Source organism: Acinetobacter sp. YH12064 (genome assembly GCF_013419735.1).
Classification (GTDB): domain Bacteria; phylum Pseudomonadota; class Gammaproteobacteria; order Pseudomonadales; family Moraxellaceae; genus Acinetobacter; species Acinetobacter amyesii.
In genome coordinates, this window is sequence record NZ_VOZP01000019.1 from 1 (window position 1) to 57,671 (window position 57,671).

The 57,671-nt window shown below is 39.5% G+C and carries 55 protein-coding genes (1 of these 55 running past the window's edge); 26 read left to right on the forward strand and 29 right to left on the reverse strand.

What is annotated here, in order from left to right; genetic code table 11:
- Window positions 1-352: 352 nt before the first annotated feature.
- Entirely contained in the window at window positions 353-1,105 is a 753-nt protein-coding gene (locus FTU13_RS15340) for a YebC/PmpR family DNA-binding transcriptional regulator (protein ID WP_078194353.1), read from the forward strand.
- Window positions 1,106-1,194: 89 nt separating this feature from the next.
- Here the strand turns inward: FTU13_RS15340 and FTU13_RS15345 are convergent, their stop codons facing one another.
- On the reverse strand, window positions 1,195-1,665 hold the full coding sequence (locus FTU13_RS15345) for an Lrp/AsnC family transcriptional regulator (protein WP_111885999.1): 471 nt from the start codon (window positions 1,663-1,665) through the stop codon (window positions 1,195-1,197).
- 482 nt (window positions 1,666-2,147) lie between these two features.
- Here FTU13_RS15345 and FTU13_RS15350 point away from each other — a divergent pair, with 482 nt between their 5' ends.
- Window positions 2,148-3,476 carry a hypothetical protein gene (locus FTU13_RS15350; RefSeq protein WP_180161130.1) on the forward strand — a complete coding sequence of 443 codons (1,329 nt, stop codon included), beginning with the start codon at window positions 2,148-2,150 and terminating at the stop codon, window positions 3,474-3,476.
- An 81-nt stretch (window positions 3,477-3,557) separates the two neighbouring features.
- On the opposite strand, the gene FTU13_RS15355 is transcribed toward FTU13_RS15350, so the two are convergent.
- A complete protein-coding gene (locus tag FTU13_RS15355; RefSeq protein WP_180012150.1) occupies window positions 3,558-4,322 on the reverse strand; it encodes a glutathione S-transferase family protein in 765 nt (254 codons plus the stop codon).
- 269 nt (window positions 4,323-4,591) lie between these two features.
- Here FTU13_RS15355 and ychF point away from each other — a divergent pair, with 269 nt between their 5' ends.
- Together ychF and FTU13_RS15365 are read left to right on the forward strand one after the other, a co-directional pair.
- Window positions 4,592-5,683 carry a redox-regulated ATPase YchF gene (gene ychF / locus FTU13_RS15360; RefSeq protein ID WP_078189045.1) on the forward strand — a complete coding sequence of 364 codons (1,092 nt, stop codon included), beginning with the start codon at window positions 4,592-4,594 and terminating at the stop codon, window positions 5,681-5,683.
- Between the two features lie 231 nt (window positions 5,684-5,914).
- The gene (locus FTU13_RS15365) at window positions 5,915-6,349 is read left to right on the forward strand and encodes a hypothetical protein (RefSeq protein ID WP_180134442.1); all 435 of its coding nucleotides are present in this window, start codon (window positions 5,915-5,917) and stop codon (window positions 6,347-6,349) included.
- A gap of 64 nt (window positions 6,350-6,413) precedes the next feature.
- On the opposite strand, the gene FTU13_RS15370 is transcribed toward FTU13_RS15365, so the two are convergent.
- Window positions 6,414-6,953, reverse strand: a complete 540-nt coding sequence (locus FTU13_RS15370; protein WP_078194358.1) for a DUF962 domain-containing protein — start codon at window positions 6,951-6,953, stop codon at window positions 6,414-6,416.
- A 100-nt stretch (window positions 6,954-7,053) separates the two neighbouring features.
- Here FTU13_RS15370 and FTU13_RS15375 point away from each other — a divergent pair, with 100 nt between their 5' ends.
- Window positions 7,054-7,761 (forward strand): Crp/Fnr family transcriptional regulator, encoded by a 708-nt coding sequence (locus tag FTU13_RS15375; protein WP_180115303.1) that lies wholly within the window; start codon window positions 7,054-7,056, stop codon window positions 7,759-7,761.
- A 96-nt stretch (window positions 7,762-7,857) separates the two neighbouring features.
- Here the strand turns inward: FTU13_RS15375 and FTU13_RS15380 are convergent, their stop codons facing one another.
- Window positions 7,858-8,016 (reverse strand): hypothetical protein, encoded by a 159-nt coding sequence (locus tag FTU13_RS15380; protein WP_227591814.1) that lies wholly within the window; start codon window positions 8,014-8,016, stop codon window positions 7,858-7,860.
- A 434-nt stretch (window positions 8,017-8,450) separates the two neighbouring features.
- Window positions 8,451-8,930, reverse strand: a complete 480-nt coding sequence (locus FTU13_RS15385; protein ID WP_180115304.1) for a hypothetical protein — start codon at window positions 8,928-8,930, stop codon at window positions 8,451-8,453.
- 103 nt (window positions 8,931-9,033) lie between these two features.
- Between FTU13_RS15385 and FTU13_RS15390 the strand changes: the two genes are divergently transcribed.
- From FTU13_RS15390 to dapC, 6 genes are all read left to right on the forward strand, one after another.
- Entirely contained in the window at window positions 9,034-9,786 is a 753-nt protein-coding gene (locus FTU13_RS15390; protein WP_078194362.1) for an AzlC family ABC transporter permease, read from the forward strand.
- The gene (ygaH, locus tag FTU13_RS15395; protein ID WP_078189050.1) at window positions 9,783-10,130 is read left to right on the forward strand and encodes an L-valine transporter subunit YgaH; all 348 of its coding nucleotides are present in this window, start codon (window positions 9,783-9,785) and stop codon (window positions 10,128-10,130) included. Before FTU13_RS15390 ends, ygaH begins: the two co-directional genes overlap by 4 nt.
- Before the next feature lie 117 nt (window positions 10,131-10,247).
- Complete coding sequence (locus FTU13_RS15400) at window positions 10,248-10,865, forward strand: hypothetical protein (RefSeq protein WP_180128752.1); 618 nt, start codon at window positions 10,248-10,250, stop codon at window positions 10,863-10,865.
- 160 nt (window positions 10,866-11,025) lie between these two features.
- Window positions 11,026-12,240 carry a formate-dependent phosphoribosylglycinamide formyltransferase gene (purT, locus tag FTU13_RS15405; RefSeq protein WP_180128753.1) on the forward strand — a complete coding sequence of 405 codons (1,215 nt, stop codon included), beginning with the start codon at window positions 11,026-11,028 and terminating at the stop codon, window positions 12,238-12,240.
- Between the two features lie 29 nt (window positions 12,241-12,269).
- Entirely contained in the window at window positions 12,270-14,936 is a 2,667-nt protein-coding gene (gene glnD, locus FTU13_RS15410) for a [protein-PII] uridylyltransferase (RefSeq protein WP_111885989.1), read from the forward strand.
- Window positions 14,937-14,960: 24 nt separating this feature from the next.
- Window positions 14,961-16,130 (forward strand): succinyldiaminopimelate transaminase, encoded by a 1,170-nt coding sequence (gene dapC, locus FTU13_RS15415; protein ID WP_180128755.1) that lies wholly within the window; start codon window positions 14,961-14,963, stop codon window positions 16,128-16,130.
- A gap of 364 nt (window positions 16,131-16,494) precedes the next feature.
- On the opposite strand, the gene FTU13_RS15420 is transcribed toward dapC, so the two are convergent.
- The 3 genes from FTU13_RS15420 to msrB all read right to left on the reverse strand — a co-directional run bounded on the left by FTU13_RS15420 (window position 16,495) and on the right by msrB (window position 18,021).
- The gene (locus FTU13_RS15420; protein ID WP_180128756.1) at window positions 16,495-17,004 is read right to left on the reverse strand and encodes an energy transducer TonB; all 510 of its coding nucleotides are present in this window, start codon (window positions 17,002-17,004) and stop codon (window positions 16,495-16,497) included.
- Window positions 17,005-17,116: 112 nt separating this feature from the next.
- Window positions 17,117-17,605, reverse strand: a complete 489-nt coding sequence (locus FTU13_RS15425) for a glutathione peroxidase (protein WP_180128757.1) — start codon at window positions 17,603-17,605, stop codon at window positions 17,117-17,119.
- Window positions 17,602-18,021 (reverse strand): peptide-methionine (R)-S-oxide reductase MsrB, encoded by a 420-nt coding sequence (msrB, locus tag FTU13_RS15430; protein ID WP_180004102.1) that lies wholly within the window; start codon window positions 18,019-18,021, stop codon window positions 17,602-17,604. Before msrB ends, FTU13_RS15425 begins: the two co-directional genes overlap by 4 nt.
- A 228-nt stretch (window positions 18,022-18,249) precedes the next feature.
- Between msrB and FTU13_RS15435 the strand changes: the two genes are divergently transcribed.
- Complete coding sequence (locus FTU13_RS15435) at window positions 18,250-19,680, forward strand: pyridoxal phosphate-dependent aminotransferase (RefSeq protein ID WP_180128759.1); 1,431 nt, start codon at window positions 18,250-18,252, stop codon at window positions 19,678-19,680.
- Window positions 19,681-19,911: 231 nt separating this feature from the next.
- Entirely contained in the window at window positions 19,912-21,087 is a 1,176-nt protein-coding gene (locus FTU13_RS15440) for a YbfB/YjiJ family MFS transporter (protein ID WP_180128760.1), read from the forward strand.
- Between the two features lie 301 nt (window positions 21,088-21,388).
- Here the strand turns inward: FTU13_RS15440 and FTU13_RS15445 are convergent, their stop codons facing one another.
- Window positions 21,389-21,535 carry a hypothetical protein gene (locus tag FTU13_RS15445; protein ID WP_180128762.1) on the reverse strand — a complete coding sequence of 49 codons (147 nt, stop codon included), beginning with the start codon at window positions 21,533-21,535 and terminating at the stop codon, window positions 21,389-21,391.
- A gap of 418 nt (window positions 21,536-21,953) precedes the next feature.
- Entirely contained in the window at window positions 21,954-23,207 is a 1,254-nt protein-coding gene (icd, locus tag FTU13_RS15450; protein ID WP_180115314.1) for an NADP-dependent isocitrate dehydrogenase, read from the reverse strand.
- Between the two features lie 188 nt (window positions 23,208-23,395).
- On the opposite strand from icd, the gene FTU13_RS15455 reads away from it, so the two are divergent.
- A complete protein-coding gene (locus tag FTU13_RS15455; RefSeq protein WP_078194376.1) occupies window positions 23,396-24,184 on the forward strand; it encodes an rRNA large subunit pseudouridine synthase E in 789 nt (262 codons plus the stop codon).
- Window positions 24,185-24,325: 141 nt separating this feature from the next.
- Window positions 24,326-25,354, forward strand: a complete 1,029-nt coding sequence (locus tag FTU13_RS15460) for an ELM1/GtrOC1 family putative glycosyltransferase (protein WP_180103211.1) — start codon at window positions 24,326-24,328, stop codon at window positions 25,352-25,354.
- Between the two features lie 46 nt (window positions 25,355-25,400).
- On the opposite strand, the gene FTU13_RS15465 is transcribed toward FTU13_RS15460, so the two are convergent.
- Together FTU13_RS15465 and FTU13_RS15470 are read right to left on the reverse strand one after the other, a co-directional pair.
- The gene (locus tag FTU13_RS15465) at window positions 25,401-26,798 is read right to left on the reverse strand and encodes an LA2681 family HEPN domain-containing protein (protein ID WP_257226773.1); all 1,398 of its coding nucleotides are present in this window, start codon (window positions 26,796-26,798) and stop codon (window positions 25,401-25,403) included.
- Window positions 26,799-27,106: 308 nt separating this feature from the next.
- Window positions 27,107-28,810 carry a M61 family metallopeptidase gene (locus tag FTU13_RS15470; protein ID WP_078194379.1) on the reverse strand — a complete coding sequence of 568 codons (1,704 nt, stop codon included), beginning with the start codon at window positions 28,808-28,810 and terminating at the stop codon, window positions 27,107-27,109.
- 180 nt (window positions 28,811-28,990) lie between these two features.
- Between FTU13_RS15470 and FTU13_RS15475 the strand changes: the two genes are divergently transcribed.
- The 3 genes from FTU13_RS15475 to FTU13_RS15485 all read left to right on the forward strand — a co-directional run bounded on the left by FTU13_RS15475 (window position 28,991) and on the right by FTU13_RS15485 (window position 32,328).
- Complete coding sequence (locus FTU13_RS15475) at window positions 28,991-30,304, forward strand: D-alanyl-D-alanine carboxypeptidase PBP6B (protein WP_180085733.1); 1,314 nt, start codon at window positions 28,991-28,993, stop codon at window positions 30,302-30,304.
- Between the two features lie 103 nt (window positions 30,305-30,407).
- Window positions 30,408-31,709, forward strand: a complete 1,302-nt coding sequence (locus FTU13_RS15480) for an NAD(P)/FAD-dependent oxidoreductase (protein WP_180128763.1) — start codon at window positions 30,408-30,410, stop codon at window positions 31,707-31,709.
- A 136-nt stretch (window positions 31,710-31,845) separates the two neighbouring features.
- Window positions 31,846-32,328, forward strand: coding sequence for a peptidylprolyl isomerase (locus tag FTU13_RS15485; RefSeq protein WP_078194383.1), 483 nt, complete (start codon window positions 31,846-31,848; stop codon window positions 32,326-32,328).
- 156 nt (window positions 32,329-32,484) lie between these two features.
- Here the strand turns inward: FTU13_RS15485 and FTU13_RS15490 are convergent, their stop codons facing one another.
- The 6 genes from FTU13_RS15490 to FTU13_RS15515 all read right to left on the reverse strand — a co-directional run bounded on the left by FTU13_RS15490 (window position 32,485) and on the right by FTU13_RS15515 (window position 38,107).
- Window positions 32,485-33,264, reverse strand: a complete 780-nt coding sequence (locus FTU13_RS15490) for a M48 family metallopeptidase (RefSeq protein ID WP_180128764.1) — start codon at window positions 33,262-33,264, stop codon at window positions 32,485-32,487.
- Between the two features lie 112 nt (window positions 33,265-33,376).
- Window positions 33,377-33,685: a hypothetical protein gene (locus tag FTU13_RS15495; protein WP_078194385.1), complete on the reverse strand. Its 309-nt coding sequence runs from the start codon at window positions 33,683-33,685 to the stop codon at window positions 33,377-33,379.
- Between the two features lie 97 nt (window positions 33,686-33,782).
- Complete coding sequence (locus FTU13_RS15500) at window positions 33,783-34,586, reverse strand: M48 family metallopeptidase (RefSeq protein WP_078194387.1); 804 nt, start codon at window positions 34,584-34,586, stop codon at window positions 33,783-33,785.
- 192 nt (window positions 34,587-34,778) lie between these two features.
- On the reverse strand, window positions 34,779-36,098 hold the full coding sequence (locus FTU13_RS15505) for an adenylosuccinate synthase (protein ID WP_078189071.1): 1,320 nt from the start codon (window positions 36,096-36,098) through the stop codon (window positions 34,779-34,781).
- Window positions 36,099-36,164: 66 nt separating this feature from the next.
- Entirely contained in the window at window positions 36,165-37,331 is a 1,167-nt protein-coding gene (locus FTU13_RS15510) for an ATP phosphoribosyltransferase regulatory subunit (RefSeq protein ID WP_180085738.1), read from the reverse strand.
- Window positions 37,332-37,651: 320 nt separating this feature from the next.
- Window positions 37,652-38,107 (reverse strand): Lrp/AsnC family transcriptional regulator, encoded by a 456-nt coding sequence (locus tag FTU13_RS15515; protein WP_078189073.1) that lies wholly within the window; start codon window positions 38,105-38,107, stop codon window positions 37,652-37,654.
- A gap of 142 nt (window positions 38,108-38,249) precedes the next feature.
- Here FTU13_RS15515 and FTU13_RS15520 point away from each other — a divergent pair, with 142 nt between their 5' ends.
- Window positions 38,250-38,996: an AzlC family ABC transporter permease gene (locus FTU13_RS15520; protein WP_078194431.1), complete on the forward strand. Its 747-nt coding sequence runs from the start codon at window positions 38,250-38,252 to the stop codon at window positions 38,994-38,996.
- A complete protein-coding gene (locus tag FTU13_RS15525) occupies window positions 38,993-39,292 on the forward strand; it encodes an AzlD family protein (RefSeq protein WP_180128765.1) in 300 nt (99 codons plus the stop codon). Before FTU13_RS15520 ends, FTU13_RS15525 begins: the two co-directional genes overlap by 4 nt.
- A gap of 162 nt (window positions 39,293-39,454) precedes the next feature.
- Here the strand turns inward: FTU13_RS15525 and FTU13_RS15530 are convergent, their stop codons facing one another.
- On the reverse strand, window positions 39,455-39,757 hold the full coding sequence (locus FTU13_RS15530; protein ID WP_078194432.1) for a hypothetical protein: 303 nt from the start codon (window positions 39,755-39,757) through the stop codon (window positions 39,455-39,457).
- A 199-nt stretch (window positions 39,758-39,956) separates the two neighbouring features.
- Window positions 39,957-40,985, reverse strand: coding sequence for a type I glyceraldehyde-3-phosphate dehydrogenase (locus FTU13_RS15535; RefSeq protein WP_180023959.1), 1,029 nt, complete (start codon window positions 40,983-40,985; stop codon window positions 39,957-39,959).
- 933 nt (window positions 40,986-41,918) lie between these two features.
- On the opposite strand from FTU13_RS15535, the gene alaS reads away from it, so the two are divergent.
- The 3 genes from alaS (at window position 41,919) to csrA (ending at window position 46,742) form a co-directional block, all read left to right on the forward strand.
- Entirely contained in the window at window positions 41,919-44,612 is a 2,694-nt protein-coding gene (gene alaS / locus FTU13_RS15540; protein WP_180128767.1) for an alanine--tRNA ligase, read from the forward strand.
- A gap of 346 nt (window positions 44,613-44,958) precedes the next feature.
- The gene (locus FTU13_RS15545) at window positions 44,959-46,239 is read left to right on the forward strand and encodes an aspartate kinase (protein ID WP_078194395.1); all 1,281 of its coding nucleotides are present in this window, start codon (window positions 44,959-44,961) and stop codon (window positions 46,237-46,239) included.
- Window positions 46,240-46,487: 248 nt separating this feature from the next.
- Complete coding sequence (csrA, locus tag FTU13_RS15550) at window positions 46,488-46,742, forward strand: carbon storage regulator CsrA (protein ID WP_180128768.1); 255 nt, start codon at window positions 46,488-46,490, stop codon at window positions 46,740-46,742.
- 92 nt (window positions 46,743-46,834) lie between these two features.
- Here csrA and rnhB read toward each other — a convergent pair whose 3' ends face one another.
- Both rnhB and FTU13_RS15560 read right to left on the reverse strand, forming a co-directional pair.
- Window positions 46,835-47,404, reverse strand: coding sequence for a ribonuclease HII (gene rnhB, locus FTU13_RS15555; RefSeq protein WP_111885320.1), 570 nt, complete (start codon window positions 47,402-47,404; stop codon window positions 46,835-46,837).
- A gap of 93 nt (window positions 47,405-47,497) precedes the next feature.
- Window positions 47,498-47,887, reverse strand: coding sequence for a hypothetical protein (locus FTU13_RS15560; protein WP_078189082.1), 390 nt, complete (start codon window positions 47,885-47,887; stop codon window positions 47,498-47,500).
- 212 nt (window positions 47,888-48,099) lie between these two features.
- On the opposite strand from FTU13_RS15560, the gene FTU13_RS15565 reads away from it, so the two are divergent.
- Window positions 48,100-48,657: a cytochrome b gene (locus tag FTU13_RS15565; protein ID WP_078189083.1), complete on the forward strand. Its 558-nt coding sequence runs from the start codon at window positions 48,100-48,102 to the stop codon at window positions 48,655-48,657.
- Window positions 48,658-48,709: 52 nt separating this feature from the next.
- On the opposite strand, the gene FTU13_RS15570 is transcribed toward FTU13_RS15565, so the two are convergent.
- The 4 genes from FTU13_RS15570 to yaaA all read right to left on the reverse strand — a co-directional run bounded on the left by FTU13_RS15570 (window position 48,710) and on the right by yaaA (window position 53,270).
- Window positions 48,710-49,084, reverse strand: a complete 375-nt coding sequence (locus FTU13_RS15570) for a hypothetical protein (protein ID WP_111885321.1) — start codon at window positions 49,082-49,084, stop codon at window positions 48,710-48,712.
- A 56-nt stretch (window positions 49,085-49,140) separates the two neighbouring features.
- Entirely contained in the window at window positions 49,141-50,142 is a 1,002-nt protein-coding gene (locus FTU13_RS15575) for an adenosine deaminase (protein WP_180128770.1), read from the reverse strand.
- Between the two features lie 66 nt (window positions 50,143-50,208).
- Window positions 50,209-51,531 (reverse strand): NCS2 family permease, encoded by a 1,323-nt coding sequence (locus FTU13_RS15580; RefSeq protein WP_180106859.1) that lies wholly within the window; start codon window positions 51,529-51,531, stop codon window positions 50,209-50,211.
- Between the two features lie 956 nt (window positions 51,532-52,487).
- Window positions 52,488-53,270, reverse strand: a complete 783-nt coding sequence (gene yaaA, locus FTU13_RS15585; protein ID WP_180128771.1) for a peroxide stress protein YaaA — start codon at window positions 53,268-53,270, stop codon at window positions 52,488-52,490.
- A 125-nt stretch (window positions 53,271-53,395) separates the two neighbouring features.
- Here yaaA and FTU13_RS15590 point away from each other — a divergent pair, with 125 nt between their 5' ends.
- Together FTU13_RS15590 and FTU13_RS15595 are read left to right on the forward strand one after the other, a co-directional pair.
- A complete protein-coding gene (locus FTU13_RS15590; RefSeq protein WP_180128773.1) occupies window positions 53,396-54,022 on the forward strand; it encodes an alpha/beta hydrolase in 627 nt (208 codons plus the stop codon).
- A 280-nt stretch (window positions 54,023-54,302) separates the two neighbouring features.
- Window positions 54,303-54,827 (forward strand): hypothetical protein, encoded by a 525-nt coding sequence (locus FTU13_RS15595; RefSeq protein ID WP_180085752.1) that lies wholly within the window; start codon window positions 54,303-54,305, stop codon window positions 54,825-54,827.
- 84 nt (window positions 54,828-54,911) lie between these two features.
- Here the strand turns inward: FTU13_RS15595 and FTU13_RS15600 are convergent, their stop codons facing one another.
- The 3 genes from FTU13_RS15600 to hisC form a co-directional block, all read right to left on the reverse strand.
- Complete coding sequence (locus FTU13_RS15600) at window positions 54,912-55,283, reverse strand: hypothetical protein (protein WP_078194409.1); 372 nt, start codon at window positions 55,281-55,283, stop codon at window positions 54,912-54,914.
- Between the two features lie 112 nt (window positions 55,284-55,395).
- Window positions 55,396-57,645 carry a bifunctional prephenate dehydrogenase/3-phosphoshikimate 1-carboxyvinyltransferase gene (locus FTU13_RS15605; protein WP_180128775.1) on the reverse strand — a complete coding sequence of 750 codons (2,250 nt, stop codon included), beginning with the start codon at window positions 57,643-57,645 and terminating at the stop codon, window positions 55,396-55,398.
- Window positions 57,646-57,648: 3 nt separating this feature from the next.
- Window positions 57,649-57,671: the final stretch of a histidinol-phosphate transaminase gene (hisC, locus tag FTU13_RS15610; protein WP_180128776.1), read on the reverse strand. It continues 1,069 nt past the right edge of the window; the window shows 23 of its 1,092 coding nt (coding positions 1,070-1,092); its start codon lies off the right edge, out of view; it ends in the stop codon at window positions 57,649-57,651.

Consider the following 57,671-nt stretch of genomic DNA (forward strand, 5'->3'; position numbering starts at 1 on the left):
TTGTTCCATTTTAGAGATTTGTTTAAGATAAGATATAACTCATTGAGATGTGTCATAGTATTCGTCGTTAGAAAACAATTATTGTGACATTATTTCAATGAGTTATCTATTTTTGTCGTGTACAGAGCTTCCTTTTATAAAAAGATCGAACTTACTCTTTCAGCCCGATTCTCATCATAAGAAAAATTACAATACGAGTGTTTTGACATTTCTCATTATTTTCTCAAATTTGGATATTTTTTTTTCAACTACACATTTCCTGAAATCCAGTACTTTCACACAAAAAAGCCATTATGGTAGAATTTGCTCAATTTGATAGGCATAAGGCCAATCTACAAGGAGCATATTTCGCATGGCGGGTCATTCCAAGTGGGCTAATACTAAGCATCGTAAAGCAAAACAAGATGCAAGCCGCGCTAAAGTATTCACAAAATTTATCCGTGAAATCGTGACAGCTGCACGCTTAGGCGGCGGTGATGTAGCGTCTAACCCACGTTTACGTGCTGTTGTTGAAAAAGCATTAGTTGCAAACATGACACGTGACACCATCAACCGTGCGATCCAACGTGGTGTGGGTGGTGAAGAAAATACCGATCTAAAAGAAGTAACCTACGAAGGATATGGCGTTGGTGGTGTTGCGGTCATCATTGAAACAATGACGGATAACTTGAACCGTACTGTTCCTGACGTTCGTCATTGCTTCTCGAAAACTGATGGTAATTTAGGTACTGCAGGTTCAGTGGCTTATATGTTTACTAAACGTGGTGAGATTACTTTTGAAGATGTTTCTTTAGAAGATCAAATCATGGACATCGCTTTAGAAGCTGGTGCTGAAGATATTGAAGTAGATGAAGATGAAATTCTAGTTATCACCACACCTGAAACTTTCGGTGAGGTTCAGGATGCACTTGCAGCAGCAGGTTTAAAATCTGATAACGCCGAAGTGGTCATGAACCCTTCAACTAAAGCGTTAATTTCAGATATCGAACAAGCGAAAAAAATCATCAAAATGATTGATATGTTTGAAGATCTAGACGACGTTCAAAACGTGTATACCAACGTTGAATTTACAGATGAAGTGATGGCTGAATTAGAAGCTCTTTAATTCAATCGAATGAAGTATAAAACGCACCCTTCGGTGCGTTTTTTATTGCCTAGCTTTCAACTGTTTGAGTTTATATATGAGGGCTGCATTTAAACCTTATTTAATAAGCCATTACAGTTAAAAACATTATATTGTTTAATTACAAAGCTCGAATGTAATGCGACCACATGTTCAATTTTACCAATGCGTTTGAGTAAAATTTCACTATAGTTTTCCATATCTCGTGCAACGACTTCCACAATAAAATCGGCAGACTGCCCTGTCACCAAAAATGCATTAATGACTTCTGGAATACTTTCTAATGCTTCTAAAAATTTAGCAAAAGTATCTGTATCATGTTTGCTTAAGGACACCTGTAGCAGCACATGCAAACTAAAGCCCAATTTTTGATAATTAATTTCACGTTTTAGACCACTGATAATATTGTGATCAATCAATTGTTTGATCCGACGATGAACTGAACTGACCGATAAATTCACCCGCTCTGACAGTTCATTTAAGTTGACATCTTCATGGGTCAAAATTTCTAAAATTTGTTTATCAAAACGGTCTAGTTCCATCAGTCTACTCCAGCCATTTTTGAAAACAGTGCTGATGATCCCGATTCATCAAACACCTGTTGTCATTTTCAATGTTATTTTAAGTTTTAAAATCAGCATTTATGTGCAAGTTTTCTCATGTATAGCATGATTTATTAAAAATAATAAAGCTCATATGCATTATGAACATAATAATTTGCATAAATATCGTGTTTAAATGAATGTTTTTTCATCAAAGTTTAGTTTTTATATTCTAAATAACGTCTTTAGACAACCTACCAATAAAGCTTCTCGATGCATTCCATTGATCTGAATAAATCAATTTCTGATAAAAGGGAAAGATATTTTATTTATATTTTTCAATTTTTTATTTTTACTTTATTTTTCAATGTGCGCTCTATGTCACATTTCTTTTTTTTCACTTATTTACTTGGTTTGGTAATTACATTAAAAAATAGCGGCGGTTCATAAATATACAAAAAAACAAAAACGGAAGAATAAACATGGCAATTAAATCACTGAGTTCACTCAGCTCAAAATTAAGTTCTGTACTTAGTCCTTCCCTACAGCTCAATACAATTAGCAGCACGGTCAGTAACCTACTTAGCCCGCTTAAACCTACAACCAACATCACGGATACGCTGACAGGATTATTAGGTAATTTAGGTGGGACAAAGTCTTTTGATTTTAGCGCACTGACTAAAACGCTGCCCCAAGTGATTAGCACGATTCAAAGTCTTACATCCAATAACGGTTCAAATTCGGATGCACTCAAGACATTGATGACAACTCTGCAACCACTCCTACAAAACTTAGGTAGCAACGCTGGCTCAGCAGAGATGAATCAGTTGGTTCAATCTTTACCTACCATTGTCAACAGCTTGCAAAGTTTACTGAGTAGCACCAATAACCAAGGCAATCTTCCTGACAATATTAGTAGCGCTGTAAATGCCATAAAACCACTGCTTGCTATGCTTGGAAGCGCAACAGGGTCAACGGATGCAACACAAATTATCAATACACTCAACCAAGTTTTAGAATATGCGCAACCCATTATTCAGATGATTGGGAGCTCGTCTTCTGGAAACATCGACTTTGGGCAAATTGCACAAGGTGCAACGAGCGCCCTCCTACCTTTATTAGCTTCAATCAATAAAGACAACTCATCTATTGATATGGAACAATTGAGTCATGCTTTACCGACTGTGATTGGAAGTGTGACCAATCTAGTGACCGCCATTTCATCAGCCAACCAAGGCAATATCCCTGAGACCATTTCAGGGGTGATCAAAGGACTTAATCCGCTTTTAGATTTACTGGCAAAAAGCGATGTCATCGATACGGATCAGGCTCAAACCGTCAAAGCGATTTATGATGTATTAAATAGCGTGAGCACCATTTTGGATGTGGTCAACAATCCATCCTTACTGACGCTTTCAACTGATTTAAATCAAGTGATTGACTCGTTGAAACCAGTCATTGCTCTGATGGACAGCAATGGTGAAGCGACTCAGTTCCTCGATCAACTGACCATTCCAGATCTTGGCGATTTACTCGGCAATCTTGCTGCAGAAAAAATTGATCTGGGTTCAATCTCGGATCAGTTCAACCAATTGACTGAAAACCTCACAGGCCAATTACCTAATATTAATGACCTATTGGAAAATTTAGGTTCTGCTCAAGGTGATTTTGATATCTCCACCATCATCCCAAGTATTAAGGATGCGCTAGGCAATATCTTCTACCCTGTTATGCCGCTGAATACTTTACAAGCCGATAGTATCAGTCCAGTGTTGAATATTATGGATATTCAACAACAAAGCTATATTTAAGGATTGAATGTCTGATGAAAAAGCGCGCTGTTAGGCGCGCTTTTTTAAAGCAGTATGACGCAAAGTTTTCATATAAAGAGCTTATACACCACGCCAATCTACACGTGCGTTACGTTCTGTTTGGTATATACGTTGCACATATTGACCTAAAGGCAAATCGCTCAAATAGGCTTTGTAAGCTTTAAACTCTTCTGACAAGGTTTCGCCATGCTCTTTTTCCCACGGCGTTCCAACAATCTCTAATATCGGCGCCAACATTGAACACACTGCAATATCAGCCAAACCTAATCGGTCGCCTACAAAATAACGCCCACCTTGTTCGATCAGACGTTGATTTAAATCAACCACAATTTCGTCCAATCGCTCACGTGAAGCCGCAACCTTATCCGTATCTAATTGATAACCTTTAGAAACCAGTGCCTTTATAATGGGCTTGGAATATTTTTCAAACTGACGTAAATAGCCCTTTTCACCAATTAAAATATCAAGTGATTCTTCACTTTCATTTAATACATGTGCCAACCCCCAACGGCGCACATGTTGGCCTAACTCAATGGAGAGTTCATTAATTTCTAAAGCGTCTTCACGCAGTTTGACATCTGGACGGATCAGACTATGTTCGGGGTAGGTCGCATCCAAGTAAAAGGCGATTTGAGTTGAATCTGCAACCCAATGATCTTGATCACGTAAAATCGGTAATTTGTTTTGCCCTGTTTTAAGCTGTGCAAATGCACGATGTACACCCGGCATTAAATTATGAGCCACATAATCCAACTCTTTATGATCGAGTAACCAGCGCGCCTTTTCACAAAAATGTGAGAGTGGAAACTGGTAGAGAGTTCGCATAAATGCTCCAAGTTTTTGTTGTAACTGTGGTTTATAAGACCCCGTAATTTTATAGGGATACTTTAGTCACTGTGTTATTGAAACACAATGTCATTTTTGCACCTATTCTGCATCCGTAGTACAACTTAAGCTTTATTCAGACGTGAATTCATCTCGATCTCAGCGCGATTCAATAAGATATACATTCTCCTTCCCATATCACCTGACTTTATTATGGCTTTCATGTAAAATCATCCACAATTTTTTTATAATACTTTGTGAGTTATTTCATGGGTTTTAACTGTGGTATTGTCGGCCTGCCGAACGTTGGTAAATCAACGCTTTTCAACGCATTAACCAAAGCTGCGATTGCTGCTGAAAACTTCCCATTCTGTACAATTGAGCCAAATACTGGGATCGTACCTGTACCTGACCCACGTATGGATAAACTTGCTGAAATTGTAAACCCGCAACGTGTTGTCCCAACCACGATGGAATTTGTAGATATCGCAGGTCTCGTTGCTGGTGCATCTAAAGGTGAAGGCCTTGGTAACCAATTCTTAGCTAACATTCGTGAAACTGATGCTATTGCACATGTTGTACGTTGTTTTGAAGACGAAAATGTCATTCACGTAAATGGCAAAATTGACCCACTTGACGATATCGCAACGATCAACACTGAACTTGCACTTGCTGACTTAGAAGCTGTTTCTAAAGCAATTACACGTCTAGCAAAATCTGCAAAAGGTGGCGATAAAGAAGCGATTGCGACCAAAGCTGTTTTAGACAAAATTTTACCTTTACTGGATGAAGGTAAACCTGCGCGTGCTGCAGACCTTGATGAAGATGAACGTAAATTGGTGCGTGGTTATGGTTTCTTAACCCTTAAACCAACCATGTATATTGCCAACGTTGCAGAAGATGGTTTCGAAAATAATCCTCACTTAGAAGCAGTACAAAAATTGGCTGCTGAAGAAAATGCGATTGTGGTTCCACTTTGCAACCAAATCGAAGCAGAAATTTCCCTACTTGAAGATGAAGATCGAGCTGAATTCCTTGAAGCGTTAGGCATGGAAGAACCAGGTTTAAATGTGGTTATTCGTGCAGGTTATGGCCTACTCGGTCTTCAAACTTACTTCACAGCGGGTGTACAAGAAGTTCGTGCTTGGACAGTGAAAATTGGTGCAACTGCACCTCAAGCTGCTGGTGTGATTCACACTGACTTCGAAAAAGGCTTTATTCGTGCTGAATGTGTTGCCTACAACGACTTCGTTCAATACAACGGTGAAGCTGGCGCTAAAGAAGCGGGTAAATGGCGTTTAGAAGGTAAAACATACATCGTTCAAGATGGCGATGTTTTACACTTCCGTTTTAACGTATAAGACAGTACCCATAAAAAGCCAGCAATTTGCTGGCTTTTTTAATTTTAGGCAAAAGCCCAAGCCAAAAAATAAGCATATTTAAAAACTTAAAACCTGCTTAAAAACAAAATTATATCGACACGAATACTTGATTTAATTGCCAAGTGGCCACAGTGCAACAACTTAACTCTCGAATATTCTGCTATAAATTTACTCATAGGCACTAATGCCTATTTTCATAGAACAATAGCAATGAAAAAAATCAGCAAAATTCTAACAGCAGGTATCTTTACAATGCTTAGTGCAACTGCGTTTGCATGTCCACAAGGCACCACACTTACAGGTGGTACAGGTGCAAACCATAAAGTTGGTACTTGTGTTTCCATTGCTAAAGATGCAAAACATCAGGAACGTACTGCTACACATGCAGCACAAGTTGCACAGCATGATGCAAAAGTCGCTCGACACGATGCAAAACAAGCCAGCCAATTGACTCAGAGTAAAGTGAAACATAATCAAAAATTAGCAAAACATGATGCAGCTCAAGCACAGCATCTTGCAACACAAGCAAAATCAGAAGCTAAAACTTCAGCCCATGCTGCCAAAGCTGCAAATACTGACGCAAAAGCAAAAATCGCTGCACAAAAGGTCGCAGCGGAACAACATAAAGCTGCTGTGAAATCATAAACAGTTGAGAATTAACACATCGCAAAAAAAAGCCGGAATTATCCGGCTTTTTTATTCAAATCATTTATGGGTGAGCAGTTTGTAATGCTTTTGCATCCATCTCTGCGCGCTGTCTTCTTGCTTCTGTCAGCATGCGTTGTTCAAGCTCTTTACGAAAGCCTAGTAGAAACACAAACTCAGCTAGGACAAATAAAGGTCCTATTGCCAAGCCAATAACATCATCCATAAACGCAGGCTTTTTCTTTTCATAATAATGGCCGATAAACTGGATGATCCACCCCACTACAAAGATCCCCACACTCCAAATCAGCCATGACATAAGGCTCATTTTTGCGATCATTAAGGCTAAGGGATACGTGACGGCAAATACCAAAAGCATAATCAAACCGAAAATTTTATCTAAACTCAGGTAATAAATAACACTGGCAATAATCAACAACAATGCAAGGGTCAGTTCAAAACCTGAAATCATTAGCCCTGCTCGTGCTGTTAGACACATAATCGAAAATACAATAAGCGGAATACCCACAAAATGCGTCAGCACATTTTTTCGATCTAAATGATATGCTGCATACTGGCTTAGCAATCTTTCAAGTTTGCTCATTAACTTACTCCTTGTTCATTCACTCATTTCACTATATAAAAAATGCATCAATAAAGTTGTCAACTAATAGACAAGTTGGACCATAAAATAAGGATATGCTGTGCTGGACGCTCAATATGTGCATCAACTCAATAAAAACGTATGGTATTCAGGCTTAAATATTTCCTTCCAAGACTTTATCTGCCGCCATGCCCTGACCTTAACTTTCGAAAAAGACGCACGTGTTTTTTTATCAGGACAGCGTTTTAATGGTATGTATGCTGTCTTAGAAGGCGCAGTTCGCTTAGGCTATATTGATATTCATGGCAAAGAAGCGATTGCCGCCATAGCTGAGCCGATTATGTGGTTTGGCGAAATATCCTTGGTTGACCAATTACCACGTTCTCACGATGCCGTCTGTACCAAAAAATCCACCTTATTACACTTACCAGCTCAAGCAATTCAGCAATTATTACAACAACACCCCGAGTTTTGGTTTCATATTGCCCAGCTCACCAGTCAAAAGCTTCGCTATGCTTTTATGGAACTCATTGCCTTACAAACGCAAAGTTTAAGTCAACGTCTCGCACAGCGCCTGCTGTTTATTTTAAATGGATATGGAAATCATTTGGAAATTGAGCAACACACCATACACATCTCGCAGGAACAACTTGCTCAACTTTTGAATTGCTCACGGCAATCAGTCAATCAGGAGCTTCAGCAATTGGAAAAAATGCAGGTGCTTCGTGTTGCGTTTAAAAAAATTGAAATTTTAGATCTAGCGCAGTTACATCAGATTGCTCATGCACTTCCTGTGCATGATGTCTGACATTTGTGATTTAAATAAGTGCATTTAATTGCACCAGAATGATTCTTTATAGTTATTTTGCTTTTATTTGTGGCACTTCGCTTTATCGAGTTTTAATCACGACAATAATTGGCAAACATTTACACTGTCAAAACCATTTGTACATGCTGCAACTTCTTGAGTTGATGCTTCTGATTTGTCTTCAGTCGCTGCTTGTACATTGACCGCTGTAGTCAAAACAGCCAAAACCGATAACTTCATTAATGTTTTTTTCATCTTAATCACCTATTCAACGTCTTTAATTTAACTTACATACTTCATCTTTTACGCAGTAATTTTTACATACTTTATCAAATAATGATAATTTTAATTTTTTATCACATTATCCATACTTTGTATCATTAATATTTTGTAGATATTAATTAAAGAGAAGGTCAGACGACTGGCGTTCTAAAATGGGGGATTTTTATCAATAAATTTTTCTCAAAAGATATTTTTACTATTCATTATCAATGCTTTATCTATTTAACTTCAGAAAAAAACCATGCAATTTGGAATTTAGCTCAATACTACTGCAGCGCACTGATTTAATTTTTTATATGAAATAGCGATGCTTTTAGGAGGATTTCCCAATACTCTATTATAGATTTATTCTTGTTTTTTGATATTTTCTAAAAAAAAAGCAGTGAAAATTCACTGCTTTGATCAAGTTAAACGCCTATTTTTTTCGGATCGGTATTTCCGAGTTCAGGGTTTTCAATCGCACCTTTGCATTGATTTTTATCACGCTCATAATCTGCTTGCTTTTGTGCAACAGTCGAACTCTGATCAATACTTTCACGTGCCCAAATTTCCAGACTTGTCAAAGCCTTACGACACAGCGCGTATTTGCCTTCAGTCACAGAATCGGTCATTTTGACATTGATACGCCATTCCGTACTCAATTTACGCGCTGGAATACGAACTTTCTCTTCCATCTGATCGACTTGTTTTGCATAAACAATCGGATCGACTTCATTGATAAACGCCCAAGCTTTGGCAGCATACTCCGTTGCATCATTGGTTAATTTGGGTGCTGCTTTAATTTCGACTTGAGCTTGTTCAGCTCCATCATTACCACAGGCCTGCAACAACACCGTGCTGCTCAATAATGAAACAATCAGTATCCCACGCATCTTTAACCTCTGCATATCCAGCTCATTTCAGCAAACATATTCGGCAATATGCTAGTGAATTCGCGTACAATACTCAATCATCATTTGACCTGTTGTTCAACTCTTTCAAAGGTGTGTCGTGTCTGAGCACAAACTTCCTACAGTTCAGCCTGCGGGTTTTTGGCAAGGTGCTAAAGATAGTCAAGCCATTATCTTTACCTATCTTCCTGTTTCTTTTGCATTTGGGGTTTCTGCGACTCAATTTGGTTTCACTGCGTGGGAAGCCTTATTTTTATCTTGCTCTATGTATGCCGGTGCCAGTCAGTTTCTCGTCGTTGCGTTACTGGGAAGTGGAACATCCATTTGGATGACTGCACTCACTGTGATTGCTCTCGATATACGCCATTTGCTCTACGGTCCTGCTTTACAAAACCTGATTCAAGACCGACTCAATTTAAAGAAAACGGCAGTTTGGGCTTGGGGTTTAACCGACGAAGTTTTTGCATCAGGTATGATCAAACTGTCGCAACGTCGTCAAGAATGGTCAGAATCTTGGATGTTAGGACTCAGCTTATTTAGTTGGCTGTCTTGGGCAACAGGCTCATTTTTAGGCGGTTTATTTGCCGATCAAGTCAGTAACCTTCCACAATTTTTACAAGCTGCACTCGACTTCCTACTGCCTGCATTGTTTTTAAGCTTTTTACTCGCAGCATTTGAGAAAAAACATACATTTGTGGTCACGGTTACAATTATTGTTTCTGCGATTGCTTGTTACTTTATCGACTTGTCTGCTGCGATTTTTATCGGTATTTCTTCTGGTATTTTTGCCGGTTTATTCAAACATTATGTCTTAAAAAAACCTGATCCTGAACATATGGGTGAAGCATCATGAATCTAGAAATTATCTTGGTCGGGATCTTGGTCGGAATTGCGAATTTTGCATCACGGTTTGGGCCATTTTTTGTTATTCAAAAATTTCAGCAAGGTTCACAACAGCGTGGTTCTTTATGGCTCAAAATCGCTTTGGGCTCGATTGGCATTGCCGCAATTAGTTCAATGTTGGTGGTTGCAACCTTACCGCCTCTGCTTGAAACCCCAAATAAAAGCTTTGCCATGTTGGTTGGATTTGCGGTGCTTGCAGGCTTGTATTTTAAGTTTAAAAAAATTGTCCCTGCTACACTGACTGCGGCACTGACTTACGGCTTAGTCTATACCTATATACCTTTTCATCTCTAAAGCCGAGACAGCGACAATCCCCCCTCAAGTACGCGCTTCTTTAGCCTGTACTTTTTAATTTGCAATATTTATGAAATAGTCAACGCATAACATAAAAAATGTAGCGAAAACCAATAGATGGCAAAGCACCATTGTATTCAAGGCAAAATTTATATTCATTCTAGACAACCATCTGAATTAAGCTGGGGACTGCAAAAGCCCATAGAAAGCGTATATTTTCAATGCTTCATTCAAAACCAGCTGTTCAGTGGTAATTTCTGCGCTGTACATTACCAACCTGCAGATCTGATCCGCGCCATTTATATAGAGAAAAATCAGCAACAAAAGATTGTGGGCTTATATAACTGCACACAGCAGATTCTGCACTTACATCCGCGTCGCCTGATGTTTTCACACATCTCGATACCCCGCTTTTTTAGGAATTTTCTGCAGCTGACCGGCTTCTTATTGATTTTTCTATTGTGTATTTTCAGCATTGGCGCATGGCTCAATTCATCATTTCACCTTCTATCGGTGGCTACAGACGCACTCTATTTCACTGCCATTTTAATTGGCTTAATATTGATTTTATGTATATGCACCGCACCACTGCTTGGTTTACTGTACTGGTCCAACTTCCATCAAACATCTGTGCAGCTCCGTGCGCTTCAATGTACAAATTTGGAAATTTTACCATTCCCTGCATCTGTAAAAAATGCAGGTATATTTAAAGTAAATTTAAATAAAAACAACTAAATACCACTTTTTAAAGATTTTCACAGGTAAATAATTACATGAACACTTACCCATAAAGATATAAAAAAAATTGTTGGACAATATCATTTATTTATGTGAACACTCGCTTATCTCTCGAACAAGTTCTGCTATGCTTAAATTCCCATAAAATCAAGCATGGATGATTTACATGAGCGTCACTATTGGTACTCCACTTCAGTCTTCAGCGTATAAAGTCTTACTGTTAGGTTCTGGTGAACTCGGTAAAGAAGTTGTGATTTCATTGCAACGTTTGGGTGTAGAAGTTCATGCTGCCGATCGTTATGACCATGCTCCTGCCATGCAAGTTGCACATTTTTCTCATACTTTAAATATGGCAGATCCTGAGGCACTTAAAGCTTTAATTGCTCAAGTTAAGCCTCATTTGATTGTTCCTGAAATTGAAGCTATTGCGACTCAAGTTTTAGTCGAGATTGAAGAACAAAATATTGCCACTGTCATTCCTTCTGCAAAAGCTGTCAACCTGACAATGAATCGTGAAGGGATTCGCCGTCTAGCTGCCGAAGAGCTTGGACTCCCGACTTCAGCCTACCGCTTTGCCAATACCCTTGAAGCGTTCCGTGCTGCATGCGATGACATTGGTTATCCAAACTTTGTTAAGCCTGTCATGTCGTCTTCGGGTAAAGGACAGTCACGTGTAAAAAGCTTTGATGAAGTCGATGCTGCTTGGGAATATGCACAAACAGGTGGACGTGTAAATCAAGGTACTGTGATCGTAGAATCACAAATTGACTTTGACTTTGAAATCACCCTGCTGACTGTTCGTGCTAAAAATGCAGAAACAGGTGAAATTGAAACATCATTTTGCGACCCGATTGGCCACCGCCAAGACGCTGGTGACTATGTAGAAAGTTGGCAGCCACAAATCATGACTGCTCTTGCTTTAGAGGAAGCCAAGCGTATTGCCAATAAAGTAACCATTGCATTAGGTGGATGTGGCATTTTTGGGGTGGAACTGTTTGTCAAAGGCGATAAAGTATGGTTTAGTGAGGTATCACCTCGTCCACACGATACAGGCCTTGTCACTCTTGCATCACAATTCCAAAGCGAATTCGAACTGCATGCACGTGCCATTCTTGGTCTGCCTGTGAATACTGCTCGACACAGTACTGCTGCAAGCGCAGTCATCTATGCAGGCGTGGATGATACCAATTTATCATTTACTGGCTTAAATCTTGCTTTGGCTAATCCAGACACCGATTTACGCCTCTTTGGTAAACCAAAAGGCTTTAAACGTCGCCGTATGGGCGTAGCAACAGCACGCGCTGAAACCACAGATCACGCGCGTGAACTTGCTCAACATGCTGCACAACAAGTCAGTGTTCAACAAAACTAAGTTTGTAACACCTTAACGGACCACTGTTCATGATCAATACGCTTCCTCTGCTGAATTACATTAAAAGTAACCACGACATTCAGGCGATTAACCAATGGCGCTCAGATGTTGAAAATCAGCTACAGGAATGCTTTGAAAATGGACAGTCGATTCGTGATGTGATTTTGGCTCGTTCGAATCTAATCGATGAAGCCTTAAAGTTCTTATGGACACATGCTGAACTCGACCAAACCGATCTCGGTTTATTTGCTGTCGGTGGCTATGGTCGCCGCGAAATGCTGCCTTACTCCGACGTCGATATCATGATTTTGTCCGAAGATGAAATCAGCCCAGAACAAGAAAAACTCATCTCCAGCTTTATTTCAACTCTTTGGGATGTTGGTAATTTCAAACCGGGCATCAGTGTGCGTACTATTAATGATTGTGTTGCTCAAGCCACCAATGATTTAACCGTGGCAACAGCGCTGATCGAAGCACGTTTGATTGTGGGCAATGAACACCTAGCCAAATGGCCACGCCGTATCGTGTCACAGACATGGACGGATAAAACCTTCTATGATGCCAAAATGCAAGAGCAAGCCAAACGCTATGCTCAACATAACAATACCGAAAGCAACTTAGAACCCGATATTAAAAATGCGCCCGGCGGTATCCGTGATATCAACCAAATCGGATGGATTGCTAAGCGTCATTTCCGTGTCAATCGCATCTATGACCTTGTACATTTGGGTTTTATTTCAGAGTTTGAACTTGGCGTTCTTGAAGAAACAGAAAGCTTTCTTTGGGAAATTCGTCATCATTTACATCGCTTAACCAAGCGCGACGAAAACCGATTATTGTTTGATTATCAACGTGACATTGCCGCTAAATTTGGCTATCAACGTGAAGAAGGTAAATCACCGAATTATCCAATCGAACAGTTCATGAAACGTTACTACCGTAGCGCTCAGCAAGTGACGACGTTAAATGAAATGCTCTTGGCTTATTTTAATGAATCTGTCATCACGCCGCGCTTGCCTGACTATGAACGTAAAATTGAAGAAATCAATGCCAATTTCAAATTAGTCGATGGCAAATTGGCGGTGCAGCATCATAAAATTTTCTCTGAAAATCCAAGTGCTATTTTAGAAATTTTCTACCTCTTGGCGAATCGTCCAGAAATTGAAGGCATTCGTGCCCGAACTTTACGTTTATTGTCACTTGCGGCAAAACGTATTGATCAAAACTTCCGTGACAATCCTGCACATCAAGCCTTATTTATGGCAATCATTCGCTCACCCTACCGTTTATATGACACCATGGTGGCGATGAAACGGTATGGTGTGCTCGGCAACTATATTCCTGCCTTTGGGCAAATCATGGGACTCATGCAATACGACTTGTTCCATATTTACACTGTCGATGCCCATACCCTATTACTACTACGTAATTTAAACCGTTTTAAAGAGCCTGAATTTGCTAAGGACTTCCCTGTCGTTAGCTCCGTATTCCAACGACTGGCGCGCCGTGACATTGTTTATTTAGCGGCAATTTTCCATGATATCGCCAAGGGTCGCGGCGGTGACCACAGTGAACTTGGTGCAGCAGATGCAATTGAATTCTGCCGTACCCATGGGTTTACTGAACGTGAATGCAACCTTGTCGCATGGTTGATTCAAAACCATCTATTGATGTCCGTTACTTCTCAGAAAAAAGACATTTCCGATCCAGATGTGGTGAAAGAATTTGCTGAGAAAATGGGCGACATGGAACATCTCGACTATCTTTACACATTGACAGTTGCTGATATCAATGCAACTAATCCGACGCTTTGGAATACATGGCGTGCATCCCTCATGCGCCAACTGTATACACAAGCGCGTGATGTGATTCGTTCTGGTTTGGGTCGTCCTGTAGATTATCCAATGCTGATCGAAGACACTAAATTTGCGGCCAGTGAACTATTAGTCAACGATTTTTCGCTCTACGATGTAGAAACTGTTTGGCAAGAACTCGGTGATGAATATTTCCTGAAAGAATCTGCCGATGAAATCGCATGGCATACGCGCGCCATTTTAAAACATGGTAATAATGCAGAACCATTGGTACTGATGCGAGCACATCGCAAATTTGCACAAGATGCAGTACAGATCTTTATTTACACCCAAGATCAGCCTAACTTGTTTGCAACAACAGTGGCAATTTTGGACAGAATGAATTTAGACGTTCAGGATGCTCGGATTATTACTGCATCCACTGCATTTAGTTTGGACACCTATGTTGTACTTGACCGTTTTGGCACCTTATTAACAGATCCAGAGCGTGAGCAAACCGTTATTGAAGCGCTTAAAAAAGCCTTGAGCCAATCTGACAAGTACCCAGGCCTGATGCAACGTCGCATTCCACGTCAACTGCGTCATTTTGATATTGAAAATACCGTGAGTATTTCTTTTAATGAAGCGCTTCAACAAAATATGGTTGAAATTGCGACACTTGACCATCCGGGCTTACTCGCTAAAGTCGGTGGTTTATTTATGATGCAAGGCCTAGATATTCACTCTGCGAAAATTGCGACGCTCGGTGAACGTGCTGAAGATATTTTCTATGTCACTAAAAAAGATGGCTCACCTATGAGCGATTCAGAAGCGGAAACGTTTGCTGCACAATTAAAGTCAGCACTCGATGAAGCTTCGAATCAGGTTTGTAGTCATCATTAACTTAAATTGATCGGTATCCATTCCATGAACTCCAGTTTGTCATTATTACACCCTTATCCATTTGAAAAGCTAAATAAGCTATTTCAGGATGTGAAACCCGCAGATTTGCCTTTGATTCCCCTATCGATTGGTGAGCCAAAGCATCCTGCACCGGAGTTTGTGAAACAGGCCATTATTGATAATTTTCAGCACTTATCCACTTACCCAAACAGCAAGGGTTTACCTGAGCTTCGTACGAGCATTGCAAACTGGTTAACCCGTCGCTTTAAACTCAATAGCATCAGTGCAGAGACCAACGTACTGCCGGTGTCAGGTACGCGTGAAGCGATCTTCTCGTTTGTACAAGCTTTGATTAAACGTGAAGATGCCCCTTATGTGGTGATGCCAAATCCGTTCTACCAAATCTATGAAGGCGCAACTTTACTTGCGGGTGCAGAACCTTACTTCATCAACTGTACAGAAGAAAATAACTACCTTGGTGACTTTGACGCTGTGCCAGCTGAAGTTTGGGAAAAAACCGCTTTACTGTTTGTCTGCACACCGGGTAATCCTACAGGTGCAGTACTTTCTAAAGAACAGTTTAAAAAACTGATCGCTCTGTCTGACCAATATAATTTTGTGATTGCATCTGATGAATGCTACTCAGAGCTTTGGTTTGATGAAGCACCCATTGGTCTACTTGAAGTTTGTGCTGAATTGGGCCGTGATGACTATAAAAACTGCGTGGTATTCCACTCATTGTCTAAGCGCTCTAACTTACCGGGTATGCGTTCTGGCTTTGTTGCAGGTGACGCGGCACTTTTAAAACCTTATTTACAATACCGTACTTATCATGGCGCTGCGATGCCTGTTCAACACCAGTTAGCTTCAATTGCAGCTTGGGATGACGAAGCACACGTCGAAGAAAACCGCGTCCAGTACCGTGCAAAATTTGAATTATTCCAACGCGAACTGGGTCACCTACTACCATTACAAAAACCTGATGCAGGGTTCTACTACTGGTTAAAAGTGGATAATGATGAAACTTTTGCCAAAATGCTTATGGAAAAAGCACACGTTAAAGTGCTTCCAGGCCGTTATTTATCACGTGATACAGCACAAGGTAATCCGGGTGAAAATCATGTCCGCTTAGCTCTGGTTGCTGATATTGCACAATGTGAAGAAGTGATTCGTCGCTTAAAAGCAGTACTTTAATTGATTTAAAGTGTTCTGCTTAAAATAAATGCCCCCTAATTTGGGGCATTTTTATTTGAGTCATTTCTTAACATTCGTTCAGAGCTAATCATCTAGCAATAATTACTTATAAACAATCATTGAGAAATCATTGAACACTATTAGAAATCAAATGTACCACCCAATTTAAATGTTCGAGGTTCGCTCAGTGTTAAACGCTGTATGAAAAATAAGTATGGTCATAACGGATTGTTGTAAAGCGAATAGATAAGCAGACATCTGAAAGGTTTTAGATAGTTGCAAAGTAATATCTTTCATTATCAATTAGATGCACCAGTAATAACAGATCATTTATGGAACTTAAAATTTGCCTTATGCTATAAGCTTATTGAGGTGGATGAAGAGCAAATTCATGTTCAACGGTATAACTGAGATTTTTATCAACCATCGGAATAGGTTCAAGTCGTGCAACTAATAAGGATTTTTGTACTTTTTGATCAAAGTTTTTAGAGCCTGAACTTGCAATGAGTTTTGAGCCACCAATATAGCCTGTTGCAGCAATTACTGTAAGCTGTAGTTTGACAGGTTGTTTATATGTTTTCATCTCAGACGCAGACAGCACATATTGCGGTGCATTTACCCAAGAAACTTCATACATTTTCGGTTTTACATGTGGATCAATTACATCTGCAACACGCGTAGGTTGGTATTCTTTTATAGGTGTTTTTAACAATTGCAATAATGCGTTGACCCGAGCATCTGTAGTACGGTCTAGATTGCTTGCAACAACAGACATTTTTGTAGGTTCAGATGCACTTGGAGTGCTATCTGCCCAAGCTAACCCCACACATACGAGTAAAAAAAACGTTAAAACACAAATTCGACGTTTAACCATCTGCTTAAACAATGTTATGACCTTCAAATAAAGACACTTCAGTATAAAACATCCAAAAAATAAAGACGCTTCCGCGCCTTTATATCAACCTCAGTTCGGCCAATAATTCACTTCATTTTGACTGAGCTAAAGCTTTTTCAATATCTTCATTCAATGTTTCAGGCTTGGTCGTGGGTGCATAGCGGTTTAAGACCTGACCATTTTTTCCAATTAAAAACTTCGTAAAATTCCACTTAATGCCATTTCCCAATACGCCTTTCGAGTTATTGGTTAAATAACGGAAAATCACATGCGCTTCACGGCCTTTTACATTCACTTTGGCAAACATCGGAAAAGATACGCCATAGTTTTTTTGACAAAATGCGCCAATTTGATCATTTGAACCCGGATCTTGTCCGCCAAATTGGTTGCATGGAAAACCTAAAACCTCAAAACCTTGATCTTTATATTGTTCGTAAATTTTCTCCAAACCAGCAAATTGAGGAGTAAACCCACATTTACTAGCGGTATTTACAATTAATAAAACTTTGCCTTCATAATCTGCAAAGGATTTATTACTTCCGTCCAGTAATTCTGCTTCAAACTGGTGAATGGTGGTCATGGATAAGTTTCCTCATCATTTTTTTGTTTTGTTTCTAATTCTAAGGATGCTGAATTAATACAATAACGCAATCCAGTCGGCTGTGGTCCATCAGGGAAAACATGCCCTAAATGTGCGTCACAATGATGACAAACAATTTCTGTTCTGACCATACCGTGTGTCGTATCTACATTTTCTTCTACTGCAGCAGGTTCAATCGGCTTATAAAAGCTCGGCCAACCACAACCGCTATCGTATTTTGTTTCAGAAGAAAAAAGCGGTTCCCCGCAACAACGACATACATACGTGCCAGCTTGTTTCGTATTCCAATATTTTCCAGTGAAAGCTTGCTCCGTGCCTTTCTGACGCGTTATGCGAAACTCTTCTGGCGACAATTCTCTTTGCCATTCTCTTTCTGTTTTATTGAGTTTTCCCATGATGACGTCCCTTTATATCGTGGTATTTAAAATAGGATAATCCTATATTTACGTCATTCAATCTTAAATTTCTAGTCTTTATTCAACAATTTACAAAATCTATATAATGACCCAAAAAGCAAAAAGTAAGCAAATATAAAATCGTGGTGAGCAAAATACAAAATTAAATGCTTTTTTGTGAGCACCTTTAGTGATAATCTTAGCGCTACTCTTGCTCAGGATTAAAAAATGTCGCAGAAAAAGAGCGTAATTTTTAAAAATCTGCTGCCCGTGATCAAACAATATCAACAGGCAGGGTTTACGCATGAAAAAATAGTTACTTTACTCAGAGACGAACATCATCTCGATTTAGTAACGACCGAGACATTTAAAAGCTATTTATACCGTTATGCAAAAGTGACCTCCACTCTTTCCGAGAATATAAAAATGCCGAATACGTTTAACACCCCACGCGAAATTAAGAAATCGTCTAAGCTCGAGCATGTTTGCTACGACATTCGCGGACCAGTGTTACGAGCGGCCAATGAGATGGAAGAGGCTGGCCATAAAATTATTAAATTAAATATTGGTAACCCTGCTCCTTTTGGTTTTGAAGCACCTCAAGAAATTATTAACGACGTGGCACTCAACCTGCCTAATGCAATTGGTTATACCGACTCAAAAGGCATCTTCCCTGCGCGTAAAGCGATTTGTCAGTATTATCAACAAAAAGGCATCTTAAACATGCACGTGAATGACGTGTATGTCGGAAATGGCGTATCTGAACTGATCGTGATGGCAATGCAAGGCTTGCTCGACGATGGCGACGAAATGCTAGTGCCTATGCCAGATTATCCGCTTTGGACAGCAGCAGTTAACCTTTCTGGCGGTACAGCTATTCACTATAAATGTGATGAAGAAAATTTCTGGTATCCAGATATTGCCGACATGGAAAGTAAAATCACCCCGAATACCCGCGGTATCGTGGTGATTAACCCGAACAACCCAACAGGTGCGGTTTACCCACGTCATGTGCTTGAGCAAATTGTAGCTCTTGCGAAGAAATACGACTTAATTTTATTTGCTGATGAAATTTACGACAAGATCGTTTATGACGGTATTGAGCACGTCTCTGTTGCTTCATTGGCGGGCGATCAGCTGTGTATTTCTTTCAATGGCTTATCTAAAGCGTATCGAATTGCCGGTTACCGTTCAGGCTGGATGGCAATTACAGGCGATAAATCACGTGCACTAGACTATATTGAAGGTTTAGACATGTTGGCGTCGATGCGTCTCTGTGCCAACCACCAAGCGCAATATGCGATTCAAACAGCTTTAGGCGGTTATCAATCAATTAATGATCTCATCCGTCCGGGCGGCCGTTTATATGAACAACGTAACATTGCTTGGGAAATGTTGAATGATATTCCAGGTGTGTCTTGTGTGAAACCAGAGGGTGCTATGTACTGCTTCCCTAAACTGGACCCTGAAATTTACCCAATTCAAGACGATGAGAAATTCATGCTAGATTTCCTCCGTGCTGAAAAAGTGCTTTTGGTTCAAGGTACGGGCTTTAACTGGCCGACACCTGATCATTTCCGTGTGGTGTTCTTGCCTGCTGAAAATGAACTACGTGAAGCACTCACTCGTTTAGGTCGTTTCTTGGCGAAAATGCGTTAATTCATAAGTGCTTTAAAAATATAAAACCGTACGCCATGTACGGTTTTTTTATTACTGTATCTTTAAATTTGATTTCTTACTGTACGCACACCACAGCTATCTTTTTGAATAGTTAAATTTTTAAGAATTAATTTTTAGCTTAGACCTTAGTCAAAACTTTAAGATCTGTTGATTTTTCTATAGCCTATTCATGTTATTTTTTAACCAATCATAAAAATACATGAGTACAGGATGTTCTCTAACAAAATTAAACTGAGCCTATTTCTCTGTCTAAGCATGTGCCTAGGCATCGGGATATTACGTTTTTCCTATACCGCACTCCTCCCTTCAACCCGTGAAGCATTTGGTTGGAGCCCAAGTTTTGCCAGCATCTTAGGCAGTGCCAATTTGCTCGGCTACTTGATCGGTGCATTTTGGGCCATGAAATTACCCCAAAATAAAAGCATGGTGAATTATATCCAACTCGCAGCTATTGCAGGGACACTCAGTTTACTCAGTTGTGCATTTTCAGGTTTTTCAGAACTTTGGTATAGCACTTGGCGCGTTATTTCAGGGATCAGCGGCGGCTTACTAATGATCCTCTCCCCAAGTGTCGTGGCCCAATGTTCACAGCTTCAAGACCGCTTTAAAATCAACTTTATTGGTTTCAGTGGTATTGGCTTAGGGGTGTTAATGGCAACGCTATTTTTGCCTTACATCCAAGATATTTCGACAATGTGGGCTTGGTTGATTTTGTTTTCTTTTTCAAGCCTGATTTGTATGTTACTCAGCGTGCTTTTGAAGAGTTTTAAATTACAGCTCACAACACTCACCGCGATTCCTGCAGTAGAACATAAAGTCGATGGAATTTTCTATTGTCTCTTAATTGTGTATAGCACCAGTGCATTTGCTTACGTGCCCCATTCATTATTTTGGATTGACTATTTAACTCACACCCTACACCTGAGCCCGATCGGGATCAATTTCAATTGGATTTTATATGGTCTAGGAAGTGCTTTAGGAGCCTTTGCTGCTTACTGCTTGGCACAAAAACTGGGAAATATTAGTGCTCTTAAAATATTATATAGCAGCTATGTCTTGGCGATTTTTATAGCAATTATTAATATCCATCCACTTTTTACTTTTTTATCTTCTTTTGCTACAGGCCTGCTCAATCCAGCAGTGGTTTTTCTCACCTCTTATACCATTCTGCAAATCTATGGTAGCGCCTATAAAAAGCTCTGGAGTATTGCAACCCTGTGCTTTGCATCTATTCAATTAATCGGTGGTATAAGCTTTAGTTTTTTACAGCGAATTGGTATTGATTATTCACAGCAATTTATTTTGGCCGCATGCGTACTCTGCATTGGAACAATGCAACTCTTTTGGTTCACTCGAACAGCAAAATTAAGTAAGCATCTCGTCTAGGTAGATCACAAGACATTCAACTACATCACCAATCATGTATATAAAGAAAAGACCTATTTAAATAGGTCTTTTCTTTTTGATAAATCGTGAATGGACTAAGCTTTTTTCAGCTTTTTCTTTAACTTTTTCAAAGCAGAATTATGATTTGAAATTTTGTTCAACCTCGCTTTAATTTCCTTTTTAAGTGATTTGGTTTTCTTAGACAAATTCATCTCCTTCTCGTCTACGTATAAAACTTAAATTTCGATCAATTAACAACCATTCGGCCAAATGAACTTTGATTCACAAAGTATTTCGCCTATTAACGATGTTGTTGACGCTGATTTCGTTGATGCGGCTGTTGTTTCTGTTTCTTTTGGTCTTGTTGCTGTTGCTGTTGCTGTTGGTGATCATTTTGCTGCTGTTGGTGATCAGATTGTTGGTTTTGTTGATGCTGTTTACGAGACATTTCATTTCTCCTTTTCATCACAAATATCGCAATGTACTGCTGCTAGGTGTACTTCTACTAAAGGACAACAACCAATGTACCGCTAATTTTTAAGGATCCAACCCGATAAATGTTTCGAATTACGTCATTGTAATATCTCAGGCGAATAATTATTTTGAAATCAATCTCCCTCTATTTTCTGCATTACCTAAGTTCACTCGAATAGTGTGGTTTTAAACTTTTAGTAACATGACAAGCATGCCAGACCATCTGATTGATTGCGTGAAGTCATCTTTTGATTGCTGTTTTTTGAATGGTATTGATAAGCTATGATTCTGTGTTTTTAATTATTCCCCATAAAAAAGACTGAATCATTCAGTCCTTTTTACCTAGCCTTTTTATACATCTAGCTTTTTTACACCTAGATTAGCAAATAAACTTAGTCCATATGCTCAATGATGACTTGTCCAAACTCCGAACAACGCAAGAGTTTTGCACCTTGCATGAGTCGTTCAAAATCATAGGTCACTGTTTTGGCTTCAATCGCCCCCGCAATACCTTTAATAATTAGATCTGCCGCTTCAGTCCAGCCCATATTTCGCAGCATCATTTCTGCAGACAGAATAATAGACCCAGGGTTTACTTTGTCTTGACCCGCATATTTAGGCGCTGTGCCATGTGTCGCTTCATATACTTGCACAGCGCCACCAATATTGGCACCCGGTGCAATACCAATACCGCCAACTTCGGCCGCCAAAGCATCTGAAATATAATCACCGTTTAAATTTAGAGTAGCAATGACTGAATAATCGGTCGGACGCATGAGAATTTGTTGTAAAAAAGCGTCTGCAATCGCATCTTTAATCACGATCTCTTTGCCAGTTTTCGGATTTTTTATTTTGACCCAAGGACCTCCATCTAGCAATTCACCACCAAAGCGCTCAAGTGCGACTTCATAACCCCACTCTTTAAACGCACCTTCGGTATATTTCATGATATTGCCTTTATGCACCAAGGTGACATTCGGCTTATCATTATCAATGGCGAATTGAATAGCTTTCCGAACCAAACGCTGAGAACCTTCTTTAGATACAGGCTTAATACCGATACCGCAATTTTCCTCAAAACGAATCTTAGTAACACCCATTTCCTCTTTAAGAAATTTGATCATTTTCTTGGCTTCAGGCGAATCTGCTTTCCATTCAATCCCTGCGTAGATATCTTCTGAATTCTCTCTGAAGATCACCATGTCTGTACGTTCAGGATGCTGAACGGGTGAAGGAACGCCCTTAAACCAACGTACAGGACGCACACAGACGTAGAGGTCTAATTCTTGACGTAATGCAACATTAAGCGAACGAATACCGCCACCGACAGGCGTCGTTAACGGCCCTTTAATTGAAACCACAAATTCGCGTAAAGCCTCAAAGGTTTCTTCGGGCATATAGGTGCCATAAATTTTATTGGCTTTTTCACCACAATAGACTTCCATCCATTCTATAGCACGTTTTCCACCATAAGCTTTTTGTACTGCGGCATTCACCACGGTTTTCATCACTGGAGTGATATCAACACCAATACCATCGCCTTCAATAAATGGAATAATTGGATTATTGGGAACATTGAATGATAAGTCTGAATTTACTGTAATTTTTGTCCCATCCACTGGAACGACGATCTTCTGATAACCCATTTTTATGATCCTCCCTGAGAAGCGAGTGAAAAATAATTGCTGTTTGATAAGACTTTTAATTGCGCTTCACGCATAATACTCTAAAGCAAATCTACCTTTTTTGAGATTTAGATGGGAAATAGCTGCATTTCCCTATTGAATAAATCTTAACCAATTTGAATTATTGTATTTAATAGAAGTTATTTCCTATGAAAATCGTCATCTTAAACAAGCCATATGACGTGCTCTCCCAATTCCGTAAAGACGAAGCGCATATGACCATATCTGACTTCGTGGACGATCCTAGTCTACGTATTGCAGGTCGTTTAGATATGGACTCCGAAGGTTTGGTATTTTTAACCGATCATGGTGGTTTAAATCAGTACATCACCAATCCTGAAAATAAAAAGTTCAAAACCTACTTAGTGCAAGTCGATGGCGACATCACAGAAGAAGCGCTTGAACAATTACGTAAAGGCGTTGAGCTAAAAGATGGTATGACTTTGCCAGCCAAAGCCATTAAAGTGCAACAGCCAGAATGGTTATGGGATCGTGATCCTCCTGTACGTTTCCGTGCAAACATTCCAACCTCTTGGGTTGAAATCCAAATTTGCGAAGGCCGTAACCGTCAAGTTCGTCGTATGACTTCAGCAGTAGGTTTCCCGACTTTACGTTTAATTCGTACACGTATTGGTGCCATCGATTTAGTTCAATTGGGTTTAGAACCAGGTGAAACCAAAGAAATTGAACCTTTACTTTACCCCGACTTTCAAAACGTACCTGCAGAAGAACCTTACCGTTCGCGCTCTTATGTGAAAAAACCAGGCGGTACAGGTGGTAAGCCAATGGTTCGTAAGAATAAAGATGGCTCAGTGAAAAAGTCAGGTACAAAACGTATCTGGCAAATGGATGAGAGCGAAAAACCAAAACGCCGTACCAATGGTACAACTCGTCCGAATACCAAAGCCCCTCGTGGCCGCGGCCGTAACGGACGTTGATAAAAAGCTTCAAAAATGGCCTACAATCTACGTAGGCCTTTACATTTTTTTATAAACCTAACAATTATTTAAGATTATTTTCATATTTCGACACTATAATAAGTTATAACAATATAAACGTTGATTATTTGAACTTCAAAAATGAGCAGCATATCTACACACAATAGAAGCAAAGTATTAATTATTCATGACAACCGAATTGGACATTTAAATCCTGCTCTCGCTGTGAGTGAAATGATTGAGAAGCGCTTTTATCTACAATCTGAGCAGTTTGCAATTCCTACTTTACCTAAGCGTACAGTGAGCGTTTTTAAGAAACTGTCTAATTTCCCGAATTTGTTTCGCACGCTCGGGCGTTTATACTTTAAATTCTTACCAAGAAATTTAGAGCATACCGACGTTATCGTCTGTTCAGGTATGCCTAATTTAATTTATGCCGCTTATTTATCTCAACGTTTCAATATCCCACTTATTTATGCAGGCGGTACACGTAAATTTAATTGGCGACTTATTGATTGGACTATTACGACGATTCCAGAAGATCATTCTGGTAGACAAATCATTATTCCTACAGGTGCTGTACCTTCTAAAATTACTCGCTTAGCGCATATTCCGTCGAATCATGAAGCATGCCTGTTAATTGGTGGACCGACAAAAGAGTACCCTTTTACCCATCAAGACTTTGAAGAGATGATTCAGCAATTTGTTCAATTCGCAGATCACCATCAAATTCAGGCGTCAGTCGTATGTTCTCGTAGAACACCTGCGTTATCAGAACATGTGATTCAAATGTTAAAAGATAAAAATATTGAGCTTGTGAATACTTGTTCTAAAACTTCTATTTGCGATGTGTTAAAGCGAAGTGAATATATTTTTGTTACTGAAGATAGTGCAACGATGTTATCCGAATCAATCCAAACCGGTCGCATTGTTATTTCAGTTTGTCGTGAATATTCTGAAAAAGATGAAATTATTCAAAATTATTTAGATCTCGAATTAATACAACGTAAAACTATTGGGCAGATAACTGAAGCTGCATATATCAAACCAAAATTAAATGCTCAGCATATTGAACAAATCGTGACTCAACAACTTGCAGAAGATTTGAGGGCAAAATCTCAAGAACTCAGTTTTTATAAATGTCATGCAAAAAAAGCTGTTATCTATTAATTAAAGATTTTATACGGTAGAAATTAAAAGCTCACAGATGTGGGCTTTATTTTAATGGTATTTCTCTCTGTAAAATTAGCCCCTCGGGTTGAGGTTTCATCTTTTCCTCAAACTGCACTGCAAAAGATAAATACATCAAAGAATTTCTAACTAATCGAACAAGATCCATTAATGAGCTTTCAAATTCTGATAAAGGTATTTCTAAAATATAATTTGCTTTCATTTCTTTTTCTTTTATTTTTTCAAAGATTTCCAGATATTCAAAAGACTCTACTTCACCTTGTTCTATTAAAATATTCTGCTGATCTTTTAAGTTCTGATATGCAAATTCTGACGTCATATCAAATTTGGTATTTAATTCATATCCAAAATCATCAATAACTCTAAAAGACCTATGCTCTAGACAGTTACGAATTTTTGATAATCTAGGCTTTTCAATTTTTTCTCTAGAATTTAATTCGCTCACTTTATCATGACCATTCAGCTGATCAGATTCAATTTCTTTTAAAATATAGAACAAAGCATGTAAAAAGTAGTTCTTTGAATCCTTCAGTTTATCACGTGGCTTAAATTTTCTATTTTCATTCCATCCAAAAACTTTTGAAAAAGTAATTTGACGATCATTCATTTCTAAATCTAAATACTTAGCTAAAAAGTATGAAATTTTGTCAAAAATTGAATATAAAATTCTAAAAGCCGATTTCATTTGTGATGTTTTTAAATTATCAATTGCATGTAAAGTATCATACACATGTGGATAGGTTTTATTATAAAAATGTTGAGTATCCGTTTTTATTTCAGAAGCTTGAAAAATTAAAAATCTAGCATAAGTATATTCATTTCTAAGCTCATCAAAATTTGAATGATATACGAGACTTTCTTTAAGGCTCAAAGACGAATTAATTTTATAGGTCATATCAGGAAGCCCCAAAATGTCCTGAAGTACAATTTCATCCTCAAATAAATCGTTTAAGTCATTTAAAAATAATTTGTTTTCTGCACTCCAAACTAGATACCTAAGCTCAGCCTTAGTTTTTGTCTTTTGTTTATATTCTTTTACATAATCAAAATCAGTATCTTGGAAGTGCTCTTGATACCAACAAGTAAAATGATATAAATCACCTGTCTCCTTTAACGGAATTTTCTGTTCCTCTTCTAAAGCATCAAAACTCATGTATGCCTGCTTTATCAACTGATTTGCAAAATAGTAATGAATATTTACATGTGATTGGTCATACAGTTGACTTGACCTAAAAATTACACCTTGTGCTTTAGCAACTAACGCTACAGGGTTATTATCCATTTTTATTGCTTGATCCCAATAATATTGAGCACAAAAACTGCGCCCTATTGAAGATAAAAAATTCCCAAAATTTGTTAAAACAAATGATAATAATCCATGATTATCATTTGTTTTTTTTAAGGATATATAATGACTTCTCATACAAATTAACCGTAGTTATTAAGTTTTTCGAAAACCAATGCTCATCCTGATATTTATAAATTTCTGAACTACAATTCGCTAAAATATAGTAAAAATAGCCTTTACAGCCATCATCAGTAAAAGTGAACTCGTTATCAAAATGAAAATTAAACCACTTTATTAATTCAGCTTTTCGACTTGTATCCAATAATAAATCATCTACCAACCCTGCAAATGAATTTAATTATTGCAGCCCCAATTCCATAATTTTTCTAATAAAAAACCCATACTAAGTATGGGTTTTACATGAAATTTAAATGTTTTTCAAATTAAGCCTTCAACCACTTCTCCGCTTTAGCCTGATCTTCCACTTTAAGTTCAACTTCAGTTAATTCTGAACCTGCCGCTTTCACTTCAAAGCTCATCAACTCATCACGGCGGAATGCTAGTACGGTATAAGTTCCGTCTTGCTTGGCATATTTTTCTGCCAATTTAACGGTTGCTTTTAGACCATCAATTGCAATAATCACATCGTTCGCAGACAAGCCAGCTTTTGCAGCTGCACCATCACGGCGAGCGGACTGAACCAACATTCCTTCAGGCTTATCAGCAAGTTTTAGACCAAATGGCAATGATTTGTCATTTTTAAGCGTATAGCTCAAGCCAAACTCAGGGAATAATTGGTCTAACGGCAATTCATCCGTAGTATTAATCAAATGATTGATTTGTTCTAACCAATCATCACCCGTCAATTCATTGCATAAATTGAAAATAGTCCGTTCATTCACTTGAATGCCGTTTTGTGCGTTTTCATATAGCTTACGCATTAAGGCATCAAGACTTGAACCACGTAGGCGTAAGCCAAGATCTAAACACAGCGCCACGAGGCAGCCTTTATTATAGTAACTGGTACCTGCATTATTTGAGTTTTCATCCTGACGGTAGAATTTCACCCATGCATCAAAGCTTGATTCAGCAACGGTTTGAATTTCACGACCCGGATTTTGCAAATAGCGATCAATTTGTGCTTTTAAAAGCTTGATATAAGAATCCTGATTAATCACACCGCTACGCAGTAAAATCAAATCATCATAATACGATGTAAAACCTTCAAAAATCCAAAGCAAAGAAGTGTAGCCTTCTTTGTTCAAATCATAATTCACAAAGTTTTCTGGACGGATAAATTTTACCAACCATGAGTGGAAATATTCATGGCTGCATAACCCTAAGAAACGTTGATAATCTGCCGATGGCTCTACAGGTTCATTGGCTTTTGGCAAATCATCACGCGGGCTAATTAAACTTGTACTATTTGGATGCTCTAAACCACCATAGCTATTGGCCGTTGCCATGGTCATAAAGGTATAGTCTTTAAATGGTGCTGAACCAAACATGGAAATTTCTGTCGAACAAATTTTTTCGATGTCTTGCTGCATACGCTGCGCGTTCATAGCATGTTTGCCCGACACCACAAATTCGTGTGGAATGCCGTTGGCTTCAAAACTAAAACGGGTTTGTTCCGCCAGTTCAAACGGTGCATCAATCAACTGAGCATAGTTATCTGCATATAAGGTATAACGACCTTTCACTAAACTTTTTGACTTTAATCCTGTCGCAAGTTGGAAATGCTTTAACTCGGGTGGCAAGAAAACTTCAACCTCAATGGCTGTATGTTCTTGGTCAACTAAACCTAAACATGCACAAGCTGGATTGACGTATAAACGGCTTTGATCAACATAAGCACCACGGACCGACAAATCGAAGGCATATACATCATATTCAACCGTGATCAACTCATGATCTGTATTGAATAAGCGCCATTTATTTTTTTCAAATTTCTCAATTTGTAACAAACGCCCATCTTCATCATAAGCTCGAACAGCTTCGATATGCTTCGAAAATTCTCGGATTAAGTAACTTCCGGGAATCCAAGTTGGTAAAGAAAGCACCTGTGTTGGATTTGCCAAGAAACGTGCAGTGACATGGACTAGATGCTGACGATAATCGTCAAATTCGATTTGATAATGCAACATAATGGGCGATATAAAATTAGTAAAAGATAACTTATCAATTAGATTAACATTTTTTACAACTGAATGCGGAACTGTCGCAATTGTCTACAATTATGACTAGTCAGCAGAAAAAAAAAGGCATAGCATGCCTAAAAATTTTTTCGTTTTACCACCAACGGAATGGTTGGTTAAGGAACCTCATTGAAACACGTGATCTACCTCATCGCGCTGCTTAGTTTTCTATGCTCCACGATAGCAAATGCTGCCCTTTTAAATATTGTCCCTGAAACCGTGGAAGCTGAAGCTTGGACCATTTTAGACCCTCAGTCGGGTCAGGTGATTGCAGAACATAATAGCCATGTTCAGCGTGCTCCTGCTTCACTTACCAAAATGATGGTGGCTTATATTGCTTTAAAGGAAATTAAAGCAGGTCATTTAAAGAAAAATGAAATCCTAACCGCAACCCCAGTTGTACAAGTGGTTCAATGGGATGAATCACAAATGTATCTCAAAGCAGGCGAACAAATTTCAGTTGATCAGCTTTTGGCAGGTCTTGTGGTCATGTCTGCCAATGATGCCGCTGTGACTTTAGCTGAACGCATTTCTGGTGATATTCCAAAATTTATTGAACGCATGAACAAAGAAGCTAAAGCTTTGGGCATGAATGATACCAATTTTCAAAATCCAGCCGGTATTACCATGCCAGAACATTATTCATCGGCGGCTGACCTTGCACGTTTAGGGCAAGCACTGGTGACTGAAACACCTGACTATTTGTATTATTCAAAACAACAAAGTTTTAGTTATAATCACCGTTTCCACCATGCAACTAATATTTTACTCAAACAAGATCCTACCGTTGATGGCTTAAAAACAGGTTTTACTAAAGCTGCAGGTTATAATTTAGCTTTAACAGCCAACCGTTTGATCGCGAATCCTGACGCGCCAGAACGTCGTTTGATTGTTGTGGTATTAGGGGCAAAAAGTGGATTAAAACGTGCAGAAATAGCACACAACCTCATGAACTTGGCTTATACCTATACACGTAATGAAGTTGCAATCAAAGATAAGCAATTAATTGCAGAATTACCTGTGGTTAAATCAACCTTGAAAATGTTTAAGGTGGAAACTCAACAACCTAAACTAATTACAACTTCACTTTATGATCAAGCTTATGCCATCGATTTAAAAGCTTTTGACCCTACACAGCAACGTATTCTTTTAAATACTGGCAATGGTCAAATTCAAGCCATTGAACCACTTCATGAAACACAGACTAAACTGAGTGTTGAAGTAAATGAAAAAGAACTCACTGCGCCATTGGCTGAAGTGATGAAATTAGCCACCGTTACGGTTTATCAAAATAATCAGCTGATCAATACCTTTGATATCGAAGATGACGTGCAAATTGAAGAAGCCAATATTTTTGAGCGTTTCATGATGTGGATTAAAGGTCTTTTTAGCATCTTTAATACGGATGCAGCAGAAGTTAAAACCTACCCTTTAGGTCAATGATGTGATTATGTAACTTGTAAGACAATTCGTTATTCGTGCAAAAAAGAAGATGGCATACTCGTGCCATCTTCTTTTTTTCAACAATAATAAAATAGGTAATTCAATGAATAACGCTGATGACTCCAAGTTACACCATATTGTCATTGTCGGTGGTGGTGCCGGTGGTTTAGAACTGGTCACCCAACTCGGTGATTTACTCGGTAAAAAAAAGAAAGCGCGCATTACCCTTGTAGATATGAAACTCACGCATGTATGGAAACCCCTCTTGCATGAAATTGCCGCAGGGACGATGTCGGTTAGCGAAGAAGAAATTAACTACTATGCGCATGCTGCGAAGCATCATTATGAATTTGTCTTGGCTAAGTTTGAAGATGTCAATCCTGCTGAAAAAACTATTCAGCTTAGCAAAGTCCAACAAGGTAAATATGAATCTACTCAAGAACAACTGCAACTGAGTTATGACACCCTTGTTCTTGCTTTAGGCTCAGTTTCCAACGATTTCAACACGCCAGGCGTGTATGAACATTGCCACTATTTAGACAGTCTGCAACAAGCTGAAATCTTCCAACAAGATCTCTTACAGTTGTATTTGGATGCACAAAATAGTAATACAGCACGTGAGTTGAAAATTGCCATTATTGGTGCAGGTGCAACGGGGGTTGAACTTTCAGCAGAATTGGTTGAAGCCAAAAATAATTTTTATAAATATGGTTTAAATAAAATTCATCCTCAAAGCGTACAGATCAATTTGATTGAAGGTGCTGATCGGATTCTGCCTGCACTCCCTGAAAAAATGGCCGAGCATGCTCAGCAGCAATTACAACGCATGAAAATTGAAGTCTTGACATCTAAACGTGTGGAAAAAGTCGATGCTGAACATGTTTATTTTAATGATGGCAGTAAAATTAAAGCTGAACTGAAGGTTTGGGCAGCAGGCATTAAAACACCAGAAGTAATTTCGAAGCTTGAAGGCTTTGAAAAAGACCGTATGGGGCGTTTGAGTGTATATGCAACACTACAAACTAAGGCACACCCAGATATTTTCGCGTTTGGTGATTGTGCACATTGCCAACCGCGTGCAGATGAGCCTGTCCTCGGCCCACGCGCTCAAGTTGCTAGCCAACAAGCGTCATTTCTCGTGGATTGCTTAAAGGCGCGTATCCGTGGTCAGCAACTCCCGATGTTCGTATTTTCAGACAAAGGTTCCTTAGTCTCATTAAGTAAACATAAAGCAGTAGGTGAACTTTTAGGTCAGGTCAATGTTCAAGGCTTTGTTGCCAAATCAATGTACCTTTCACTTTATCGTATGCATCAAGCCACAATTTACGGCTACGCACATGCAGGACTATTAACGGCTAAAGATTTTGTTACACGAAAAATTGCGCCTAAAATTAAATTGCATTGAAATTTACAGATTTGCCCCGATTAATGAAAAAATCATCATAAACATTTAAAAATTGCATTTTTTTGATAAATTTAGTCTACAAAAGTGCAATTTCACTTTATGATGTAACCCTTAAAAAATTGAATGGATCAATAACATGACTGCTATTGCAAATAACTCTGTGGTTTCTTTCCACTACACATTGACTAATGCAGAGGGTGAAACTCTCGACCAATCTCAAGGTGAGCCACTAGCATATTTGCACGGCGCTGGTAACATCATTCCAGGTCTTGAAAAAGCTCTTTTAGGCAAAACAGTTGGTGAAAAATTCACTGTAACTGTACCTGCTGCCGAAGGTTATGGCGAATACAACCCTGATCTCGTTCAAGAAGTTCCTGCTCAAATGTTCCAAGGCGTGGACAACATCCAACCAGGTATGCAATTCCAAGCTCAAACTGATGATGGCGTTCAAATCGTGACAGTTAAAGCTGTTGAAGGCGACAACGTTGTTGTTGATGCAAACTTTCCACTTGCTGGTCAAGATTTAACTTTCGAAGTTGAAATCGTTGAAATCCGTGAGGCTTCTGCTGAAGAACTTGAACACGGTCACGTACACGGTGCAGGCGGTCACCACCACTAAGATCTTCTGATCTCTAATGCAAAAAGGCAAAGTTTTTACTTTGCCTTTTTTATTGCGCCTGATATAGGTATGCCATATAAGAACTTTTCAAACTATTAAATACAAAAAAGCAGGCCACGGCCTGCTTTTTTAAAACGGATAATTAATTCTTATGAATTAACGACGTTGATTATAAATCTGCTGCGCTGCGGGTAGATTTTTACGCATCGCTTCAATACGTTGTGAGTTTGATGGATGCGTTGATAAGAATGATGAACCTCCCGCACCTTCAAGCTTATTCATTTTTTCCCAAAGCGTAATCGCCGCTTGTGGGTTATAACCTGCACGTGCCATTAACATTAAGCCACCTTGGTCTGCACGGCTTTCCAAAGAACGTGAATAAGGCAGACCTATACCAATTTGACTACCCAACTGCGCGGCCGCAGTACCCAATTGACCGACATTATTACCTGCCGCACTTAAACCAATATTCAATGCAAGATCAGTTAAGGCTTGCGCTCCCAATTTACTTTTTGCATGCTCTTCAAGAGCATGGACCATTTCATGTCCCATAACTGCTGCAATTTCTGCATCGGTTAAATTCAGTTTATTGACGATACCTGTATAAAATACAACTTTACCGCCTGGAGCGACAAAGGCATTGACTTGATCAGATTTCATGACCGCCAATTGCCATTGGAACGCTTGACCCGTTTGGTTCATTTGGTCTGCATAAGGACGCAGTTTTTGGAATACAGTATTAATGCGCTTATATGTACTCGAAGAGGTATCGAGCTGATTTTTAGAACGCGCATCTGTCACCATTTTGTTATAACTTTGTGTTGCTTGCGCGTTCAATGTAGCAGTATCCGCTCCTGCCATATCTGCCACTGTCGCACAGCTTGAAATCGTCATTACACCGGCCATACACAGGCTCGTTAGAATAATTTTTTTCATTAAGGATACTCCAGACCATTAAAATATAAGTGAATTTATGGATATTATATTCTTATGGTTCGGAGCTTAAAACGAAGTTATAGCGACTTATAATAGTAATTATGTAATTTTTTTAAGCTGAAAATTGAAGAACCAACCAATAGATTAAACAAACCACATTCAAGCCCAAATACACATGCATTAATGGCTTAATTTTTTCTTCTAACTGCACATTTTTTCGCTTAAAAAATAGGACAGCATTTTGTATCAAAACTATGGGCACAAGAATACAGGCAATAATCACCGACAACCCAATCAGGGCTTGATAAATTAATTGTGGATCTTGAGTTTGGGCACGAATGATCATCATAGCAATAGTGGGTGCTCCCCCCATCGCAAATAATAAAGAATAAAAAATGGTGGTCGAAATATTCTTTTGCATCCTGCACTTCTCTTCCTAATTCAAATTGCATTTTAGCAACTCACCACAAAGTGTATAGCGTACTAAAATGCAACTTTAGTCTTGAAAACCGCATATATTAACGACGTACACTCGATGGTGTCGCATTTTTATAATATTGCTGCGCTTCCGGCATCATTTTTTGCATAGCAGCAATACGGTCATTATTGCTTGGGTGTGTAGACATAAATTTGCTCAGTGCGTCGTTGCCACTGTTATCATTCGCATTCATTTTTTTCCACAATGAAATCGCCGCTTCTGGATTGTATCCAGCCTTTGCCATCATCACTAGGCCACCTTTATCCGCGCGACTTTCCAAATTACGTGAATACGGCAAGCCCACACCAAATTGACTCCCCAAGTCAAGCAAGGTTGCACCATAGCCACCTGCTGCATTACCTACGTATTGTGAACCTATACTCACCGCAAGATTGGTCAGTGCTGAAGCGCCAATTTTATTTTTTGCATGTTCTTCTAAAGCATGAACCATTTCGTGACCCATGATTGCTGCGACTTCATCATCCGTGAGTTTGAGGGTTTCGACGATTCCTGTATAGAAAACAACTTTCCCGCCGGGTGCAACATAGGCATTGATTTCTTTAGACTTGATTACGGCAACTTTCCAATCAAAAGCCTGACCCGTTTGATTCATCTGATCTGCAAATGGTTTCATTTTCCAGAAAACACGGTTTACTTTTTGATAAGTCGCAGACTTGGTATCGAGCACTTGTTTGGTCTGAGCGTCTTTCAGCATTGCGTTATAAGACTGTGTTGCCTGTAAGTTCAAAGATGCAGAATCAGCACCTGCAAGATCAGCAATCGTGGTACAACCTGATAAAGAAGCTGCTACGGCAAAGCATGCCAAAGATTTTTTATAATTCATCATGATCTCTAGTTATTTATAAAGAGTGTCAAATATATACAAAAAATTGACTGACTCAATATTTTTATGCTTATTTTTTCAAAATCTTTATTTTTCCATCATTTAAATTTAATCAACTTTTTTGAAGTTGTATTCTTCGTTATATAAAAAAGCCCCGCTTTCGCGAGGCTTTTACATCTTAATTCAACAACATTATGCGTCGAATGGATGACGTAATACGATTGTTTCATCTCGGTCTGGACCAGTTGAAATGATGTCGATTGGACATTCAATCAATTGCTCTAAACGTTTCACGTAGTTAATTGCATTTTGTGGCAATTGATCTAGTGATTTCGCACCGAAAGTAGACTCAGACCAACCTGGCATAGTTTCGTAGATTGGTTTTAAAGTTTCAAATGCAAGCGCATCAGAAGAACCTACACAACCAGAATCAGCTGCTTCGTAACCTACACAGATTTTCACTTCTTCTAAACCATCTAGAACGTCTAGTTTAGTTAAGCAAATACCAGAAAGTGAGTTTACTTCTACTGAACGACGTAGAATTTCAGCATCGAACCAACCACAACGACGTTGACGGCCAGTAGACGCACCAAATTCAGAACCTACAGTACCCAAGTGTTTACCGATCGCATCACCAACATCGTTAGCAGCATCATAAACAAGTTCAGTTGGGAACGGACCTGCACCTACACGAGTTGTGTACGCTTTAGTAATACCCAATACATAGTCAAGGTGTAATGGACCAAGACCTGAACCTGAGCTTACGCCACCAGCTGTTGTATTTGAAGAAGTTACATACGGATATGTCCCGTGATCAACGTCAAGAAGTGAACCTTGCGCGCCTTCAAACATGATTTTCTTACCCGCTTTACGGTAAGCATGAAGTTCGCCAGTAACGTCCATCACCATAGGTTCGATGACTTTACGCCATTCGTCACATAGAGCGATTACATCTTCAACTTTAACTGCTTCAACACCGAAGAATTGAGTCAATTGGAAGTTATGGTATTCAAGAAGCTCTTCAAGTTGAGCTTTAAGATGAGCACCACCACGAACCAAGTCAGCAACACGGATTGCACGACGAGCCACTTTGTCTTCGTATGCAGGACCGATACCACGACCTGTTGTACCAATTTTCGCATTACCACGTTTTTTCTCACGTGCTTGGTCAAGTGCGATATGGTGTGGAAGGATCAATGGACAGTTTGGAGAAATACGTAGACGTTCACGTACAGGCACGCCTTCTTTTTCTAAAACTTCCATTTCGTGGATTAAAGCTTCAGGTGATAAAACAACACCATTACCAATTAAGCACAATACGTTGTCACGTAAAATACCAGATGGAATGAGGTGTAATACAGTTTTCTTACCACCAACCACAAGTGTATGACCTGCGTTGTGTCCACCTTGATAGCGAACTACCGCAGCCGCTTGATCTGTGAGCAGGTCGACGATCTTACCTTTACCTTCGTCGCCCCATTGGGTACCAAGTACCACAACATTCTTGCCCATAATAGCCTCATTGCATCATGCTGTTAAAATTGGAAAAAACGTGTGTGCCCGCAGGCACATCCGAGATTAAATTTGTTTGATTGTCCACTCGCCATTTGCATTCACCAACTGGTGCGTTGCATACGGTGCTGAGCTTAAATCATCATTACCTAACAATTGAACAACACTGAATCCTTCGGTACGTGCTGCCTCAATTGCCTTTAATAAATCTGCTTCGATGCCTTTTGGTGCAACCAAAACTTGGCTTTTCTGAACTTGACCTGCAGTTAATGCATATAAGTCACAAGAGAAACCTGTCGCTGGACGCGCGCGACCGAAGTGTTCACCAATACCATCATAGCGACCGCCTTGAGCCAATGGCGCAGCGCGGTTTGGCGCATATACGGCATACATTAAACCAGTGTGATAGTGATATGAACGAAGTTCAACCACATCGATACCAATATGTAGTTCTGGCCAACGCACCTGAATTGCGGCTTGTGTCGATTTCACTGCATCAAATGCAAGTTTAAATGCTTCGTTATTTAAAACTTCAGCACTTAAATTTGCTTGTAACGCATCTAAATCACTTGCAAAACGACCTAATGTATAGAAGTCAGCACCATTTGGAAGGCTTTGTGTGAATTCAGCAAGTTCAGGTAGTGCTTTACGTTGATACAAGTCAGATAACTGACGTTCAACTGCTTTGCTCAAGCCAGCTTGTTTCACCATGCTGCGGAATAAACCGACATGCCCTAAATCAAGATGGATACCATCTGCATGACCTGCTTTAGCAAGCAAGTTGATCATGACATCAATCAGTTCAACGTCAGCATCAATGCTGTCTGAACCAAATAATTCTGCACCTAACTGTAAAGGTGCACGTGTGGTATTAAAACCCTGTGGCTTAGTATGTAGTACTGTACCAGCGTAGCAATAACGAGCTACACCTTCGACAGGATGTACATGCGCATCAATACGAGCCACTTGTGGTGTCATATCGGCACGCACACCAAGCAAACGACCTGAAAGTTGATCGATCACTTTAAAAGTGGCTAAGTCTAAATCTTGATTCGATTCTGAAAGAGAAGATAGAGATTCGATGTATTCAATGAATGGCGTGTACACCAACTGATAACCTCGAGATGCGAGGAAATCTAATGCTTCACGACGCAAAGATTCAATCACTTGCGCCTGTTCTGGCAGTACATCAGCTACACCATCAGGTAATAACCATGTCTCTGAAATGGGCATGTTGTAAACCTAAATTCTTGTCAGCGCGGAACAAATCCGCATAAAAAAATCGGGAGCACACCCGATTTCTCCTAGTTTAGCACGATAGTTTTACGCTTGCACACGACTTTTTCATAAAAGATGCTTCAGCATTCATTACTTCATCAACAGCTTTAATTTTTACAACTAAATATATGTTTATGCTTATATTTTAAAATCCTGTGAACGTTATTTTTTAACCATTTGATAAAAAATAATAAGCATCCTACTTTCTATAGATGAAGTTTTAAACAAAGTTATAAATATGATCAGGCTCAATAACTTAATTTAAGACACGAACATCAATCCAATGGAAGCGCTGTAGTTTGTTTAACGGCCTGTAACGGTATCTCTGTTTTTACATTTTGCACACTGGCAATCTGCGTTAAATGATGAATCTGAAACTTTCGATAGGCTTCTAAATCTGCCACGACGATACGTAAGAAAAAGTCACAATCCCCTGCCATGAGTTGACATTCAACCACCTCAGGCATCGTTTGAATCGCTGCGACAAAATCATTCACGGTTTTTGCATCTTGACCTTTTAGCCAAATCCGCGCAAATACCGTTAAACTTAAATTCAATTTTGACTGATTCAGTAAAGCCACATATTTCTCAATATAGCCTTCATCTTCTAGTTGCTTAACCCGTCTCAAACACGGCGAAGGTGATAAACCAACTAGTTGGGCCAATTCATTATTTTGTAGTTTTCCATTTTGCTGTAATGCTTGCAAAATGCGTTTATCTATCTGATCCATCAATAAAGGCACTAAATTTCACAATAATCTTTATTTTAGCAATTTCATTGCACAATAAAAGCAATCTTCCATAAAATAGCTGCCAAATGCTGCTTAGATATTCATAAAATATTGCTTTTGATCTCGCTTCATGGAAAACGTCATGTTGATGTTTAGACAAAGTACACTCAATCACACCCATTCACAGCATTCTATTGAGTTTAAACGAGGTCTAAAAACATCTATTCCAATGCTGCTGGGCATTATTCCTTTTGCATTAGTTTTGGGTGCTCAGGCAACACATAAAGGATTTTCTAGTTTAGAAGTTCCGCTTTTGACTGGCCTTAACTTTGCCGGTGGATCTGAATTTGCCATTTTGGAAGTTTGGACCAATCCCCCTAATATTCTCATGCTGATGTTTATTACGTTTTTAGTGAATAGTCGGCACCTATTAATGGGGGCGAGCCTTGTCCCGTATTTACGACATTTACCGAATCGTACGGTTTATACCGCTTTATTTTTTATGTGCGATGAAAGTTGGGCTGTGGGTTTGGCTGATGCGCAAAAAAAATCTAATGTTTTGGGAATTCAGCGCGCCTTTAGTTTGATGTTCTATGCAGGCTTATGCTGTGCTCTATATTTGATGTGGGTTGGCTTTACCACGCTAGGGGCAATGATCGGGCCGATACTTGGCGATATTAGTCGACTTGGTTTTGACATGGCCTTCCCTGCTGTATTTCTTGTTTTACTGCGTGGTATGTGGAAAGGCTTTAAAGCGGCGCGCCCATGGCTGGTCAGTTTGATTGCCGCATCTTTGGCTTACTTGTATCTCCCTGCGGGCTGGTATGTTCCGATTGGCGCAGTTACTGGCATTGCTTCTGCATTTTTCCTAATTGGAGATGATGCATGATCCACACTAGCACCGTGATCGCGATTCTATTTATAGCCTTAACCACTTACCTGACCCGCATCTTGGGTTATATGTTACTGAAAAACCGTAGCCTCACCAACAAACAACGTCAAATTATGGAAGTTGTTCCCGGCTGTGTATTGATCTCAGTGATTGCGCCCTATTTTGTCAAAGATCATCCTGCTGATTTAATCGCGATGGCCATTACGCTATTTGCAGCATCACGTTTTTCGTTATTGCCTACCGTTGTGATTAGCATGCTTTCAGCAGCAGTATTAAGACAAATTTTGATTTAACTAAGTAATACGCGATCATGTTTTGAATAACGAAAGAACTACGATTTAAACCCAATGATGATGAATATTAGGAATCATCTTATTGGATAAAAAATACCCACACCTTGAGATCACATGTTTCATGCAGATATCGAGGTGTGGGCAGTCTTTTGTATTTTTTGATTAGCTTTGGTCTGTCTTGATCACTTTTGCCAAAAGGTTCACCAACTCTGCATTTTGCAATTCAACTTGCTGTAATTTGTGAGTGGTCTGATCTAAAACTTCTTGCTGGATATGCATTTTCTTTGCAAGGTCTTGCATAATTTCCAAGGTCTTTTTCAAGTTCGCTTCTAGATGCACCACTTTTTCCTCGAGTGGCAAGGTTTCATGCGCGGTAGATTGCGATACGTCACGATTAAACTGTAGCCAAATTAAAAAAATAACCGCCAGCGCCAATAATAAAATAAATCCCCAAAGTAACATCAACATCATGCTCAATACTCTTTAGATATTTCTTTGACTTTCATCTTAAACAATAAATCGGCTGTGCTTGAATATTTTTTAAAGTTTTTCAATATTTTCGAGATACATCAACGTCATTACGCATGATTTTTCATCTAATTTTAGAAAATAAAAAACACCTACAAGCTAGTAGATGTTTTTTATATCGGATAAGTTTGAATTTTTAAAGAGAATGAAAGCTTTCACATAAATCGAGTAAGCGGTTCGCATAGCCCCATTCATTGTCATACCATGCGAAGACTTTTGCTTGTTTTCCTACCACCATGGTTTGATTCAAATCGACAATCAATGAATAAGGTGAATGATTAAAATCACTTGAGACCAAAGGTTCATCGGTTACTGACATAATTTCATGATAATCAAAACGTGCAGCTTTGCTTAACACTGCATTTAACTCATGCTTGGTGATAAGCGATTGGGACACAAAACTTAAATCGATTGCAGCGACATTGATCGTCGGTACACGAATCGAATAGCCATCGATTCGATCTTCCATTTTCGGCATGACCCGTTTCAATGCCCCTAGAGCTGAAGACGTCGTTGGAATAATATTTTGACCCGAAGCTCGGGCACGACGTAAGTCACGATGTGCATGATCCAATACAGATTGATCCGCAGTCACAGCATGAATTTCTGTCATAAGTGCGGTGTCTATACCAAAGGCATCATCAATAATTTTGACTAAAGGCACCAAAGCCTGCGTGGTACACGACACACTCGAAATAATTTGATCCGTCGCTTTGACTTCATGATGATTAACACCATACACAATCGCAGCATCAACACTGTCAAACGGCGCCGCACCAATAATCACACGTTTGGCACCTGCACCAATATGTTGTGTGGCTGCCTCTCGCGATCTAAATAAACCTGTGCATTCGAGTACCACATCGACATTCAGTTGCTGCCAAGGCAAAAGACTCGGCTGTGCTTCATTTAAAACTTGCACTTTGAGATGCGCTTGAGCACAAGAGATATCTAGAAAAATAGCGCCATCTTGTTCAAGAATTTCGACTTGGCCTGCAAAACGACCATGCGTGGTGTCATATTTAAACAAATGCACCATGGTTTCCACATCAGCGACATCATTTATGGCAACAATTTCATAATGAAATTCTTTTGGATTTTCAAACCAAGCGCGTAATACATTGCGTCCGATTCGACCAAATCCATTAATTGCCACTCGCTGCATGACCAATCCTTCGTTTTGAAACAAAAATAAAGCATCTATATGTTAATGGATTTCAACATGAAAACGTTATCATTTATTCGTTTAATGCTTATTGGGCTTTATTTTTATAAAACTTTAGCACCTGTATAGATCCAAATATTAGCTTCACTAGAAATGTACAGCACTAAGATCAAGTCCAAACACTATTATTAAATTGGGTATAAACATGCAATTATCCAAATGAACTGAAAAATATAAAAGCAACCCACCTTCATGTAGAGCATTCATTAACATGTTGAATTTGAAATTTCAAAGCTTTTCAAGACATATAAATAACTGATGTTATGCACGAAAAAGTAATTAAGCATTTTTAAAATACTTTTTAACTTTATTCGACGGAGTCTTACATTTTTGAATTGATAAAGGGATTAGCCTTCGGCTGGAGGTACTCTTACGAAACATTGTTTCTCATTCGGCAAGATGAGAAGCGTGCTTCGCAAGGAAATCAACTTGCCGTGCAATGCACCTCACCAACAAAACTCTTTCACTAGCGTCAAATTATTAAAAATATCGCAAAAACATTTTTGATTAAAAGTAGCACTATCTCAAACACTTGCGCATGACGTTACCGCGTATCGTTCTTTTATTTGAATCAAATTGCGCTTCTGATGTTACTGCGCAACATAAGTAAATAAAACGCAGCAACAGTGCGCTCACAAGATTAATCAATAAATACTTTCAGCGTTCCAAAGGTTTAAAAATCTAAAAATATAGGTGCTAAATTTAAAACATATAAAAAGTCATAGAGATAGCCGAAAATCATTGGTCGCTACGCCTTTTTCCGTTATAATTTAGCGTTTTTAAATTTTATGTCAGCATCTCAAGCCAGCTTTAAAATTTTGTAAGGCTTGCTTGATATGCTATTACCAAATCGAAATTAGGAGAGACTTGGTTGTGAGTACTCGTTTTATGACATCAGCTGAAATTCGCGAAGCTTTTTTAAGCTACTTTGAATCGCAAGGGCATACACGTGTCGCGTCGAGTTCTCTGGTACCTGCCAACGACCCAACACTATTGTTCACAAATGCTGGTATGAACCAGTTTAAAGACTGCTTCCTTGGTCTTGAAAAACGTGACTACGTTCGTGCTACATCTTCACAAAAATGTGTCCGTGCCGGCGGTAAACACAACGACCTAGACAACGTTGGTTATACAGCACGTCACCACACGTTCTTTGAAATGTTGGGTAACTTCTCATTTGGTGACTACTTCAAACGTGATGCCATCACATTTGCTTGGGATTTCTTAACCAACGAAAAATGGTTAGGTCTGCCAAAAGATAAACTTTATGCCACTGTTTACCATACAGATGACGAAGCATTTGATATCTGGAATAAAGAAATTGGTCTAGACGCTTCACGCATTATCCGTATCGGTGACAACAAAGGTGAAAAATACGCTTCAGATAACTTCTGGGCAATGGGCGATACAGGTCCTTGCGGTCCATGTTCTGAAATCTTCTTTGACCATGGTGACCACATTTGGGGCGGCTTACCGGGCACTCCTGAAGAAGATGGCGATCGTTTCATCGAAATTTGGAACAACGTATTCATGCAGTTCAACCGTACTGCTGATGGTGTGCTGCATGCCCTTCCTGCACCTTCTGTAGATACAGGTATGGGCCTTGAGCGTATTTCTGCAGTTTTACAGCATGTAAACTCAAACTACGAAATCGATCTATTCCAACACTTATTAAAAGCTGCTGCTGAAATCATTGGCCTGGATACCACTGAAATTGAAGCTGCTGCAAAAGCTGCAAACAAGCCAGTTGAATACCCTGCTTCTCTTAAAGTGGTTGCTGACCATGCACGCTCATGCTGCTTCCTGATTGCAGATGGTGTAAACCCTTCTAATGAAGGCCGTGGTTATGTACTGCGCCGTATTATCCGTCGTGCCGTACGTCACGGTAACAAACTGGGTGCGACTGGTTCATTCTTCTACAAAATGTTGCAGCCGTTAATCGAAGTGATGGGTGCTGCTTATCCTGAACTTGCTGCTAACCAGGCACGTATCGAAGCACAACTTCTTAAAGAAGAAGAGCAATTTGCTAAAACACTCGAGCAAGGCTTGAAATTGCTTGAAGGCGAATTGGCAAACCTTAAAGGTTCAGTGATTCCAGGCGAAACTGTATTTAAACTGTATGACACTTACGGCTTCCCGACTGACTTAACAGCGGATATTGCACGTGAACGTGATCTCACCATTGATGAAGCTGGCTTTGAAGTTGAAATGGCTGCACAGCGTCAACGTGCACGTGATGCAGGTAAATTCGCCATCGACTACAACTCAATTGTCAAAGTTGAAGGCGAGACTCAATTTGACGGCTATGACGCAACTCAAGGCCAAGGTCAAATTGTTGCAATCTACAAAGATGGCGAACAAGTTGATGAAGTTTTTGAGGGCGATGAAGCACTGATCGTTCTAAACCAAACTCCGTTCTATGCAGAAAGTGGCGGTCAAGTTGGCGATACAGGTATCTTCAAAAACGAAACTGGTATTTTTGAAGTTCAAGACACCAAAAAATCAGGCGGCGCTTTTGTACACCAAGGCATCGTGACCATGGGTAACTTAAAAGCAGCTCAAGCAGTTGAGGCGATTGTTAAAGCGGATATCCGTGCAGCAACTTCACGCAACCACTCTGCAACTCACCTATTACATGCAGCACTTCGCCAAGTTTTAGGTACGCACGTACAGCAAAAAGGTTCATTGGTTGCAAGCGAACTTTTACGTTTTGACTTTGCCAATGACCAACCTGTTTCATTTGAACAGCTTCAAGAAATTGAACGCATTGTCAATGCCGAAGTGATTGCCAATACTGCTGTTTCAACTGAACTTTTAGACATCGAGGCGGCCAAAGAAAAAGGCGCAATGATGTTGTTCGGTGAGAAATACGGTGACGAAGTACGTGTACTTTCAATGGGTACAACCAAAGATGAGAAAAACTTCTCTATCGAACTTTGTGGCGGTATTCATGTAAAACGCACCGGTGATATTGGTCTATTCAAGATTACATCTGAAGGTGGTGTTGCTGCAGGCGTACGTCGTATTGAAGCCGTTACGGGTACTAAAGCTGTTGAAGCTGCGCAAAAAGCAGATCGTGACATTCATGCAATCAACGATTTGCTGAAAGCGCAAAAAGATCAAACTTTAGAAAAAGTTGAAGCTTTGTCTCACACAGCATCTAGCTTGCAAAAACAAATTGAACAATTGAACCAAAAATTGGCAAGCTTCCAAGCCGCTGAGTTATTGAGTCAAGTTCAAGAGATTGCTGGCCGCAAAACATTAATCACCACGGTTCAAGGTGTAGATGCGAAATCACTTCGCAACTTGCACGACGGTGTGAAATCTAAGTTAGACAATGCTGTGATCGTGATCGCAGCGGTTGATGCCGACAAAGTGAGCCTGATTGCTTCGGTTGCTAAAGAATACACTGCTGCTGTAAAAGCAGGTGACATCATCAAACACCTTGGTCAAGAACTTGGCGGTAAAGGTGGTGGTAAACCTGATATGGCTCAAGGTGGTGCGCCTTATAGCGACAAACTTGAAGCGGTAATGACTGACCTCGTTGCATGGTTAGCTGCAAAATAAGACCAAAAGTCCTATAGCTCAAAGTGACTCACCTCCTTTGAGCAAATCAACAGGTTTAAGCAGTGTGTTTTTTAATGCTGGATCCTGCTTAAACATTGTTGATGCGTGAAAGCGCAAACTCAATCATCATGTTGAAACCAATATTCAACCTCTGGCTAAATGATGAAAATGGAGTCTAAAAGGCTGGGTTCATGTGAATCCCCTGCAGACACAAAGTATCTATTTGAACTCCTCCTACCTTGGAGTTCATAAGCTACGTGGTATATTAAAATCGCGCCGAAGTGCGGTCTTAAAATATGTGTAAGTGCTTTAAGTCTTTAGACTTATTTACTTGGTAAGGATAGTTATGGCATTAATCGTTCAAAAATATGGCGGTACCTCAATGGGTACTCCAGAGCGCATTTTAAATGTTGCTCGTCGTGTAAAGCGTTGGCATGATCACGGTCACAAAGTTGTGGTTGTTGTATCTGCAATGAGTGGCGAAACCAATCGTCTACTTGCTTTAGCGAAAGCCATTACCGAAACCCCTGATCCACGCGAATTAGACCAAATGGTGTCTACGGGTGAACAGGTAACGATTTCTATGTTAGCAATGGCACTTAACTCTATTGGTGTTGAAGCTAAATCACTTACAGGCCGTCAAGTCGGTATTAAAACCGACAGCGCATTTACCAAGGCGCGTATTGAAGCGATTGATACGGATGTATTGACTTCAAACCTTGACGCTGGACGTGTCATTGTAGTGGCAGGTTTCCAAGGCTTTGATGCCGAAGGTAACACTACGACTCTAGGTCGTGGTGGTTCTGACACTTCGGGTGTTGCATTGGCCGCCGCACTTAAAGCTGATGAATGTCAGATTTACACAGACGTTGATGGTGTTTACACCACTGACCCTCGTGTCGCTCCAAAAGCGAAAAAAGTTGATCGTATTTCTTTTGAAGAAATGCTTGAAATGGCATCACTTGGTTCTAAAGTCCTTCAAATTCGTTCTGTAGAATTTGCCGGTAAATACCAAGTGCCTTTACGCGTATTATCAAGTTTTGATAATGACGATGATGGCGCATTCGACGAAAACTTTAAACAAAACGTCGGGACACTAATCACCACTGAAGCGGAAGACAACATGGAACAACCAATCATCTCAGGTATCGCGTTCAACCGTGATGAAGCTAAATTAACTATTCTTGGTGTACCGGATAAACCAGGTATCGCTTCAAACATCCTTTCACCAATTGGTGATGCCAATGTTGAAGTGGATATGATTATCCAAAACGTTGAAGAAGACGGCACAACTGATTTCACATTTACAGTTAACCGTAGTGAATTATCAAAAGCGAAAGCCATTCTTGAAGCGACTGCACAAGAAATTGGTGCACGTGAAGTTGCAACTCGCGCAGACATCGTAAAAGTATCGATTGTTGGTGTTGGTATGCGCTCACACGCAGGTGTTGCAAGCAAAATGTTTACTGCTCTTGCAAAAGAAGGCATTAATATTTTGATGATTTCGACTTCTGAAATCAAAATTTCAGTGATTATTGATGAGAAATACTTAGAGCTTGCTGTACGTGCTCTACACACTGCATTCGGTCTAGACCGTGAAACAGGTGAATCAAGCGCACGTGCTTAATTAACCTTGCTGTGTGTCAAAATTTGTCATTGTTAGACAGATTTTGAAAAACATCGTAAAAATTCAGAGCCACTATAGTTTTTTTTATAGTGGCTCTGTTATATTAAACCTGAGGATTTTAAAATTTACTCAGTTTGCGACTGTCACAATGATTGTTTCAGATGCACTGCTAAATTTTTTGCTTTTACAAGTTATGAATTTTACATAACAGATCATTTGCAGGTTTTGCATTTTGCAAGGAGAGAAACATGCTGATTCTGACTCGTCGTGTCGGAGAAACATTAATGATTGGAGACCAAGTTAGCGTGACTGTACTTGGTGTTAAAGGTAATCAGGTTCGTATTGGCGTGAATGCTCCAAAAGAAGTATCTGTTCATCGTGAAGAAATTTACCAACGAATTCAACATGAACGCGCAATGCACGAACATCTCCAAAACATTGATCAAGAATATCAGCCATCTTTTGAAGAAACTGATTATTCCCCAAATAACTATAATCGCTAAGATTTAAGTTGTTTAAATCATAAAGCGGCTCATTAGGCCGCTTTAAATTTATCTAGAACATGCTTTTACTATAGACGTTCAACTAAGCTTTATTACTGCCCTTCTAGAACTTTACGTACGGGACCAAAACTGCGGCGATGTTCATCAATCACCCCATACTGCGCAATTGCTTCAAAGTGTGCTTTGGTTGGATAGCCCTTGTGTTTTGCAAAACCATACTGTGGATATTTTGCATCTAGCTCAACCATTTCGTGGTCTCGAGTCACTTTTGCCAAAATACTCGCAGCCGAAATTTCAGGATGAATCGCATCACCACCTACGACAGCATCACAGCTCATCGCTAAACCGGTTGGGACTTTATTACCATCTACCAATACGTGTTCTGGCTGCACACTGAGTTTTTCCACTGCACGACGCATTGCAAGTAATGATGCTTGCAAAATATTGATCTCATCAATTTCTTGTGCAGAACTTTCAGCAATCGCCCAAGCCAAGGCTTTTTCTTGAATCTCAATAAATAACTTTTCACGTTTTTTTTCAGTGAGTTTCTTAGAATCATTTAAACCTTCAATCGGGTTATTTGGATCTAAAATGACAGCTGCCGCAACAACCGAACCCACCAATGGACCGCGACCCGCTTCATCTGCACCAGCAATTTTCATATATCTCTCACTCAAAATAAAATACGACCCTTAATTTGGATTTGCTGATACACAACAAAACCACTGTTTGGGTCGTATAAAATGTTCTAAATCTTAGTTTTTAAATGTTTCGATCACGCAAGCATTTAAAGTATTTGTCACGATTTTAGCCGCAAGATTAGCTTGTGAAGTTTTATCCATTGCTGCTACAACCAAATCCGTTGCAGTCACGCTAGTTGTCGCTTTCTCGCCTACACATGAACACACTTCAGTTTGTAGTTCAGATTTTTGAGTTTCTGTTAATAGTTTTGAACCTGTTTTCCAGTAGCTGTTGTTATTTAGCTCAGTCACGCATTTCGCTTGAACACCCACTTTAACAGCCATCATTGCCAAGCTGTTTGCTGAAGTTGTACCTGTAGATGTACTTGTACCTGTTGTACCAGTCGCAGCACATGCAGAAAGTACAAGCGCTAATGGCGCTAGAACAGCAACTAATTTTTTCACGAATATTTCCTTTGTTCTGTTAATTAACGCGCATATTGTGCCCCAAATCACACACCATCTGATATGACTATTTAAAATAAATTCGGTAGTTGTGTAGTTAATCATCAAAGCCTGTGTTGCATATTCACAACACAGTGTCCCGATTTTAAACGACGCATATTTTTGTGGTCTGTATTAGAATCTGCATAAGATTGGACGCTTAAATAATCAACATGAGCAATAACACACAATACTACACTCGAACAGCTCAGGTCTTACATTGGCTGATGGCGATCATATTCATCGTGGCATGGTTAATTGGCTTTTATAGTGGTAATTTTCTGAGTTATGACGTCGATGGCAGCTTTAAAGGGCAAGTCATTACCCTCCATAAAAATATTGCTACTACGATTATTTTTCTGGTGGTGATACGAATCTTTTGGCGCTATACCCACCCCGCTCCAGATTTACCTGACAACATGTCCTCCGGCATGAAAACCTTGGCACATTTGGGTCATTTAGCACTTTATTTTGTACTACTGGCTTTACCTATTACAGGTTGCTTATTTAGTTGGAGCGCAGGTCACCCGGCCCCTGTCCTGTATTTGTTTGAAATACCACGCTTGGTCCAAGATAATCCTGAATTACTTGCCATCGTGAAACCGCTACATATTTGGATTTCTTGGGCAGCAGGCTTGCTCTTAGTCGGTCATATTTTGGCAGCACTGAAACATCATTTTATTGATAAAGACCATGTGCTCAAAAGCATGACACGACAACCAAAACCCTAATAAAGACAAAATAAAAGCCACATCATGTGGCTTTTATTGTGAGCATCATCTTTTAATTCAGCACTTGCTGAGCACAGCCGCGCATACTATTCAAAACCGCTTTAGATATCAGTTTATTCTTTTCAGTTTCATTCACTGCAGCAGTCATCAGATCTTTCGCACCGATATCATCCATAGCATGCTCACTCACGCACTGACAAATCGCAGCTTGATTGTCTTTTTTCTGTTGAGCACTCATAAACAACGCAGCACCTTTCCAAATTTTAGAACTATTTAACTCTTGCGAGCATTGATATTCAATCACAGGCTTTAGCATACGCTGACTTAAACTTGATTTATCTGCACTAGCAGCGGATGAAATCAATACTGCGGCTAAAAATGTAATCGATGAGGCAAATATAGAGCGATTTGAATGAGAGAAAAGCATGATTTAGACATAAAAAAGGCAGTGAATATTCACTGCCTGAGATTATACGCTGATTATTAATTCAACGCTTCAATCTTTTTAATCCAAGTTTGTTTTTCTGCATCTGAAATAAATGATGCTTCAAAAGAGTTAATTGCCAGTTGCTTTAACTCTGCATTGCTTAGATCAAGAGCTTCGGTGATCGCAATAAAGTTATCATTCATATAGCCACCAAAATAAGATGGATCATCTGAATTGACGGTCACATGCACACCTTGTTGCAATAGTCGGCGAATATTATGATCAGCCATATCATTCACCACACAAAGTTTTAAATTACTCAGCGGGCAAACGGTTAATGGCATTTTCTCTGCAATTAAACGCTGCATTAAGACAGGATCTTCTTCTGAACGTACACCATGGTCAACACGATTTACTTTCAGTAGATCCAAGGCTTCCCATACGTATTCTGCTGGACCTTCTTCCCCTGCATGCGCAACAATAAGAAAACCTGCTTCACGTGCTTTGGCAAAAACACGTTCGAATTTTGATGGCGGATGCCCCACTTCACTCGAATCTAAACCAACACCAATAATTTGATCTTTATATGGCAAAGCCTGTTCTAGAGTTGAAAATGCTGCATCTTCAGATAAATGACGTAAGAAACACATAATCAGATGTGAGCTAATGCCCAGTTTTACTTTGGCATCATCACAAGCGCGTTGTAAGCCATTCAAAACCGTTTCAAAAGCAACGCCACGATCTGTATGAGTTTGTGGGTCGAAGAACATTTCAGTATGAACCACATGATCTTCTGCACATTTTTCTAAATATGCCCATGCTAAATCATAAAAATCTTGCTCATGAATCAGTACATTTGCACCTGCATAATAAATATCTAAAAAAGACTGTAAATTATGAAAATTATACGCTTCTTTTAATTCTTCGACTGATTGATAAGGGATTGCAATATTGTTGCGTTGGGCAATTGCAAACATGAGTTCAGGCTCAAATGTCCCTTCAATATGCACATGTAGCTCTGCTTTTGGCAAAGCGCGAATCAGCTCAAGTTGATCCATCTCTTATCCTCATAAAAATAAAAAAGGGTGCAAACTGAGTTTACACCCTTTCGCTGTTTGACAGTATTAACCGCCAAATGCAGCAAATTTCAATGCCCAAAGTGCAGCAATAATCCAGACCATATATGGTACAGTTTTCGCCTTACCTGTAAGCAATTTAACCAATGCATAGCTAATGAAGCCCATTGCAATACCGTCTGCAATTGAATACGTAAACGGCATAAATACAATTGTCAAGAATGCAGGGACTGCTTCAGTAATATCATCCCACTCAATATGAACGATACCTTGAATCATCAACACACCCACAAACAACAATGCTGGCGCAGTTGCAAAACCTGGTACTGACTGAGCAAGTGGTGCTAAGAACAATGCCAAAATAAACAATACAGCAACTACAACTGCAGTTAAACCTGTACGACCACCGGCAGCAACACCTGCTGATGATTCAATATAAGGCGTAGTTGATGACGTACCCAATGCCGCACCCGCAACAATTGCAGATGAGTCAGCAAATAATGCTTTCTTCAAACGTGGTAATTTACCGTCTTTTAATAAACCTGCACGGTGTGATACACCGACCAATGTACCTGTAGAATCAAATAAATCGACCAAGAAGAATACAAAGATCACGCCAATCAAACTTGCGGTGAATAGACCTTCGAAGTTCATTTGCATGAATGTTGGAGCGATTGAAGGAATAGCACCTACAACACCTTTAAATTCGTTGAAGCCCAGCAGGGTTGAAATTGCAGTAATCACCAAAATACTGATGATGATTGCACCACGTACTTTAAAGTGATGCATAACCACAACCATCAAGAAGCCAAGTAAAGCTAACAAGACAGACGGCTGTTTTAAATCACCCAGACTGACCAATGTTGCAGGGTTATCAACAATAATGCCGGCATTTTTCAAAGAAACCAGCGCAAGGAATAAACCAATACCGCCACCGATCGCCAGTTTAAGCGACATTGGAATCGCATTGACAATCGCTTCACGGATTTTGAACATGCTGATAGCGATAAAAACAAGGCCAGAGACAAATACCGCAGCTAGAGCAGTTTGCCAATCCACGCCCATACCCAAACATACAGAATAGGTAAAGTAAGCGTTTAAACCCATACCGGGTGCTAAGGCAATTGGATAGTTAGCAACAAGACCCATCACCAAACAGCCAATGGCTGCTGCTAAACAGGTTGCGACAAAAACAGCACCATGATCCATACCCGTTTCGGACAAAATCATTGGATTGACAATAATGATGTAACACATTGTCAAAAAAGTAGTTACACCTGCAATGACTTCTGTTTTGAAACTGGTTTTGTTTTCGCTCAGTTTAAACAGACGTTCAAGCATGTTCTCGGAAGATGGATTAGGAGTCGTCATGACCTAGCCCCTATGAAGTAAACTTTATGCATATAAGCATTCCACAAAATTAATCATGTAATGTATTCATCATTAATTTTGTGTATGCCTAAGCAACGAATATGCCAATTCGGCAGATTGTAGGCTTTAAAAAATCCTATTTTCAACAGCATACAACACAGTACAAATGTTGAAATTTGCAAACAAAAAAGCTGCATAAACCTATGCAGCTCCTCTATTTATGTCATTTAATTCGTATTTAATATCAATAAATACTGATCAAATTAATTTCGGCAAATTATAACACATTGATTTTTTAATGTTTCCACATTTTCATCGCTTTTCAATTTAGTAAATTTAAGACATTGTTTTATTTATAAAGTTTCAAATTATTATATGTAAAAATAAAATATCAATATTTAGACGAACTCCTCAAGATCATGCTTGAGCTCAATTCAAAAGCAGCAAGATTGATTTTTTTTTAGCGCGTATAAGGTGATGCGTTCAAATCATCATTGAACACCTGATTAATTTCTTGCTGTCGCTTTAACTCTGCATTTTTATAAACACTAAACCCTAAGAACACAATGCTGAGTATAAAAATTGGTATCAGTATTTTTTTCATAACAAAATTTTATTCATGTTTAAATATTTGGCTATAATAACAAAAAACTTAAACAAAAAAGTGACGTATTTCACAATTTTATATCTTATTAAGTCATTTAATAAGCTATTTGTTCGATCAATGTTAACTTTGTAATATATTTTAGACTGATAGACAAGATAATCGCTGAATGATTTTTCGAATCCTTTTCCGCAAAAAGCTTCAAATCATAGATCATTTCACATACGAAATTTAAAGCACCATCAATTTCACAGCCCCACCATTAAATCTCGAATGAAGAAGATAAAAAACCGCTGACTTCAAGGCAGCGGCTATACATATTCTTTTCAGTCTAAGCTTTTCAATTTCGAAATTAAGCGGCTTGTTGTTCATCTCGCTTAAAGACCAATTCACCCTTTAAGCTACTCTCTGCATCGAAATAATAACCATCGGTATTGAACGACTTGATATCTTCAATACGTTCAATTTTATTTTCCAACAAATAACGCGCCATTAGGCCACGTGCTTTTTTGGCATAGAAGCTGATGACTTTATATTTGCCGTTCTTTTGATCGATAAAAACAGGCTTGATGATTTCGGCTTTGATTTTTGATTCTTTGACCGATTTATAGTATTCATCTGAAGCAATGTTGACCAAAAGTTCAGAGCCGGCTTTTTCCAAATCGTCATTGATGAGATTGGTGATGGTATTGTCCCAAAACTCGTATAGGTTATGTCCACGTGGATTTTGCAGCTTGGTCCCCATCTCTAAACGATATGGCATCATTAAATCAAGCGGACGCAATAAACCATAGAGACCCGAGAGCATACGCAAATGGGTTTGTGCATATTCAAGGTCTGAGTATGTAAGTTTATAAGCATCTAAACCGGTATATACATCACCTTTAAAGGCAAAGATTGCTTGGCGTGCATTGGCAAAATCAAAATCAGGCTGCCAATCTCGGAAGCGCTCAACATTTAAAGTCGCAATTTTCTCACTGACACTCATCAAGCTTGAAATTTCACTTACCGACAATTTACGTGCGACTGAGATTAATTCTTCAGAATGATCTAATAGCCGTGGTTGAGTGAATTTTTCAGTCGGTAAAGCGGTTTCGTAATCTAAAGTTTTTGCTGGAGAAATTAAAGCGAGCATAAACATCCTGACTAATTTTTAATTAAACAAACTATAACAGTAGAGTATTTTCAAATCCAATCTGTGTTTTTGATAAACATAATCTGTAAACTATGCGACTCTCCCGCTTTCACATTTTAGTCATTATGTCAGAACAACTGTTCATTCAAGGGCCTGTTGGTCAGCTTGAAATTTTTGTTGATTATCCACAGGGTGAAGTGAAAGGATTCGCGGTAGTTACACACCCTCACCCATTGCAAGGTGGCACACCACAGCACAAAGTACCTGTGCTTTTAGCGCAAATGTTCTTAGAACGTGGCTATGTTGTCTATCGCCCAAGTTTCCGCGGCTCTGGCCAAAGTGCAGGAATACATGACGAAGGCAATGGTGAAACTAAAGACACTATGCAAGTCATTGAATTTGCTCGCAACCAACATCCGAACCTGCCATTTTATGCAGGCGGTTTTAGTTTCGGTGCAAATGTCATGACTAAATGCTATGCCCTTTTGCCTGTAGAATTACAGCCTGTACAGACTATTTTATGCGGCTTACCAACCACAACAGTTGCAGGTGTACGTCACTATGTGACACCGCATATTAAGGGTGATATTTTATTTATTCAGGGTGAAGAAGATAATGTCACACTGTTATCTGACTTGATTCAGTGGGCCAAACCACAGCGCCATTTAATCACGGTTTTGCCAGGTGCAAACCACTTCTTTACGGGTTATCTCAAACAGCTTCGTATTGCGATTTCACGCTTTTTAGTATAAACAATACCAAATATGAGTCAGCTTAACTGGCTCATTTTTTTTGCCTAGTGACCGCTCTATTCCCCCAATATTCCAGATAAACTGAACTACTCGCTTGTCGAGTTATCCATTTTTTTGCATTAGTGATCACAATTCGTTCAACATGTAATGACTTAAGCCTATGCTCGTTTAATTTTGATTACGCCTCAATTTTTTATCTAAAAACCAATTATTTACTTGTTTAAATAATCAACTACAGAAATAATACCCAGAAAAATGAACATAAAATTTAGAGGGAAAAATGAAATTTATTGTTGCTGTGATTTTAAGTCTAAGCATTGCAGCTTTGGTCTATTATTTTAATTCAACCCCATCCACAACGACAAATTTGCCAGCGTCTACGGTTGCTGCGAACGATGGTCCCAAAGCCTATTTGACTGCGTCATACAAGATGAATGTCGATGGTCGTGATTTTAGCTTAAAAATGGTCTACGACTTTCCCAACAGCCAAGTGTGTGAAGCCCAACTCAACAGCACTGACACCATGAATATGATTTCAACCTTTAAGCAACGCTGTTCGAGTGACTCGGTGTGTAAAGAAGCTGAAATTTCGTCTTGTTCATCTTTTACCGATCAAAAATATAAAGATATGCTCGATAAAAACTATCATGACACCCATTATATTTATTTAAGCGATAGCAAATTGACTGATCAACGTGGTGTGATCGTGTTTTGGGGACTCAATGAACAAGAGTCAGAAAAAATGTGTGACTATGTGAAAAAGAGCAATCGAACTATTAATCCTATCAATATTGAATGTCTATAACTTTGTTCGATACATTCCGTTAAAAAATAAAAAAGCAGCACTATGCTGCTTTTTTATAGATGATTTTTAATTCAATTTTTCAGTTCATTTCGTCATTTGTTTCCATTGAAACTCACTATACGAGTCTTCTTCTTTTAAACTGTTTTCGACCGCTTGAGCCAATTGATTCAATAAACTTTGCTCAGTAATACGATCTAACCAATCTTGGTCTTCATCTGGATAAGAGGTAATTTCACAGACTAGACGACCTGATTCATCCTGCCCCTGACATGTCACTGAAAGTGGCAATTCATGTTGATCGACACTGACTGCAATCTGATCACCACTTTGCGATAACGTTTGAAAGCCATAACGCTCTAATTTATTTGCCAATAATTCAGCAACCTGAGTTTGCGTATCAGCACTGCTTTCAACTCGATTTGAATCGCTATGGGCGGTGAATTGTAGTTTTCTCATGTATCTATCCAAAGACATTCTTGTTGTATGGTTTTAGCATAAGCAATTAAAACCAAACAGCCAAGCATTTGCTTGGCTGTTGTTGAATAAATATACAAATTTAGTGAATTATTTATTCACTTACCGCAATCGTTAAACCGGCTTGAGTCGCTAGCTCTGTAAATGTTGGGAAACTTGTTGCAACAGTTTCTGTACCCACGATATTAATTTCACCCGAAGTACGTAAACCTGCCATTGAGAAGCTCATTGCAATACGGTGGTCATGATGTGATTCGATTTGACCACCTGTGAAGATTGCACCCCACTCACCCGCTTTGCCTTGACCTTCAATGATAATGCCGTCCTCGGTTGGCGTACAATCGATACCCATAATTTTTAGGCCATCTGCCATCACTTGAATACGATCCGACTCTTTCACTCGAAGTTCAGCTGCACCAGTCAAAATGGTTTGACCCTCTGCACATGCAGCAGCAATAAATAACGCTGGGAATTCATCAATCGCCAATGGCACTTGATCTTCTGGCATATGAATGCCTTTGAGTGTACGTGAACCACGAATACGAATATCGGCAATCGGCTCACCGCCAGCGATACGTTCATTTTCAACAGTCAGGTCAGCACCCATCTGTTTTAAAATTTCGATCACACCTGTACGTGTTGGATTAATGCCGACCGCTTCAAGTGTGACATCTGAACCTTCAGTAATCGCTGCACCCACCATAAAGAATGCTGCAGATGAAATATCAGAGGGTACTTGAATGTCCGTACCGACTAACTTGCCGCCACCTTGAAGTGAAATGCGGTTGCCTTCTGTTTTCACGTCATAACCAAATGCACGAAGCATACGTTCAGAATGGTCACGTGTCGGTTCTGGCTCAGTGACAACAGTTTCACCTTCCGCCCAAAGACCTGCCAACAAAATACCAGATTTTACTTGTGCAGATGCCATTGGTAAGTCGTAGTGAATACCTTTAAGGTTTTGACTTCCAGAAATAGACACGGGCGGCGTACCACGCTCACCTGTGGTTTGAATTTGCGCACCCATTTCACGTAATGGTTTGGCAATACGTTCCATTGGACGTTTTGATAATGACGCATCACCCGTCATCACCGAATCAAACTTTTGTGCCGACAACATGCCTGAAAGCAAACGCATTGAAGTGCCTGAGTTACCCATATACAAAGCGCCTGCAGGTGCTTTTAAACCATGCATACCTACACCATGAATAGTGACTTCGCCGTTTTTAGGGCCTTCAATACTTACACCCATATCGCGGAATGCTTGAAGGGTTGCCAAGGCATCTTCACCTTCAAGGAAACCAGTGACATGCGTTGTGCCTTCTGCAATAGCACCAAACATGATAGAGCGATGTGACACAGATTTATCACCTGGCACAGTAAATTTACCTTGGAATTGCTTTGGACCCGGTAAAATTTTGAATTGCTGTGTCGTCACTTTATTTTTCTCCATCAGTGGTTTCTTTGCGAGCATGTGATTGAAATGTTGACGTGCCGCTTGTGCATGTCCCAACAGTCCCATCAACGCTTGTGAGTTTTCATCTTCAATCAGTTTGCGAAGAATAGCCAATTGTTTTTCAAAGCCATCTACCGCATTTAAAATTGCCTTTTTATTGGCAAAAAAGATGTCATGCCACATATGTGGGTCGCTTGCAGCAATGCGTGAGAAATCACGAAAACCGCCAGCGGCATAACGGAAAATATCTAAATTGTCTTCTCGGTTCGCAAGTTGCTCAACCAAGTTAAATGCCATCAAATGCGGAAGATGACTGGTATGGGCCAACACTTCATCGTGTTTTTCCACATCCATGCAAATTACTTCCGCTTTGGCAGCTTGCCACAATTTAATCAGTTTCTCTACAGCCCAATCTGCACTGCTAAGTAAAGGTGTCAAAATCACTTTGTGATTAGCAAATAAATCTACCTTACCTGCATGCACACCTGTTAGTTCAGCCCCAGCAATCGGATGCCCCGGTACAAAACCAGCAGGTAATTGCTCACCATAGACGGCTTTCGCTGCATCAACGACATTGCCCTTGGTACTCCCAACATCGGTAATAATCGTCTGTTCGGATAGATAAGGCTTGATCGCTTCAAGGACTTTTTGTGTCGCACGTACAGGCAAAGCCAAGACAACGAGATCTGCACCTTTGACCGCTTCAGCAGGATCGCTATAACCCTGCTGAATAAGCCCTAAAGCTTTTGCATCTTCTAAAGTTTTTTGTGAACGCGTAGACGCTACAATTTCCTTAGCTAAACCTTCAGCAATCATGACGCGAGCTAGGCTTGAGCCAATCAGTCCAAGCCCAATAAAAGCAACTTTTTCAAATAGTGGCACAGACATGACTTAAGCTTTAGCCTCTAAGCCCA

Bases quoted from the DNA above. Each gene is read 5' to 3' on its own strand.
- FTU13_RS15510 (WP_180085738.1), bottom strand. From the start codon at position 37,331: ATGCCCATTTCAGAGACATGGTTATTACCTGATGGTGTAGCTGATGTA.
- FTU13_RS15370 (WP_078194358.1), bottom strand. From the start codon at position 6,953: ATGAGCAAACTTGAAAGATTGCTAAGCCAGTATGCAGCATATCATTTA.
- icd (WP_180115314.1), bottom strand. From the start codon at position 23,207: ATGGGTTATCAGAAGATCGTCGTTCCAGTGGATGGGACAAAAATTACA.
- FTU13_RS15590 (WP_180128773.1), top strand. From the start codon at position 53,396: ATGTCAGAACAACTGTTCATTCAAGGGCCTGTTGGTCAGCTTGAAATT.
- FTU13_RS15490 (WP_180128764.1), bottom strand. From the start codon at position 33,264: ATGAAAAAAATTATTCTAACGAGCCTGTGTATGGCCGGTGTAATGACG.
- FTU13_RS15480 (WP_180128763.1), top strand. From the start codon at position 30,408: ATGAATAACGCTGATGACTCCAAGTTACACCATATTGTCATTGTCGGT.
- FTU13_RS15485 (WP_078194383.1), top strand. From the start codon at position 31,846: ATGACTGCTATTGCAAATAACTCTGTGGTTTCTTTCCACTACACATTG.
- FTU13_RS15520 (WP_078194431.1), top strand. From the start codon at position 38,250: ATGTTGATGTTTAGACAAAGTACACTCAATCACACCCATTCACAGCAT.
- FTU13_RS15350 (WP_180161130.1), top strand. From the start codon at position 2,148: ATGGCAATTAAATCACTGAGTTCACTCAGCTCAAAATTAAGTTCTGTA.
- FTU13_RS15420 (WP_180128756.1), bottom strand. From the start codon at position 17,004: ATGGTTAAACGTCGAATTTGTGTTTTAACGTTTTTTTTACTCGTATGT.
- FTU13_RS15380 (WP_227591814.1), bottom strand. From the start codon at position 8,016: ATGAAAAAAACATTAATGAAGTTATCGGTTTTGGCTGTTTTGACTACA.
- FTU13_RS15535 (WP_180023959.1), bottom strand. From the start codon at position 40,985: ATGCAGCGAGTGGCAATTAATGGATTTGGTCGAATCGGACGCAATGTA.
- FTU13_RS15570 (WP_111885321.1), bottom strand. From the start codon at position 49,084: ATGCTTTTCTCTCATTCAAATCGCTCTATATTTGCCTCATCGATTACA.
- ychF (WP_078189045.1), top strand. From the start codon at position 4,592: ATGGGTTTTAACTGTGGTATTGTCGGCCTGCCGAACGTTGGTAAATCA.
- FTU13_RS15500 (WP_078194387.1), bottom strand. From the start codon at position 34,586: ATGAATTATAAAAAATCTTTGGCATGCTTTGCCGTAGCAGCTTCTTTA.
- FTU13_RS15565 (WP_078189083.1), top strand. From the start codon at position 48,100: ATGAGCAATAACACACAATACTACACTCGAACAGCTCAGGTCTTACAT.
- FTU13_RS15345 (WP_111885999.1), bottom strand. From the start codon at position 1,665: ATGGAACTAGACCGTTTTGATAAACAAATTTTAGAAATTTTGACCCAT.
- csrA (WP_180128768.1), top strand. From the start codon at position 46,488: ATGCTGATTCTGACTCGTCGTGTCGGAGAAACATTAATGATTGGAGAC.
- yaaA (WP_180128771.1), bottom strand. From the start codon at position 53,270: ATGCTCGCTTTAATTTCTCCAGCAAAAACTTTAGATTACGAAACCGCT.
- FTU13_RS15340 (WP_078194353.1), top strand. From the start codon at position 353: ATGGCGGGTCATTCCAAGTGGGCTAATACTAAGCATCGTAAAGCAAAA.
- FTU13_RS15425 (WP_180128757.1), bottom strand. From the start codon at position 17,605: ATGACCACCATTCACCAGTTTGAAGCAGAATTACTGGACGGAAGTAAT.
- rnhB (WP_111885320.1), bottom strand. From the start codon at position 47,404: ATGAAAATTGCTGGTGCAGATGAAGCGGGTCGCGGTCCATTGGTGGGT.
- msrB (WP_180004102.1), bottom strand. From the start codon at position 18,021: ATGGGAAAACTCAATAAAACAGAAAGAGAATGGCAAAGAGAATTGTCG.
- FTU13_RS15460 (WP_180103211.1), top strand. From the start codon at position 24,326: ATGAGCAGCATATCTACACACAATAGAAGCAAAGTATTAATTATTCAT.
- FTU13_RS15465 (WP_257226773.1), bottom strand. From the start codon at position 26,798: ATGAGAAGTCATTATATATCCTTAAAAAAAACAAATGATAATCATGGA.
- FTU13_RS15580 (WP_180106859.1), bottom strand. From the start codon at position 51,531: ATGACGACTCCTAATCCATCTTCCGAGAACATGCTTGAACGTCTGTTT.
- FTU13_RS15400 (WP_180128752.1), top strand. From the start codon at position 10,248: ATGGCAAAGCACCATTGTATTCAAGGCAAAATTTATATTCATTCTAGA.
- FTU13_RS15470 (WP_078194379.1), bottom strand. From the start codon at position 28,810: ATGTTGCATTATCAAATCGAATTTGACGATTATCGTCAGCATCTAGTC.
- FTU13_RS15435 (WP_180128759.1), top strand. From the start codon at position 18,250: ATGTCGCAGAAAAAGAGCGTAATTTTTAAAAATCTGCTGCCCGTGATC.
- FTU13_RS15600 (WP_078194409.1), bottom strand. From the start codon at position 55,283: ATGAGAAAACTACAATTCACCGCCCATAGCGATTCAAATCGAGTTGAA.
- FTU13_RS15545 (WP_078194395.1), top strand. From the start codon at position 44,959: ATGGCATTAATCGTTCAAAAATATGGCGGTACCTCAATGGGTACTCCA.
- FTU13_RS15595 (WP_180085752.1), top strand. From the start codon at position 54,303: ATGAAATTTATTGTTGCTGTGATTTTAAGTCTAAGCATTGCAGCTTTG.
- FTU13_RS15445 (WP_180128762.1), bottom strand. From the start codon at position 21,535: ATGTCTCGTAAACAGCATCAACAAAACCAACAATCTGATCACCAACAG.
- dapC (WP_180128755.1), top strand. From the start codon at position 14,961: ATGAACTCCAGTTTGTCATTATTACACCCTTATCCATTTGAAAAGCTA.
- FTU13_RS15515 (WP_078189073.1), bottom strand. From the start codon at position 38,107: ATGGATCAGATAGATAAACGCATTTTGCAAGCATTACAGCAAAATGGA.
- FTU13_RS15605 (WP_180128775.1), bottom strand. From the start codon at position 57,645: ATGTCTGTGCCACTATTTGAAAAAGTTGCTTTTATTGGGCTTGGACTG.
- FTU13_RS15495 (WP_078194385.1), bottom strand. From the start codon at position 33,685: ATGCAAAAGAATATTTCGACCACCATTTTTTATTCTTTATTATTTGCG.
- purT (WP_180128753.1), top strand. From the start codon at position 11,026: ATGATTTACATGAGCGTCACTATTGGTACTCCACTTCAGTCTTCAGCG.
- FTU13_RS15575 (WP_180128770.1), bottom strand. From the start codon at position 50,142: ATGGATCAACTTGAGCTGATTCGCGCTTTGCCAAAAGCAGAGCTACAT.
- ygaH (WP_078189050.1), top strand. From the start codon at position 9,783: ATGAATCTAGAAATTATCTTGGTCGGGATCTTGGTCGGAATTGCGAAT.
- glnD (WP_111885989.1), top strand. From the start codon at position 12,270: ATGATCAATACGCTTCCTCTGCTGAATTACATTAAAAGTAACCACGAC.
- FTU13_RS15365 (WP_180134442.1), top strand. From the start codon at position 5,915: ATGAAAAAAATCAGCAAAATTCTAACAGCAGGTATCTTTACAATGCTT.
- FTU13_RS15385 (WP_180115304.1), bottom strand. From the start codon at position 8,930: ATGCAGAGGTTAAAGATGCGTGGGATACTGATTGTTTCATTATTGAGC.
- FTU13_RS15455 (WP_078194376.1), top strand. From the start codon at position 23,396: ATGAAAATCGTCATCTTAAACAAGCCATATGACGTGCTCTCCCAATTC.
- FTU13_RS15525 (WP_180128765.1), top strand. From the start codon at position 38,993: ATGATCCACACTAGCACCGTGATCGCGATTCTATTTATAGCCTTAACC.
- FTU13_RS15355 (WP_180012150.1), bottom strand. From the start codon at position 4,322: ATGCGAACTCTCTACCAGTTTCCACTCTCACATTTTTGTGAAAAGGCG.
- FTU13_RS15440 (WP_180128760.1), top strand. From the start codon at position 19,912: ATGTTCTCTAACAAAATTAAACTGAGCCTATTTCTCTGTCTAAGCATG.
- FTU13_RS15505 (WP_078189071.1), bottom strand. From the start codon at position 36,098: ATGGGCAAGAATGTTGTGGTACTTGGTACCCAATGGGGCGACGAAGGT.